Origin of the sequence: Vibrio kasasachensis (assembly GCF_050337565.1) — a bacterium.
In the GTDB taxonomy this organism is placed as follows: Bacteria; Pseudomonadota; Gammaproteobacteria; order Enterobacterales; family Vibrionaceae; genus Vibrio; species Vibrio kasasachensis.
On record NZ_JAKJTB010000015.1, the window covers coordinates 115,343 to 173,013 of the forward strand.

Annotated in this window: 53 protein-coding genes and 1 tRNA gene (2 of these 54 running past the window's edge); 32 read left to right on the forward strand and 22 right to left on the reverse strand. The window is 43.4% G+C overall.

All coding sequences use genetic code 11. The features are described from left to right. The 8 genes from L4C38_RS13275 to L4C38_RS13310 form a co-directional block, all read right to left on the reverse strand. A protein-coding gene (locus tag L4C38_RS13275; protein WP_428798036.1) for a helix-turn-helix domain-containing protein crosses the window boundary here: on the reverse strand, positions 1-150 show its 5' portion. The gene continues 69 nt to the left of window position 1, outside the view; only the first 150 of its 219 coding nucleotides appear in the window; it begins with the start codon at positions 148-150; its stop codon lies off the left edge, out of view. An 11-nt stretch (positions 151-161) separates the two neighbouring features. Next, a complete protein-coding gene (locus L4C38_RS13280; protein WP_428798037.1) occupies positions 162-695 on the reverse strand; it encodes a DUF2975 domain-containing protein in 534 nt (177 codons plus the stop codon). A gap of 169 nt (positions 696-864) precedes the next feature. Continuing rightward, positions 865-1,827: an alpha-L-glutamate ligase-like protein gene (locus L4C38_RS13285; RefSeq protein ID WP_428798095.1), complete on the reverse strand. Its 963-nt coding sequence runs from the start codon at positions 1,825-1,827 to the stop codon at positions 865-867. A gap of 18 nt (positions 1,828-1,845) precedes the next feature. Further along, positions 1,846-3,351, reverse strand: a complete 1,506-nt coding sequence (locus L4C38_RS13290) for an inactive transglutaminase family protein (protein ID WP_428798038.1) — start codon at positions 3,349-3,351, stop codon at positions 1,846-1,848. A gap of 17 nt (positions 3,352-3,368) precedes the next feature. Beyond that, positions 3,369-4,106, reverse strand: coding sequence for a putative ATP-dependent zinc protease (locus L4C38_RS13295; RefSeq protein WP_428798039.1), 738 nt, complete (start codon positions 4,104-4,106; stop codon positions 3,369-3,371). Positions 4,107-4,396: 290 nt separating this feature from the next. Continuing rightward, positions 4,397-5,368 carry a tRNA 5-methoxyuridine(34)/uridine 5-oxyacetic acid(34) synthase CmoB gene (cmoB, locus tag L4C38_RS13300; protein WP_428798040.1) on the reverse strand — a complete coding sequence of 324 codons (972 nt, stop codon included), beginning with the start codon at positions 5,366-5,368 and terminating at the stop codon, positions 4,397-4,399. A gap of 81 nt (positions 5,369-5,449) precedes the next feature. Continuing rightward, on the reverse strand, positions 5,450-6,187 hold the full coding sequence (gene cmoA / locus L4C38_RS13305) for a carboxy-S-adenosyl-L-methionine synthase CmoA (protein WP_428798041.1): 738 nt from the start codon (positions 6,185-6,187) through the stop codon (positions 5,450-5,452). A 92-nt stretch (positions 6,188-6,279) separates the two neighbouring features. Continuing rightward, a complete protein-coding gene (locus L4C38_RS13310; RefSeq protein WP_428798042.1) occupies positions 6,280-7,143 on the reverse strand; it encodes a DUF72 domain-containing protein in 864 nt (287 codons plus the stop codon). Positions 7,144-7,423: 280 nt separating this feature from the next. On the opposite strand from L4C38_RS13310, the gene aspS reads away from it, so the two are divergent. Beyond that, positions 7,424-9,202 (forward strand): aspartate--tRNA ligase, encoded by a 1,779-nt coding sequence (gene aspS, locus L4C38_RS13315; protein WP_428798043.1) that lies wholly within the window; start codon positions 7,424-7,426, stop codon positions 9,200-9,202. A 101-nt stretch (positions 9,203-9,303) separates the two neighbouring features. On the opposite strand, the gene L4C38_RS13320 is transcribed toward aspS, so the two are convergent. Then, on the reverse strand, positions 9,304-9,996 hold the full coding sequence (locus L4C38_RS13320; RefSeq protein ID WP_428798044.1) for a pseudouridine synthase: 693 nt from the start codon (positions 9,994-9,996) through the stop codon (positions 9,304-9,306). 293 nt (positions 9,997-10,289) lie between these two features. Between L4C38_RS13320 and L4C38_RS13325 the strand changes: the two genes are divergently transcribed. After that, complete coding sequence (locus L4C38_RS13325; RefSeq protein WP_428798045.1) at positions 10,290-12,512, forward strand: NADP-dependent isocitrate dehydrogenase; 2,223 nt, start codon at positions 10,290-10,292, stop codon at positions 12,510-12,512. A 127-nt stretch (positions 12,513-12,639) separates the two neighbouring features. On the opposite strand, the gene cspD is transcribed toward L4C38_RS13325, so the two are convergent. Continuing rightward, a complete protein-coding gene (gene cspD, locus L4C38_RS13330) occupies positions 12,640-12,861 on the reverse strand; it encodes a cold shock domain-containing protein CspD (RefSeq protein WP_428798046.1) in 222 nt (73 codons plus the stop codon). Positions 12,862-13,318: 457 nt separating this feature from the next. Here cspD and clpS point away from each other — a divergent pair, with 457 nt between their 5' ends. Continuing rightward, entirely contained in the window at positions 13,319-13,639 is a 321-nt protein-coding gene (clpS, locus tag L4C38_RS13335) for an ATP-dependent Clp protease adapter ClpS (protein ID WP_428798047.1), read from the forward strand. Between the two features lie 46 nt (positions 13,640-13,685). Further along, positions 13,686-15,953: an ATP-dependent Clp protease ATP-binding subunit ClpA gene (gene clpA, locus L4C38_RS13340; RefSeq protein ID WP_428798048.1), complete on the forward strand. Its 2,268-nt coding sequence runs from the start codon at positions 13,686-13,688 to the stop codon at positions 15,951-15,953. 60 nt (positions 15,954-16,013) lie between these two features. Here the strand turns inward: clpA and L4C38_RS13345 are convergent, their stop codons facing one another. Genes L4C38_RS13345 through L4C38_RS13355 form a run of 3 tightly spaced genes read right to left on the reverse strand, consistent with a single transcriptional unit; the run spans position 16,014 to position 18,375 of the window. Continuing rightward, positions 16,014-16,598: a YdcF family protein gene (locus L4C38_RS13345; protein ID WP_428798096.1), complete on the reverse strand. Its 585-nt coding sequence runs from the start codon at positions 16,596-16,598 to the stop codon at positions 16,014-16,016. 49 nt (positions 16,599-16,647) lie between these two features. Continuing rightward, on the reverse strand, positions 16,648-17,469 hold the full coding sequence (locus L4C38_RS13350) for an NAD-dependent epimerase/dehydratase family protein (protein ID WP_428798049.1): 822 nt from the start codon (positions 17,467-17,469) through the stop codon (positions 16,648-16,650). A 21-nt stretch (positions 17,470-17,490) separates the two neighbouring features. Then, entirely contained in the window at positions 17,491-18,375 is an 885-nt protein-coding gene (locus L4C38_RS13355; protein ID WP_428798050.1) for a LysR family transcriptional regulator, read from the reverse strand. 87 nt (positions 18,376-18,462) lie between these two features. Here L4C38_RS13355 and L4C38_RS13360 point away from each other — a divergent pair, with 87 nt between their 5' ends. Next, positions 18,463-18,900, forward strand: coding sequence for a PACE efflux transporter (locus tag L4C38_RS13360; RefSeq protein WP_428798051.1), 438 nt, complete (start codon positions 18,463-18,465; stop codon positions 18,898-18,900). A gap of 50 nt (positions 18,901-18,950) precedes the next feature. Here L4C38_RS13360 and L4C38_RS13365 read toward each other — a convergent pair whose 3' ends face one another. Further along, on the reverse strand, positions 18,951-19,190 hold the full coding sequence (locus tag L4C38_RS13365) for a TIGR02647 family protein (RefSeq protein ID WP_428798052.1): 240 nt from the start codon (positions 19,188-19,190) through the stop codon (positions 18,951-18,953). Positions 19,191-19,574: 384 nt separating this feature from the next. Between L4C38_RS13365 and focA the strand changes: the two genes are divergently transcribed. Further along, positions 19,575-20,426: a formate transporter FocA gene (gene focA / locus L4C38_RS13370; protein WP_428798053.1), complete on the forward strand. Its 852-nt coding sequence runs from the start codon at positions 19,575-19,577 to the stop codon at positions 20,424-20,426. 41 nt (positions 20,427-20,467) lie between these two features. Here focA and L4C38_RS13375 read toward each other — a convergent pair whose 3' ends face one another. Together L4C38_RS13375 and L4C38_RS13380 are read right to left on the reverse strand one after the other, a co-directional pair. Continuing rightward, a complete protein-coding gene (locus tag L4C38_RS13375) occupies positions 20,468-20,623 on the reverse strand; it encodes a hypothetical protein (RefSeq protein ID WP_428798054.1) in 156 nt (51 codons plus the stop codon). 179 nt (positions 20,624-20,802) lie between these two features. Then, positions 20,803-21,594, reverse strand: coding sequence for an ABC transporter permease (locus L4C38_RS13380; RefSeq protein WP_428798055.1), 792 nt, complete (start codon positions 21,592-21,594; stop codon positions 20,803-20,805). 440 nt (positions 21,595-22,034) lie between these two features. Here L4C38_RS13380 and torE point away from each other — a divergent pair, with 440 nt between their 5' ends. The 19 genes from torE (at position 22,035) to nadA (ending at position 40,558) form a co-directional block, all read left to right on the forward strand. Continuing rightward, positions 22,035-22,214 carry a trimethylamine N-oxide reductase system protein TorE gene (gene torE / locus L4C38_RS13385; RefSeq protein WP_428798056.1) on the forward strand — a complete coding sequence of 60 codons (180 nt, stop codon included), beginning with the start codon at positions 22,035-22,037 and terminating at the stop codon, positions 22,212-22,214. A gap of 50 nt (positions 22,215-22,264) precedes the next feature. Beyond that, complete coding sequence (gene torC, locus L4C38_RS13390) at positions 22,265-23,449, forward strand: pentaheme c-type cytochrome TorC (RefSeq protein WP_428798057.1); 1,185 nt, start codon at positions 22,265-22,267, stop codon at positions 23,447-23,449. A gap of 24 nt (positions 23,450-23,473) precedes the next feature. After that, on the forward strand, positions 23,474-25,936 hold the full coding sequence (gene torA, locus L4C38_RS13395) for a trimethylamine-N-oxide reductase TorA (RefSeq protein ID WP_428798058.1): 2,463 nt from the start codon (positions 23,474-23,476) through the stop codon (positions 25,934-25,936). A 175-nt stretch (positions 25,937-26,111) separates the two neighbouring features. Then, positions 26,112-27,851: a glycoside hydrolase family 36 protein gene (locus L4C38_RS13400; RefSeq protein ID WP_428798059.1), complete on the forward strand. Its 1,740-nt coding sequence runs from the start codon at positions 26,112-26,114 to the stop codon at positions 27,849-27,851. 64 nt (positions 27,852-27,915) lie between these two features. After that, complete coding sequence (ruvC, locus tag L4C38_RS13405; protein ID WP_428798060.1) at positions 27,916-28,437, forward strand: crossover junction endodeoxyribonuclease RuvC; 522 nt, start codon at positions 27,916-27,918, stop codon at positions 28,435-28,437. A 74-nt stretch (positions 28,438-28,511) separates the two neighbouring features. Continuing rightward, positions 28,512-29,129, forward strand: coding sequence for a Holliday junction branch migration protein RuvA (ruvA, locus tag L4C38_RS13410; RefSeq protein WP_428798061.1), 618 nt, complete (start codon positions 28,512-28,514; stop codon positions 29,127-29,129). 15 nt (positions 29,130-29,144) lie between these two features. Next, positions 29,145-30,149, forward strand: coding sequence for a Holliday junction branch migration DNA helicase RuvB (gene ruvB / locus L4C38_RS13415; protein ID WP_428798062.1), 1,005 nt, complete (start codon positions 29,145-29,147; stop codon positions 30,147-30,149). A 523-nt stretch (positions 30,150-30,672) separates the two neighbouring features. Next, positions 30,673-32,259 carry a cytochrome ubiquinol oxidase subunit I gene (gene cydA, locus L4C38_RS13420; protein WP_428798063.1) on the forward strand — a complete coding sequence of 529 codons (1,587 nt, stop codon included), beginning with the start codon at positions 30,673-30,675 and terminating at the stop codon, positions 32,257-32,259. A gap of 11 nt (positions 32,260-32,270) precedes the next feature. Then, the gene (gene cydB, locus L4C38_RS13425; protein WP_428798064.1) at positions 32,271-33,407 is read left to right on the forward strand and encodes a cytochrome d ubiquinol oxidase subunit II; all 1,137 of its coding nucleotides are present in this window, start codon (positions 32,271-32,273) and stop codon (positions 33,405-33,407) included. Between the two features lie 12 nt (positions 33,408-33,419). Next, positions 33,420-33,527 carry a cytochrome bd-I oxidase subunit CydX gene (cydX, locus tag L4C38_RS13430; RefSeq protein WP_006075291.1) on the forward strand — a complete coding sequence of 36 codons (108 nt, stop codon included), beginning with the start codon at positions 33,420-33,422 and terminating at the stop codon, positions 33,525-33,527. Continuing rightward, a complete protein-coding gene (gene ybgE / locus L4C38_RS13435) occupies positions 33,520-33,822 on the forward strand; it encodes a cyd operon protein YbgE (protein ID WP_428798065.1) in 303 nt (100 codons plus the stop codon). Before cydX ends, ybgE begins: the two co-directional genes overlap by 8 nt. A gap of 145 nt (positions 33,823-33,967) precedes the next feature. Next, the gene (gene ybgC / locus L4C38_RS13440; protein ID WP_428798097.1) at positions 33,968-34,408 is read left to right on the forward strand and encodes a tol-pal system-associated acyl-CoA thioesterase; all 441 of its coding nucleotides are present in this window, start codon (positions 33,968-33,970) and stop codon (positions 34,406-34,408) included. Beyond that, positions 34,398-35,081: a protein TolQ gene (gene tolQ, locus L4C38_RS13445; RefSeq protein ID WP_428798066.1), complete on the forward strand. Its 684-nt coding sequence runs from the start codon at positions 34,398-34,400 to the stop codon at positions 35,079-35,081. Before ybgC ends, tolQ begins: the two co-directional genes overlap by 11 nt. A 3-nt stretch (positions 35,082-35,084) precedes the next feature. Then, the gene (tolR, locus tag L4C38_RS13450; RefSeq protein WP_428798067.1) at positions 35,085-35,528 is read left to right on the forward strand and encodes a protein TolR; all 444 of its coding nucleotides are present in this window, start codon (positions 35,085-35,087) and stop codon (positions 35,526-35,528) included. 13 nt (positions 35,529-35,541) lie between these two features. Further along, positions 35,542-36,606: a cell envelope integrity protein TolA gene (gene tolA, locus L4C38_RS13455; RefSeq protein ID WP_428798068.1), complete on the forward strand. Its 1,065-nt coding sequence runs from the start codon at positions 35,542-35,544 to the stop codon at positions 36,604-36,606. A 15-nt stretch (positions 36,607-36,621) separates the two neighbouring features. After that, positions 36,622-37,974, forward strand: coding sequence for a Tol-Pal system beta propeller repeat protein TolB (gene tolB, locus L4C38_RS13460; protein WP_428798069.1), 1,353 nt, complete (start codon positions 36,622-36,624; stop codon positions 37,972-37,974). Positions 37,975-38,007: 33 nt separating this feature from the next. Continuing rightward, positions 38,008-38,523, forward strand: coding sequence for a peptidoglycan-associated lipoprotein Pal (gene pal, locus L4C38_RS13465; RefSeq protein ID WP_428798070.1), 516 nt, complete (start codon positions 38,008-38,010; stop codon positions 38,521-38,523). Between the two features lie 15 nt (positions 38,524-38,538). Next, positions 38,539-39,309: a tol-pal system protein YbgF gene (gene ybgF, locus L4C38_RS13470; RefSeq protein WP_428798071.1), complete on the forward strand. Its 771-nt coding sequence runs from the start codon at positions 38,539-38,541 to the stop codon at positions 39,307-39,309. A gap of 187 nt (positions 39,310-39,496) precedes the next feature. After that, positions 39,497-40,558 carry a quinolinate synthase NadA gene (gene nadA / locus L4C38_RS13475; RefSeq protein WP_428798072.1) on the forward strand — a complete coding sequence of 354 codons (1,062 nt, stop codon included), beginning with the start codon at positions 39,497-39,499 and terminating at the stop codon, positions 40,556-40,558. A 123-nt stretch (positions 40,559-40,681) separates the two neighbouring features. Here nadA and L4C38_RS13480 read toward each other — a convergent pair whose 3' ends face one another. Both L4C38_RS13480 and L4C38_RS13485 read right to left on the reverse strand, forming a co-directional pair. After that, the gene (locus tag L4C38_RS13480) at positions 40,682-41,386 is read right to left on the reverse strand and encodes a hypothetical protein (RefSeq protein ID WP_428798073.1); all 705 of its coding nucleotides are present in this window, start codon (positions 41,384-41,386) and stop codon (positions 40,682-40,684) included. A gap of 20 nt (positions 41,387-41,406) precedes the next feature. Further along, the gene (locus tag L4C38_RS13485; RefSeq protein WP_428798074.1) at positions 41,407-43,827 is read right to left on the reverse strand and encodes a hypothetical protein; all 2,421 of its coding nucleotides are present in this window, start codon (positions 43,825-43,827) and stop codon (positions 41,407-41,409) included. A 398-nt stretch (positions 43,828-44,225) separates the two neighbouring features. On the opposite strand from L4C38_RS13485, the gene L4C38_RS13490 reads away from it, so the two are divergent. Next, positions 44,226-45,260 carry a potassium channel family protein gene (locus tag L4C38_RS13490; protein ID WP_428798075.1) on the forward strand — a complete coding sequence of 345 codons (1,035 nt, stop codon included), beginning with the start codon at positions 44,226-44,228 and terminating at the stop codon, positions 45,258-45,260. A 62-nt stretch (positions 45,261-45,322) separates the two neighbouring features. On the opposite strand, the gene L4C38_RS13495 is transcribed toward L4C38_RS13490, so the two are convergent. Then, entirely contained in the window at positions 45,323-45,895 is a 573-nt protein-coding gene (locus L4C38_RS13495) for a UPF0149 family protein (RefSeq protein WP_428798076.1), read from the reverse strand. 127 nt (positions 45,896-46,022) lie between these two features. On the opposite strand from L4C38_RS13495, the gene L4C38_RS13500 reads away from it, so the two are divergent. The 3 genes from L4C38_RS13500 to L4C38_RS13510 all read left to right on the forward strand — a co-directional run bounded on the left by L4C38_RS13500 (position 46,023) and on the right by L4C38_RS13510 (position 49,462). Continuing rightward, positions 46,023-48,434: a hybrid sensor histidine kinase/response regulator gene (locus L4C38_RS13500; protein WP_428798077.1), complete on the forward strand. Its 2,412-nt coding sequence runs from the start codon at positions 46,023-46,025 to the stop codon at positions 48,432-48,434. A gap of 355 nt (positions 48,435-48,789) precedes the next feature. Beyond that, a complete protein-coding gene (locus tag L4C38_RS13505) occupies positions 48,790-49,239 on the forward strand; it encodes an L-alanine exporter AlaE (RefSeq protein ID WP_428798078.1) in 450 nt (149 codons plus the stop codon). A gap of 135 nt (positions 49,240-49,374) precedes the next feature. Continuing rightward, positions 49,375-49,462: transfer RNA gene (locus L4C38_RS13510), tRNA-Ser, on the forward strand. Positions 49,463-49,644: 182 nt separating this feature from the next. On the opposite strand, the gene L4C38_RS13515 is transcribed toward L4C38_RS13510, so the two are convergent. Then, positions 49,645-51,558 carry a methyl-accepting chemotaxis protein gene (locus L4C38_RS13515; protein WP_428798079.1) on the reverse strand — a complete coding sequence of 638 codons (1,914 nt, stop codon included), beginning with the start codon at positions 51,556-51,558 and terminating at the stop codon, positions 49,645-49,647. Between the two features lie 342 nt (positions 51,559-51,900). On the opposite strand from L4C38_RS13515, the gene L4C38_RS13520 reads away from it, so the two are divergent. Both L4C38_RS13520 and L4C38_RS13525 read left to right on the forward strand, forming a co-directional pair. Next, positions 51,901-52,326: a hypothetical protein gene (locus L4C38_RS13520; protein WP_428798080.1), complete on the forward strand. Its 426-nt coding sequence runs from the start codon at positions 51,901-51,903 to the stop codon at positions 52,324-52,326. Positions 52,327-52,473: 147 nt separating this feature from the next. Then, positions 52,474-54,183 (forward strand): class I SAM-dependent methyltransferase, encoded by a 1,710-nt coding sequence (locus L4C38_RS13525; RefSeq protein WP_428798081.1) that lies wholly within the window; start codon positions 52,474-52,476, stop codon positions 54,181-54,183. A gap of 277 nt (positions 54,184-54,460) precedes the next feature. On the opposite strand, the gene L4C38_RS13530 is transcribed toward L4C38_RS13525, so the two are convergent. Beyond that, complete coding sequence (locus L4C38_RS13530; protein ID WP_428798082.1) at positions 54,461-54,784, reverse strand: hypothetical protein; 324 nt, start codon at positions 54,782-54,784, stop codon at positions 54,461-54,463. Positions 54,785-54,834: 50 nt separating this feature from the next. Next, positions 54,835-55,920 carry a hypothetical protein gene (locus L4C38_RS13535; protein WP_428798083.1) on the reverse strand — a complete coding sequence of 362 codons (1,086 nt, stop codon included), beginning with the start codon at positions 55,918-55,920 and terminating at the stop codon, positions 54,835-54,837. Between the two features lie 729 nt (positions 55,921-56,649). On the opposite strand from L4C38_RS13535, the gene L4C38_RS13540 reads away from it, so the two are divergent. Further along, positions 56,650-57,671 carry the beginning of a M66 family metalloprotease gene (locus L4C38_RS13540; protein ID WP_428798084.1) on the forward strand. It continues 2,230 nt past the right edge of the window, so 1,022 of the gene's 3,252 nt are visible here — the first part of the coding sequence; the start codon lies at positions 56,650-56,652; its stop codon lies beyond the right edge, outside the window.

Below are 57,671 nucleotides of genomic sequence, written 5' to 3' on the forward strand. Positions count from 1 at the left end.
ACTTTCTAAAGTCGCCAATTTTACTGCTTTTGCCCGCCCGTTTTTTAATACTGATAAGTTTTGCTCTGTAATGCCGATTAATGCGGCTAGTTCATTAGATCGCATTTTACGTTTGGCGAGCATAACGTCTAAGTTAATGATGATAGGCATAGAAATTCACTTTAAATAGTCAGAGTTTGTTCGTCGTATAAACCTTTTGCTTCGCGCATTACTTTAGCGATGAGTCGGATTATTATGCCGATGATAAGCAGCGTGACATCGCTGTCCGTTAACCCAAAGCTGACGGTCGTTTCTTCAAGGTTATAGGTTAACGCTGGTCCCATTAATAATCCATCTGCAAAACCAGCAAATACGTACAAAATGATGTAGTTAGCGATTTTTTGGTAACAATTCACGTTATCCATGTTGAAAATTTTTCCATCTCGGTACAAGCGGAAAAGAGTGATCAATTGCCAAACGATCATACTGGCTACGACCACAGTGATATTGGAGACTAAAAAGCCAAGTAGAGCTGGACCAGTATCGAGTGGAAACTCAACGTAATAAGGAAATTCCGCCATGAAGAATTCGTTGCTTACATCAAAGGCTACACCAAACCACATAACAGCATTAAAAATAGGATTGATGATCAGCACCGCCCAAAGACAGATAAGTAAGCGTTGACTGATTTTTCGAATGCCAGATAGGTTATCCATTTATTATTCCCCGTATTGATTAGATGCGAGGATAATATGGATTTTAATAGTGAAAATCAATAATTAATTATCGTAAAGCGATAATTAATTAAAAATTCATATGCACTGTGCCATGGGTGTAGATACAAAAAAACGCCAATAAAGGCGTTTTTTATAGAGTTAGAATAGGTTAGAAATGGGTGGCAAATTGCCTAGCAGCATAGGCAACGCGTTCTTCCGGAGTCGGGTAGCGAGCGGGGAGCCCTAAGCTTTCAATATGGCGAAGACGAGGTAATAAACCCGCACCGTTGGCAATTTGAATCGCCAACCCTGGGCGAGCATTGAGCTCAAGTACCATAGGACCTTCTTCTCGATCTAGAACCATGTCCGTGCCCATATAGCCAAGCCCAGTCATTTCCCAAGCGCTAGAAGCAAGCACTAATAGCTTTTCCCAGTGGGGCACTTGTAAAGTCATTAAGTCTTTACCAGTATCGGGGTGATGGCTAATTGGACGATCAAACTGCACGGCTCGGATAGCCCGACCGGTAGCGACATCTAAACCGACACCTACAGCACCTTGGTGCAAATTAGCCTTACCGTCTGAAGCAGCAGTTGAGCAACGCATCATTGCCATAACAGGGTAGCCTTTAAATACGATAATCCGTACATCAGGTACGCCTTCGTAGCTAAAGCCATCAAAGCAGCTATCGAACTTAATCAGGTTTTCAACCACGGCTACATCATTTTTCCCACCTAGAGAAAAAAGACCCGCTAGCGCATTACTGATGTGTCGTTCGACGTCATCTTTGTTAATGGTTGATCCTGATGGCTTGGTATAAACACCATCTTGGTGAGACGTCACAACCAGAATGCCCTTTCCACCGCTTCCTTGCGCCGGTTTGATTACAAAGCCCGGCCAATCCTTTACCATCTTGTGAATTCTAGGAACATCAGCTTGGCTTCTGATCACACCAATCAGTTTTGGAACTGTTGCACCAGCAGCTTCAGCAATAATTTTGGTTTTCAGTTTATCGTCAACCAAAGGGTATTTTGAGCGATCATTATAGCGACTAATGTAGCTATGATTTCGCTGATTCATACCCATAATACCTTTGTGGCGCAGTTTAAACGGCGATGTGTAACGCTCTTTAATTCGTGAGAGGAACATAGTTTAATCCTCAACCAAGGGCTTAAAGCGACGAAGCTCAGTTAAACGGTAACCTGTATATGTACCAAGCAGTAGGATACAAGCGAGTACAATCATCTGTAGGCCGATGAAGTTGAAAGTAAGGTGCTGTACATATTGGTTGGTCATTGCAAGGTAAACCAATACAGCTGTCATTAATGAACCGCCACCTTGCAGAACCACTTCTTTCGGACCTTCTTCTTCCCAAAGAATTGACATACGTTCGATAGTCCATGACAAAATGATCATTGGGAAGAATGTAATCGACAAACCTTCAGTCAATCCAATCTTAAATGCGACCACCGTAAAGACGGATATGATCATAATAACGGTGATGATCACCGCTGATATCCTGGCCACCAGTAGTAGATTTAAACGAGATAGGTAACTTCGAATTACCAAGCCTGTACCCACGATAAGCAGGAAACCAACGATACCGGTGAGTAGTTGAGTTTGTACAAACGCTACCGCAATCAACACTGGCATAAAGGTCCCTGAGGTTTTAAGACCTATGATGACGCGCAAAAACACCACGATCAGTGCGCCAATTGGGATCAGCATTATCGTCTTAAACATCGCCTGCTCTTCGAGAGGCAAGCTATGGATAGAGAGATTTAACAGTGCGTCAGCTTCGACTTTGTCTTCGGTGGCTTGCTGAGGAGAAATCTCTTGAGCAATCATAGAGAAGTGAACTTGGCTATTTGTCCCGCCGACAAGATCGAGTAGAGAGATGTTTGACTCATCCCACACAAGGATGTTGGGTAAGATGGCTTGGTCGGCTGTATCTGGATTAAATAATTGCCACTGTTTCCCATCCCAAACTTGGTTCATTTGTTGGATAGTTTGGCGACGTCGACCATCTTCCAGCTCAATCACACCCGCGAGTTTGCTTGGAATTTTGCTATACGCGAGGATCTTATTAACCGCTTGAACACGAGACATGTTATTCAAGATAAGTGCAGCGTTTTGGCTGTCGTTATCATTTAACTGTTTGATCAACTCACGAGTAAAAGTGATGTCATCGGCAGAGCGTTTGTTGGCTCGTTCAATGAGCGCAATTACCGCGGCTTCTGTTGGGCCGTCAAAGGTAGGAGAAGTGATTTCTTCACTTGGTGCGACTGGCGCAACATTCGCTTGTGGATCAACTAGGAATTGCGCTTTGTAATAGATAGTTTCAGGACCGGATGCTTGACGAATCGACCACTCAGCACGACGACCTGCTTCGTTGCTAGCGTAGGCAACACCATAGCCCGGTGATGAAGAGGTTTCGCTGATTTTTGTAAAACCAGTTTGAGTGTCAGGCACAGCAAGTGATGCTTTTACTGGTTTGTTTTTGGCATCGAACTGAATTCTTGCCTCAATATCCCAAACTTGTCTTGTCTCACCTGGTGTCCATGGCACACCATAGCTCTGATGCCTAAAAATGCTTAATGTCGCGCCAATCCCAATCAGCAACGCAACGAAAATGTATAGAGGGACCTTGGAAGTCATAGAAAGCCTTATTAGTTTTATTGTGCTTCAGACTGAACGAACTTTTTGCTCACGTCTACGACGGCGATATCTTTAATAAATTCTCGACCCAGAAGTACAGGGTGGTTCATTTGAGAGCGGTCTGCCAAGGTAAATTGTGATTTTTCATGGATTTTGCCAACTTTTACCCAAAGTTCAATCACGGCGCGGCGCTCAACTTCGTCATTGGTTGATTGGCGGATTTTAACAAATTTTAAAACCGGGGCTTCAATCCAATTACTATCGTCCATTGGCGTTTTATCGTCAGATAAATGAAAGCGAACCCATTTTTTGCCATTGCGTTCAAAATGCTTAATATCGACGGCATTGAGTGAAGAGGTCGCGGCACCGGTATCAACACGGGCGTCAAAGGTTTGTTTGATTGAATCAATGGTCACACGCTCAATTGCGCCGAGAACCACGCCATGAGTTGGCGGGGCGGAAACAGGTCTAATCACAGGCGTGATGCTTTTGTGTTGATGGGCAGAGATTTTAGCTAGGGTCTCAGATTGCAATTCAAGAGTTTTGCCTTGCAGGTCGTCAACTTGTTGCTCCAAGTTCTGAATATATTCAGACTGCTGCTCCACTTGGCTGCCAAGAGTAGTGATCTGTGAGATCAAGTTCGTTTCAACCGCTTGGATTGCCGTTAAAGTCTGCTGGTGGTTCTCTTTGCCATTGATAAGAGTGCAGCCAGACAACAGAGCAAGAGCTACCACAGGTGTTAATCGGATGAACATTAAAATGCCTACGTCTATTTTTGTTTCATTTCAGTGGATGGTTTGGGCTAAACACCGACTGATAATGGTATGAGTTAATTAACGTTTTTAATTTTAGACTAAGGTATGCAAAACCTCATAGCAGAACTTTAAAAAGTTGCCTTGAGTGTAGAAGAAATAGCCTAAGCCTTTAACAAATAAGGATGCTTTTGCATCCTTATATTATGTCGCTTAGGTTACTGATATGGTATTTAAAATGAGTTAAATTCATGTCAATAATTGTGGGATAGCGCTGATTTTTGGCTTTAAATCTACGGCTTAGTCGCCACCAAGACGGCACGACGAGGAGCAGGGTAGCCTTCTACTGTTTTGCTCGCGTCGTTTGGATCTAAGTAATCTGGCAGTGAGTTATGTGTCATCCAGTCAGTTGTGCGTTGCTCATCCGTTGACGTTACGTTCTCGTCGACGATTTTCACATCAATAAAGCCGACTTGTTCTAGCCATGCCTTAAGGGCTCTGGCTGATGGGAAGAAGTAAACATTACGCATTTGCGCGTAACGATCAAATGGCACCAGTACCGATGTTTCGTCGCCTTCAATAACCAGTGTTTCTAGAATTAACTCGCCACCGGAAACTAACTGATCTTTTAGTTGAATCAAATGATCGAGTGGAGAGCGGCGGTGGTAAAGCACGCCCATACTGAAGACAGTATCAAAAGCCTCAAGTTTCGGCAGTTGCTCAATGCCTAATGGAAGCAGGTGCGCCCGTTGGTCGTCGCCCATCATTTTGCGAATGGCTTCAAACTGAATAAGGAATAGGTGAGAAGGGTCAATACCCACACATAAGCGTGCCCCTTCACCTAGCATGCGCCACATATGGTAACCGTTGCCACAGCCCACATCTAACACGTTGCGGTTTTGCAAAGGGGTAATATGTGGAAGTACGCGATCCCACTTCCAATCGCTGCGCCATTCTGTATCTATATGAATACCATGTACATGGTAAGGACCCTTGCGCCATGGGTGGAAAGTACGAAGAAGGCTTTCGAGTTTTTTTAACTCACCCGTATGCATCGTTTGATGGTTTTCGATGCTGACTGATTCTTTTATATCAATGCTGTCAGGCTGACCGGCTGGAATTTTGTTTAATGCCCTTAACCAGCGGTCAAAATCACCGTGCTCAGCATTTTGCCAATCAGTTAATTGCTGCGGCAACACATTCAACCAAGGCTGTAGACGAGTGTCTTGGGCGATTAATTGGTAAAAATTGGCGAAATTAAACATCGATGGGTGACCTAAATTCTAGTTTGATACTACCGCAGCCATATCAAACGGCGGCGGAAAAATTGAGCGTTAAAACGCGAGTTACTTAATAGCGAACATTGAGCCAAAGTTAAAGCATTGGAACCAAACATCGAAACTAGTAAATCCAATTTGAGCAAAGCGCTCTTTATGAGATTTCTTGGAATCGGGACGCATGACATTCTCAATTGCACTGCGTTTTTGGCTGATCTCGAGTTCGCTGTACCCATTGGCACGCTTAAAGTCGTGGTGCAGGTCGATAAGCAATCCGTTAGAAACGGCATCTTCGAATACGTACTTCTCTGATAAGATCAAAATCCCACCAGGGCGTAAACCAGCGTAAATTTTCTCTAGTAAGATGTAACGATCTGCAGGAGAAAGAAATTGTAATGTGAAGTTCAATACCACTACTGTCGCATCCACAATCTCAATATCACGAATATCAGCTTCGACCACTTCTACAGGCGTATCACTGCGGTATGCGTTTATGTGTAACTTGCAGCGTTCAACCATCGCGGAGGAGTTATCTACCGCAATGATTTTACAACCTTCTTGTTGTATATGGCGACGCATAGAAAGTGTTGCAGCACCCAAAGAACAACCCAAATCGTAAATGTTGCTGTGTGGTTTTACGAAGCGCTCAGCCAGCATGCCAATTGCAGAGATAATATTGCTATAGCCCGGTACAGAGCGCTGAATCATATCAGGGAATACTTCCGCAACACGCTCATCAAACGTGAAGTCACCGATTTTGTCGATTGGTGCCGAAAAAATGGTATCTGGATTGCTCTTGTGGTTCATACATGTATCTCTTGCTATTACAGGCAGCATGGAAAAGGGCGCGTATTTTATGCAAAATTTTTGTTTATGTCATGTATTGAGTCATGGTTAGCTCAAAACATAGCGATTTGAGATTGTCCATTGTTGCTAGGAAAGCTCGCCAATTCGGGTAATAAAACCTGTTCACTGAGCATTTGATACAATTTGACGGCCAATTTTGGCGCTAAATTATTGTCCGGAGTATGCACCATCAAGTAAGGTTGTTTGCCTTCAGCTATCCATTGAGGAAGTTTCTTAATCCACGGCTGAAAGAATTCTAAATTGGCTGGCAAATCCGGATGACCAATAAAACGAATCATTGGCTGATTCGCCGTAGCAATGGCGTGTACCGGTACTCGAGGTTTTTTCTGCTGGGCATCAATAATGACATCATTAATGGGTTCTGCAGCAAAAACGGGGCGGCTGTCCATTATTATTCGGTTAATCCCACTTTCCAACAACCAGTTATTGAATCGTTTTTCATCGTCATTTTTGGCGAAATAACCGAGGTGCCGCACTTCAACACCTAAAGGAAAGTTCGGTGGAAACATGGCACAAAATTTTTTCAGTGTGGGCAAGTCATGGGGGGTAAATGCTGCTGGTAATTGAATGGTCCATTGACCGATACGTTCATGCAGCGGCGCCATAATCTGCATAAAGTCTTTTAATTGACCTTGGCAGTGTTTGAGCATTTGCTGGTGAGTAATGGCTTTAGGGAGCTTAAAAGTGAATTTGAATGCGTCATGGCTGGCGGTATGCCAATTGCGAACGGTGTTCATATTGGGTGTCGCATAAAAGGTAGTGTTGCCTTCGACGGTATGGAAAACTTGAGTGTACTTTTCTAGCCGCTCAGCGGGCTTTGTGCCACTGCCATAAAAGCTTTGCTGCCATTGATTATGTGACCACATGGTGAGACCGAGGCGCAGTGGTAGTGACATGGTAACGATTCTCAAAAATTTCCGTTACCACAACTCTAAACGAGATTTTTGCTGAATTCACTAATAATGGGTATATAATCAGCACCAATTTTTACTATTGATGCTGTTTTGCCATCTTGCTGGTGTAAAAAGCACCAATAGACAGTAAATAGCAATAAATTGTACGTTGAATGGTCGATTTTATGTGGCTTTCCGCGTATAAATGGAACTTTGCTCTGCTGGCAGTTATTTGCGTTCAGCAGACGGTATTAACACTATTAGAGAGATTGGGAATTTCATTATGCGTACCCATTACTGTGGTCACCTGAACAAGTCCCTTGCAGGACAAACTGTAGAACTATGCGGCTGGGTTAACCGTCGTCGTGATTTAGGCGGTCTGATTTTTATCGATATGCGAGATCGTGAAGGCGTTGTTCAGGTAGTTGTAGATCCAGATATGGCTGATGCTTATAAAGTAGCAGAACAACTACGTAATGAATTCTGTATCAAATTAACGGGTGAAGTTCGCGTACGTCCAGAAAGCCAAGTTAACCCTGGTATGGCAACAGGTGAAGTTGAGATCCTTGCCACCGGTCTTGAAATCATTAACCGTTCTGAGGCGCTGCCATTAGATTTCAACCAAAAGAACTCTGAAGAGCAACGTCTAAAGTACCGTTACCTGGACTTACGTCGCCCAGAAATGAGCGATCGCATCAAGCTGCGTGCTAAAGCGTCAAGCTTTGTTCGTCGCTTCTTAGATGACAACGGCTTCCTTGATATTGAAACGCCAGTACTGACTAAAGCGACGCCTGAAGGTGCTCGTGATTACCTAGTGCCAAGTCGTGTACACAAAGGCAGCTTCTACGCGCTACCTCAATCACCACAGTTGTTTAAACAGTTGCTGATGATGTCTGGCTTCGATCGCTACTACCAAATCGTTAAGTGTTTCCGTGACGAAGATCTACGTGCTGACCGTCAACCAGAATTCACACAGATCGATATCGAAACTTCTTTCATGTCGGCTGAGCAAGTTCGTGAAAAAACCGAAGCGATGATCAGCCAAATGTGGAAAGAGCTGCTAAATGTTGATTTGGGCGAGTTCCCAATCATGTCATTTGAAGAAGCGTCGCGTCGTTTTGGTTCTGATAAACCAGATCTACGTAACCCACTTGAGCTAGTTGATGTTGCTGACATCCTTAAAGATGTTGATTTCAAAGTGTTCTCAGGTCCTGCAAACGATGAGAAAGGTCGCGTAGCCGTTATTCGTGTACCAGGTGGTGCTGCACTGTCTCGTAAGCAAATCGACGAGTACACCAACTTTGTCGGTATTTACGGTGCGAAAGGTCTGGCATGGATGAAAGTAAACGACCGTGCTGCTGGCTTTGAAGGCGTACAGTCTCCAGTTGCTAAATTCCTGAATGAAGAAGTGGTTGCACAACTACTTGAGCGTACTCAAGCAGAAACCGGTGACATCATCTTCTTTGGCGCAGATAGCAAGCGTGTAGTGACTGAAGCAATGGGCTCGTTGCGTCTGAAGCTGGGCACTGATCTTGAACTAACTGACAAGTCTGCATGGAAACCGCTATGGGTTATCGACTTCCCAATGTTTGAAGAAGACGATGAAGGTAATCTGCACGCGATGCACCACCCATTCACTTCTCCTCTAAACCTAACGGCAGAAGAGTTGAAAGCGAACCCATCGGCAGCAAACTCAAATGCATACGATATGGTTATCAACGGCTACGAAGTTGGTGGTGGTTCTGTACGTATTCATAATGCTGAGATGCAATCGGCAGTATTTGACCTATTAGGTATTGAAGCAGATGAGCAAAAAGCGAAGTTTGGCTTCCTACTAGACGCACTTAAGTTTGGTACACCACCACACGCAGGTCTTGCATTCGGTCTAGACCGTCTAGTTATGCTGCTATGTGGTACAGATAACATTCGTGACGTTATCGCGTTCCCTAAAACGACAGCGGCTTCATGTCTACTGACTGATGCACCAAGCATTGCAAACGCTGCAGCACTTGAAGAGCTTGCGATTGCCGTAACGGTAGCGAAAGAAAAAGCGGCTGAGTAATCGGCAAAGCTAATCAAAAAAAACCGCTGAATGTTCAGCGGTTTTTTTATGTCTGTTGGTTTGCTGTAGGCAGTAAAGGTAGTGGCTATTAGATGAGTCGCTTAAAGCGAAATTTCTTTCCATTCACCGGGTTGTAGATCGCCAAGTACGATCTTACCGACGGAATAACGTATTAATCGCAGGGTGGGGAATCCGATATGTGCTGTCATTCTACGCACTTGTCGGTTGCGCCCTTCAATAATAGTAATGGCTAGCCAAGTGGTTGGGATATTGGCGCGAAAACGAACGGGCGGATTGCGTTCCCAGATCTTCGGTTCAGGCATTACTTCCACTTTAGCGGGTAGTGTCATGCCATCTTTAAGCTCAACACCTTTACGTAAATTTTCCAGATCAGCTTCGCTTGGTGCACCATCCACTTGTGCCCAGTAAGTTTTTTCTGATTTAGACTTCGGTTGGGTGAGCTTAGCCTGCAAAATACCATCATTGGTGAGTACCAGTAAGCCTTCACTATCACGATCAAGGCGACCTGCAGCATAAACATCCTTAATGCTAATGAAATCAGCAAGGTTTTTTCTACCATCCCCATCAGTAAATTGGCTCAAGGTGTCAAATGGCTTATTGAAGACAATTACTTTACGCTGTTCTGGCGTAATGCGAGGTTTTGTTATTGATGATTTTTTGCGATTCGAAGAAGAGTGCGGCCTTGATTTACCAGCTGTATCTGCTTGTTTGAAACGTTTTGTCGTGCGTTGAGTGGGATTTTTTGAAGACGGACGACTTGAACGTGACTGCATGTTAACTACCCTGCAAAAATGTAAATAAAATGTATGATATGATTTAAAAAAAATGTGCTTTAAGCTACTATTTGCGCGCCAAATTCTGGATTGGTGCACAAGATAATAGACTATTATCTTGGTTTTGTTTAATTATAACGATTAGCTCTCATGGATACTGCCTTTTCAAGGCTGAGAGAAAAAAAAGACAGACAAATCGCAAACAAGTGAGGGGATGAAGCATTAGCTTGTAAGCGACCACAAACCCATGGCCATTCATCCGACAGGCTTTGGTTGAACAATAGGGAAATTTCATGCCTACAGAAAAACCGACAATTATCTATACCATTACTGATGAAGCACCTGCGTTAGCGACGTATTCGCTCTTGCCAATTATTCAATCATTTACTGCTTCTTCAGGTATTGCCGTTGATACTCGTGACATCTCTCTTGCTGGGCGAATTATTGCGAGCTTCCCAGAGCATCTTGCTGAAGATCAGCGTATTGGTGATGCACTTGCCGAGCTAGGTGAGTTGGCAAACACGCCTCAAGCGAACATCATTAAACTGCCAAATATTTCTGCATCTGTACCGCAGTTGCATGCTGCAATCAAAGAACTGCAAGCGAAAGGTTACAATCTACCGGATTACCCTGCAGAGCCTAGCACTGATGAAGAAAAAGCAATTCAATCAACTTACGACAAAATTAAAGGTAGCGCGGTAAACCCAGTACTACGTGAAGGTAACTCTGATCGCCGTGCTCCGCTGTCCGTGAAAAACTACGCAAAGAAAAATCCGCACTCAATGGGCGCTTGGTCTAAAGATTCATTGTCTCATGTCTCAAGCATGGCGGATAAAGACTTCTTTGGTAGCGAGACATCGACGACAGTCAATGGTGCGACCAATGTTAAGATAGAATTTGCAGCCGAAGATGGTTCGGTAAAAGAATTGAAAGCTCCGTTTGCTATCCAAGATAAAGAAATCATCGACAGCTCGGTGATGAATAAGAGCGCGCTGGTTGCGTTTTTTGAAGAACAAATTGAGCAAGCGAAACAGCAAGATGTATTGTTATCTTTGCACTTGAAAGCAACCATGATGAAGGTCTCAGACCCGGTGATTTTTGGTTATGCGGTGAAGGTATACTACAAAGAAGTGTTTGCGAAGTACGGCAAGCTATTCGATGAGTTGGGTGTTGATGTAAACAACGGTCTTGGTGATGTATATGCCAAGATTGCCAACCTTCCACAAGCTCAAAAAGCAGAAATCGAAGCCGCTCTTGAGGCGGTATATGAGACCCAGCCACCACTAGCAATGGTCGATTCCGATCGCGGTATTACTAACCTACATGTACCGAGTGACATTATTGTTGATGCATCCATGCCAGCCATGTTGCGTGCGTCAGGTCAAATGTGGGGACCAGATGGCAAACAGAAAGATACTAAAGCGTTGATCCCAGATCGTAGCTACGCAGGTATCTACCAAGCTGTCATCGACTTCTGTAAAGAAAATGGTGCGTTTAACCCAACGACAATGGGCAGTGTGCCTAACGTAGGGCTTATGGCACAAAAAGCAGAAGAGTACGGTTCGCACGACAAAACGTTCATTCTTGATGCCGCAGGTACAGTACGTGTGGTTGATGCGTCTGGCGCAGTACTGCTTGAGCAAGTGGTAGAAGAAGGCGACATCTTCCGCATGTGTCAGGTTAAAGATGCGCCAATTCAAGATTGGGTTAAATTAGCCGTTACTCGTTCACGCGCTACAGGCGTGCCAGCGGTATTTTGGTTAGATGAAGCACGTGCGCATGATGCAGAGCTTATCAAAAAAGTGAATGCATACTTACCGGATTACGATACGGCAGGCTTGGATATTAAAATTCTTGATCCATTAGCCGCTTGTCAGTTCTCTTTAGACCGTATTAAGCAAGGTCTTGATACGATTTCTGTCACAGGTAACGTACTGCGTGATTACCTAACCGATTTATTCCCAATTCTAGAGCTAGGTACATCGGCTAAAATGCTGTCAATTGTGCCTCTAATGAATGGTGGTGGTTTGTTTGAAACTGGCGCAGGTGGTTCAGCACCGAAGCACGTACAACAGGTCGAAAAGGAGAATCACTTACGTTGGGATTCTTTAGGGGAGTTCTTAGCTCTTGCTGCTTCTTTAGAGCACCTAAGTTCAGTGACAGGTAATGCTAAAGCACAAGTACTCGCTGATGCTCTTGATAAAGCAACCGGTGAGTTTTTGGATAACAACAAATCACCTTCACGCAAAGTAGGTGAGCTTGATAACCGTGGCAGTCATTACTACCTCGCGACATACTGGGCTCAAGCTCTCGCAGCGCAAACTGCTGATAGTGAACTAGCGGTACAGTTTGCTCCAATTGCTCAGGTTTTAGCTGACAATGAAGAGAAAATTGTTGCTGAGTTGAATGATGCACAAGGTATTGTTGGTGATTTGGGTGGTTACTATGCTCCGGAGTTTGATAAAGCTTCATCGTTGATGCGCCCAAGTGCAACACTAAATGCGATTATTGGTTAAATAAGTGACCTCTACCCGGAACACCTGAAGTGCTACTGTGTCGATGCAAATTCAAGTGGGAAGGGTATGTAATACATAAAAAAACAAACCCGCCTTGTGGCGGGTTTTTGTTCTACATCGGCAGCTTTTATTTTGCTGGTTGCAGTTCCAGCGGAGTTACGACACTAGCGTGGTACCCTTTAGGACCCTCTTCGACTTCGAAGAATACTTGTTGGCCAGCTTTCAGAGTACGATAACCGTCCATCTGGATGGTTGAATAATGTGCGAACACATCACTGTCGTCCCCTTCTGGACAGATAAAACCAAATCCTTTGGCATTGTTAAACCATTTTACTGTACCTGTAGCCATGCTATACATCCCTCATGCATATTGTTGTATTTGTATAATTGGCTGCACTCCTGTACGCCAATTCGCTAAATGAATATCCATTCAGGCGCTGCCGAAATTTCAATCACTTATTTTCCAGAGTAGTCAATGAGCGAATACAGTCAATAGTAAAAAGGTATTACTTTCTAAATATTTGAATACAATCTTGCTTCATCTTTTACAAAACAATAACCGTTTTCACGCTGTCAACATGGAAATTTGAATGAACTTGGTTGGTTGTGGTGGTTTTTTAATCACTTTTTGTTTATTCGACATAAGAAAGGAAGGTTTTATTTGCAGCGACACAATTGCTGGATTAGTCTCTAAGTATGGATGTTTTTAACTGCTTGTGCTTTTTGCTCTTATTAAGAGATCAATCCATCTTTTCTGTACAGCGAAGTGTTAAAATTACTGAGAAACTATCTGAATAATACATATCATGAGCAAGCATTTTGAATGGGTGACTCCAGACTCAGATCTTCTGGAACTAGAAAAAACTGAAGTAAAGCCACCGTCAATGTATCACGTTGTTTTAAATAATGATGATTACACGCCGATGGACTTTGTAATTGAAATCTTGGAACGTTTCTTTTCGATGGATATCGATAAAGCGACACAGATAATGCTCCAAATTCACTACGAAGGTAAAGCTGTCTGTGGCACCTTTACCGCCGAAGTAGCAGAGACAAAAGTAGCGCAAGTTACAATGTATTCAAGGGAAAATGAGCACCCACTGCTCTGTACCATGGAACAAGCTTAAGCTTGGTCGAACAATTAAGATTGAGTTGTTCTGTTAGGAGGTTCTTATGCTGAATAAAGAGTTAGAGTCGAGTCTCAACGGTGCATTTGCCCGTGCTAGAGATAAAAGACATGAGTTTATGACCGTCGAGCACCTCCTGCTAGCATTATTAGAGAACGATGCAGCGCGAGATGCGCTTACGGCTTGCCAAGCTGATATTGATGCACTTCGCAATGAGCTTGACGTATTTATTGATCAAACCACCCCACTCATTCCTGAAAACGATGAAACCCGAGAAACACAACCAACATTGAGTTTTCAACGCGTGCTTCAGCGGGCAGTTTTCCATGTTCAATCTTCTGGGCGCAGCGAAGTCACGGGTGCTAACGTGCTGGTGGCAATCTTCAGTGAGCAAGAGTCTCACGCGGCATACCTACTCAAGAAAAATGATGTCAGCCGTTTAGATATTGTTAATTTCATTTCACATGGCATTACTAAAGCGACAGGCTCCAACGATGAATCATCGTCCGATTCGTTCAGTAGTGAAACATCGACCGAAGAAGTTAATGGAGAAGAGCGCCTAGAAAGTTTTGCAACGAATTTGAACCAAGTCGCGAAACAAGGTCAGATCGATCCTTTGATTGGTCGTGATAAAGAGTTAGAGCGAACGGTGCAAGTATTGTGTCGTCGTCGTAAAAATAACCCACTGCTGGTTGGTGAAGCTGGGGTCGGTAAAACGGCGATAGCTGAAGGGCTAGCTTGGAGAATCGTTGAAGGGCAGGTTCCTGATATTATTAAAGACAGTGTTATTTACTCACTGGATATCGGTTCACTCCTTGCGGGAACTAAGTACCGCGGCGATTTCGAAAAACGTTTTAAGACCATATTGAAACAACTTGAAAAAGAAGACGATGCAATCCTATTTATCGATGAGATACATACCATCATCGGTGCTGGTGCGGCTTCGGGTGGCCAAGTGGATGCCGCTAACCTTATCAAGCCCCTGTTGAGTAGCGGTAAGTTACGTTGTATTGGTTCAACTACCTATCAAGAGTACAGCAACATTTTTGAGAAAGAGCGTGCGCTTTCGCGTCGTTTTCAAAAAATCGATGTGGTTGAGCCGTCAATTGACGATACAACCAAGATTCTAATTGGCCTGAAACCTAAATATGAAGCTCACCATGAAGTACGCTATACCAATAAAGCATTGCGAGCTGCGGTAGAGCTTTCCGCGAAATACATTAACGAACGTCATCTACCCGATAAGGCGATTGACGTAATTGATGAAGCCGGTGCGCGTTGTCGCCTTGCTCCAGCAAGTCGCCGTAAGAAAACGGTAGGTGTTGCTGATATCGAAGCCATGGTTGCTAAAATGGCTCGTATTCCAGAGAAATCGGTATCATCTTCAGATAAAGAAGTACTCCAAACTCTTGATCAGAAGATGAAAATGCTGGTATTTGGACAAGATGGTGCGATTGATGTGCTCACTGAAGCGATTAAGCTGACTCGTGCTGGATTGGGTGCCGATAACAAACCGGTTGGCTCATTCCTCTTTGCTGGCCCTACTGGTGTGGGTAAAACGGAGGTCACGGTTCAGCTTTCTAAACTGCTGGGTATTGAGTTGCTGCGTTTTGACATGTCGGAATATGGTGAACGTCATTCGGTGAGTCGATTAATTGGTGCACCTCCAGGTTACGTCGGTTATGACCAAGGTGGTCTACTAACCGATGCAGTCATCAAGCATCCTCATTCAGTTGTTTTGCTTGATGAGATTGAGAAAGCACACCCTGATATCTTTAACTTGCTGTTGCAAGTGATGGATAACGGTACGCTGACTGATAACAACGGACGCAAAGCTGATTTCCGTAACGTTATCTTAGTAATGACAACCAATGCTGGTGTGCAAGAAACAGAGAAGCGCTCAATTGGTCTGGTGCAGCAAGATCATAGTCCGGATGCGATGGCAGAAATCAAAAAGGTATTTACGCCTGAGTTCCGCAACCGCTTAGATAACACGATGTGGTTTAATAGCCTTGATGAGCAAGTTATCCAGCAAGTCGTTGATAAGTTCATTGTAGAGCTACAAGCGCAGCTTGATGCCAGAGGTGTTTCAATGGAAGTCTCTGATGATGCTCGCCAATGGTTGGCAGTGAAAGGCTATGACAAAGCGATGGGCGCTCGCCCAATGGGACGAGTCATTCAAGAGCGTTTGAAGAAGCCACTTGCTAACGAATTGTTGTTTGGTTCGTTGATCAATGGAGGCACTGTGAAGGTTACCCTCAAGGGCGACGAGCTTGTGTTTGATTTTGATGAAGAAGCAGAAGCGGTTCACTAATCAATAAGACAGCTATTTATAATCAAGCCAGAGCAAATGCTCTGGTTTTTTTTAGATGACTTATAGCCGCGCTTTTATGGCTTGATAGGCAAATTCAACTTCTTCGGGGATGGGCTGCTTGATTTGAAACCCTTGTGCAGGGTAGGTTTTTATTCGCTCGAAATCACCTAGCATTGCCTCAACAACAGTAAATAGTTCAATCTCTTCAGAGAAATAGTCACTAAAGGATTGCTTCGTCGAGCTTACCGCAACGAAATCGACAGGATGAGGCCATTGCTTGAGGAATGTCGCGTAGGCACGCCTTTCCATATAGGGCTTTTGCACCAATATAAAGCGACGAAAATTCAGATTCAGTTCTTGGCAGCGCTTTGCGCTGAATAAGACGTTTTCACCACTGTTGGTCGATTGATTTTCGGTAATGATATCTTGTGAAGGTACGCCCATGTCGCGCGCAACTGCGGCAAATGTTTCGGCTTCACTTTGTGAAAACACCCCAGCGGTTAATCTTCCTAACCCACCGGAAAACAAGATTTTTCCTGCCAACCCCTGTTTGTACAAATCGACTGCATACTCTGCTACGCGTACATCATTGCTGCCGAGAACTAAAATACAATCCACAGGCTCTAGGCTGTGATCTAACTGCATGTATTGCCAAAGTATGTCAATGTTTTGATAGAGTTTCACATAAACCTCACTAGATGATTTCAAGCGTATGTTGGAAGTGAAATTTGTAGCCAAGTTTAATCAATTTATCTGCGTTGATGTGTTTGTCCGCAGCATGCACAATGGGAGGAAGTGTCGCGCCATTCTCGCTGCGTTCAATCGCTGCTTGGTAAAATGCAGCTTTGTTAGTGGTATTCGGCGTGGTCGCATTCACAACTTGATTGGTGAATTGAAGAGTAGCGAAACCTACCGAGCCTATTGCATCAATAAGATGAAGCATGTTTGCTGGCGCTTGATCACTCACTTGTTTAAGGTGCGAGACAAACCGCGCAGGGTTTCGCTCTGGTCCGACTAAACCACTACAGCGTACAATCGCGTAGTCTATTCCACTATTAATTAACTGTTGTTCAGCTTTTAGTATAATCTTGGCTTTATCCGAAAAGTCATCCGCTTCTAGAGCCAAGGCTAAGGTCGCCATTTCTTCCGACATACTTTCGCTACGGTTGGGATAAACAGTTGTAGAGCTGACCATGACGAGTTTGCTGACGGCAAGTCTTTGTGCGATGGCAATCAGATTCGTCCAATATTCGACATACTCATCACCATTGCCCCGACGAAAACCAGGAGGGAAGCAACCAATAACGGTATCCAAATTAAATGGTTCTAGTGCTTCGACGCCTTGTTGCGTTCTGTCTTCGAGGTTAAGCGGCACAGATGTTAAACCTCCGCGAGCAATACAGGCTGCACCCTCTGTTGTTGTCTTAGTCACGATAACAGTGTGGCCTAGATTAGAGAAAAACTGACAAAGTGGTAAACCTAACCATCCACCACCCACGATTCCGATTCGTTTCATACTCGCCTTCCTTCTCTTTATCTAAGTCTCATTGTGCAGTTCGCGTAGCCTCTGGCGCAAATACATGTGGGCTGGGCATTCACTTACAGCTTGATGCTGAATAACGTCAATATTGGCATGCCAAGATAAGTTTTCAAACTGAGAGCGAAGGCGAACGATCTTTCTATTTTCGATGTCAACTTGTGCCAAATGCTTTGGCAACATGCCCCAACCAAAACCATTGTTCACGAGTTCCAGCAGTATATAGTAACTATCAGCAAACCAAACATCAGGGCTGTGAGCCTGTTGGAAGCTACTCATTTCATTGGTTTTTGAGCGTATCACGATCTGGCGATGCAATCGAAGCATGTCTAAGTGAGTTACGGTCTCATGCGCTAAAGGATGATGATTGGCAACGTAGACATCAAACTCAACACTGCCTAGCCCTTCAAAATCAACATTTTCATCCAACGAGGCTTCACTAAACATGATGCCCATGGTTGCACGTTGATCTCGCACTAATTGAATGATGTCGATACTAGACGCAGTCAGGCATTCAAATCTGACGGCTGGAAACCGCTGACAAACGTCTTGCAAAGCTTGGGAGAGCTGGGTGATCTGAATACCTTCATCCATAGCAAGTGTGATATCGCGATACGAGGTATGCTCGAGCTGTACCGCGCAGTACATAAGGCGGCGATGCTGAATCAGTGAGGCTTTTGCATAGGGTAGCAATCTCTCGCCGTCTACTGTGAGTTTTGGGTAGCGTCCTGAACGATCGAAAAGTTCAACCCCGCAATCGATCTCTAAATTCATGATGTGCTGGCTAACGGCAGATTGTACTTTTTTCAGATGACGAGCGGCGGCAGAAAATGAGCCTTGCTCAACTGTGGTTACAAATGCTTCAAGTTGCTCAATACTAAACATATCACTTTTTATGATGGTATCTAACTTTTTAATATCTTAGTTATAGATAACAATAAGCGCAAATAAAAACACAGTAAGAGTAGAAACATGCAAACCAAAGAACGTATTTTTCATGCGATTTCATTTGAAGTTATCGCTATCGCAATTATGATTCCAACGATGGCATTACTTACAGGTAAGGCGACTGGCGATCTCGCCATTGTTGGTATTGGCTTCAGCTTGTTAACGGTGGTTTGGAATTATTTCTACAACATTATGTTTGACCGCAGGTTCGGAAGTGACCGATCACAACGATCATTAAAATTGAGAGTAGGGCATACGTTTGGTTTCGAAGCGGGTTTGATCTTTGTATCAGTGCCAACGATAGCATGGTTCTTACAGATCAGTATTTTTGCTGCATTGGCATTGGAAGCTGGTTTGCTAGTGTTTTTCTTTTTTTATGCAACGGGATTCAATTGGTGTTACGACAGAATTCAACCATTCAAATGGTTATTTGGTCGTAAAGTGAAAGCTGCGCTACATTGATGACAGACAGTAGAATAAAAAAGAGCACCTAACGGTGCTCTTTTTCTGGATTAGTTTTTCTTACCAAGGATTCTTGCAATTTTGTCGACATGTTCTGCGACTTGAATACCCTCATCAGTCAAATAGCCGCCATCAGGTAACGTACAAAGCCCTTTTTCGTAAATACGTTGCACAGCGCTCTGCATTTCTTCGGATGCGTCGCTGTGTACTTTAATGCCAGTAGCTGCGCTACTAATATCGAATTGCAGTAGCAAATTTAGTTCAGAAAGATGTTCTGGCAAATATTTCATGGTTTGTTCCTTATAGTTAGTACACCTTAAAAATACTGCTAATACTGTAACGAAACAATACTATCGAGTAAGAATTGTTAGGCAGCCCATAAAAGTAGAATTTGGCATAAAGAATATCTTCATTATGAAAAATTAGCCTAAAGAAGGAAAATAGCAAATCGATGAAGTTTGATGGTAATTTATACTATTGTTTTTATTGGTATTTTGTTTTATTTCTATAGGCTGAATCAGTGATGCTAAGGCAGGTTTTAACTCAATATGTTGACGCTTTTTGTCACATTACAAACAAATCTAGTTAACACTAAAATTAGTGCTTGAATAAAATTTTAGTTGGAGGGATTATCCGCGGCCTCTCACTCTCTAGCGTCAAACTACAACCCAACCATGAATTTGAACCAATTTGACTCTCTACTGCCTCCGCAAATGGCTGAACGCGCAGCGGAAATCGGCTTCGGTAAAGCTACCAAAGACCCAGTTAAAACCTTTCTATTAGCAATTTCTGCTGGTTTACATATTGGCATTGCGTTTGTTTTTTACACGACGGTGACAACCGGTGCCACAGAGATGGCATGGGGTATGAGCCGCTTGATCGGCGGGATCGCATTTAGCCTTGGTCTCATTCTTGTTGTTGTCACTGGAGGAGAGTTGTTTACCAGTTCGGTGCTCACTCTTGTAGCGCGAGCAAGTGGTAAGATTTCATGGTCAACGTTATTCAAGAATTGGTCTGTCGTTTACATTGGTAACTTAATCGGTGCACTGCTACTGGTTTTTTGTATGTTAGTCACCAAGCAATATATGTTTGACCACGGACAGGTTGGTCTTAATGCTATGGCGATTTCACAGCACAAGTTGCACCATGGTTTCTTTCAGGCAGTTGCTCTTGGCATTATGTGTAACGTACTGGTGTGTATTGCTGTATGGATGACATTCAGTGGGCGTACGCTGACTGACAAGATAATGGTTATGATCTTGCCTGTTGCTATGTTTGTTTCTGCAGGTTTTGAGCACTGTATTGCGAATATGTTTCAAGTTCCAATGGCGATTGGCATCAAAGCTTTCGCTCCGGCTGAATTCTGGCAGATGAGCGGTGCAAATATTGCGGATTACGCTGATTTGAATGTAATAGATTTTGTGGTCAATAACCTTGTACCTGTCACTCTAGGCAATATCATTGGTGGTGGCTTGTTTGTCGGCATGTGGTATTGGTTAATATATTTACGTGACGGCAAGCACTAGTTAATGAAGAGGGCTCGCTAAGCGAGCCTTTTTTGCATCGATTATATTTCTCTCATCGCTAAGCTATCCCACCCCAATTTTTTGAGGGTGGGGGAGATCTCTTCAGGCTCGTCAACTAACCAATTTCTTTGGTCATCTCTATCAGGCTCAGATTCGAAGCCGCAATGTACCATCAGGTAAGTGGCATCTAGTTGCATCGTTTTCTTCCTCGAGTCGCAGTGATTGAATCAACCTGAGTGAGTCTAAAAAGGTGAAGTTGCAAATAGATGACAATTAATAGGCGTAAAAAATGATCTTTTAAATAACTGCCTACAGCCTTATCCACAGATTCTGTGGATAAGATCTAAGATAGTTGGTGAGTAGTTGAAAGCATAGGTTATTTATTGCCCATCCTTGCCATCACAAGACCATTTGAGTTGATGCAGTTCCTGATACTTAAGCTCAATGTGATCGCAATAGATATAGATAGCATTACAAAGATCGCCACCATGATCATCAATTGGTATTTGATCGCAATTAATGGGCTAGATCCACTGAGTATCTGCCCGGTCATCATGCCGGGCAGTGTCACTAAACCGGTTGTGCTCATCGAAGCGAGAGAAGGTGCTAGGGATTTTTGCAACGCTTCACGCACAAAAGGAAGGCTAGCGTATTGCGGAGAGGCGCCAAGAGAAATCGCCGCTTCATATTCATCCTTGCGCTGCTCTAAGCTTGTGAATAGATTCTGAAGTGCCACGATATTACCACTTAATGAATTGCCGAGTAGCATGCCAGACAAGGGGATTAGATATTGCGCATTATAAAGCGGAGTTGGTTTGATAATTAGTAAGCAGATTAAAGCGATTAATGGCAATAAGCCGAAAAACAACCCAGTAGTAACGGGAAGCAGAATTTTGCTTTTAGGTAGTTTTGCCTTACTCACAATAGAGCTTGCGCCTATCAAAATCATAGCAGTTAACCAAGCCATGTTTATGAATAAATTGTTGATTTTTAATAGATATTCTAGATATGCACCAACAAGGATAAGCTGCAGAGTCATCCGTAAAACACTAATGATGAGTTCTTTTTCAATCTTGAGTCGGTAATAACGGCTCAACGCTAGTGGTGCTGTTAACGTACTGAAAAATAAAGCTAAAATCACCCAGTGAATATCCACAACTGATGACATACAACCTCTCCATAATCATAATTGATTGCACTTTAGTTTCAATCTGCTGATGGCGGCAAATTAATCATTTAATAGAGTTTCCAAGCAAGAATTTTATTGTTACCTATTATTAACATTTAAGTAACTTGCTTGGGCGGGGACTTTGGTTCTTGCTGACAAGTTAGTGGAATTTCCATGTGATATTGATCACGTTAATTTTTTGTGGTCGCCCATGATGGCTGTTAATAATTATTCATAAATAAATGCATTCTTACACATGGTTTTTTAATAAAACACATCTCTGTATCAGCTCAAAAAAGTAGTGATTAAAAGGGCTTGTATAGGAGTAATTGATTGAACCCTATAAGAAGTATGGTCTAAAATTTTCTTTAGAAACAGTCGTTCATTCAGCTCACTCTTGAGGGCTGACAAATAACACTAAATACAAGATAGGCAAATGTATGAGTGATGTTAATAAAATTGAAAGTGGTGAAAAACGCTCACTGGAATGGAAGTCTTTCTTCTTCATTGCAGTTGTTCTCTTCCCAATTCTAAGTGTGGGGTTCGTAGGTGGCTACGGATTTATTGTTTGGGCACTGCAGGTGTTCTTCTTTGGACCGCCTGGCGTACACGGTATGTAAGCCGTTGAGCTCGTATACACACTTTTGAAAAGATTTTAAGAGAGCAAGCAATGAAGTCATTAATAATTAAATTGTGGCGCACAATGTCGCGCCCAGCGGTACATATCAGCCTTGGTGTTTTAACCATGGGTGGTTTTATCGCTGGTGTTATCTTCTGGGGTGGTTTTAACACCGCACTAGAAGCTACAAACACAGAGAAGTTCTGTATTAGCTGTCACACTATGCGTGACAATGTTTACGTAGAGCTGCAAGAAACAGTTCACTGGAAAAATCACTCTGGTGTACGCGCTACTTGTCCTGACTGTCACGTTCCTCACAACTGGACAGATAAAATTGCACGTAAGATGCAAGCTTCTAAAGAAGTATATGCACAAGTATTTGGCAATTACGATGAACCAGGTGTTTTTGAAGAGCGCCGTATCGAATTGGCTAAACACGAATGGGATCGTTTCTCTGCGAACAAATCTCTAGAGTGTAAAAACTGTCATAACTACAATTCTATGGACTTCGAGCAAATGTCTCCGACAGCTCGTATCCAAATGAAGCAAGCAGCTGAAAAAGATCAAAGCTGTGTTGATTGTCATAAAGGTATTGCACACAACCTTCCAGCGGGTATGGATAGCATTGGCGGTATCGTCGGCGATTTAGAAGCACTTGCTTCAAATACCAACTACGATGTAGGTCAAACTTTAGTTAGTGTTCGTCACCTACCAATTTACTTTGATGACAAAGGTGAGCAAGAGGCGGGTCTTCTAAACCCTGCATCGACGGTTAAAGTGATTGCTGATAAAGGCGAGTACGCTGAAATCGAAATCGACGGCTGGCGAAAAGCGAAAGGCTTCGGTCGCGTAATTCAAGCTGATTTCGGTATGAACATTGCGGTAGCTTCTCTTCTTAAAGAAGCATCAACTGATAGCAATGTAGTGACTGCGGGTGAGAAAAAAGTCGATGAGCTAACTGGTCTTCCTTGGGAGAAAGTAGCTGCGAAAGTATGGATTAAGAAAGAATCTATGCTGAACGACATCACGCCTGTATGGGAAAAATCACAAGAAGCATATAAAACAAACTGCTCAGTATGTCACACTCAACCGGCTGAAGCGCACTTCGATGCGAACACTTGGCCTGGTATGTTCGACGGTATGCTTGCGTTCGTTAACCTAGATACAGACAGTGAAGCATTGATCTTGAAGTATCTACAGATGCACTCTTCAGATTTTGCTGAAGGTCAACACTAATACGCGTCGGATGGAGTAATTTAAATGGCAATTACACGAAGAAGTTTTCTTAAGGGCGTAGCGACAACAAGTGCTGTGTCAGTAATCGGTCCTAGCCTTTTAGCGTCAGCTTCAGCTAGTGCTGCTGAGAGTACGGGTACTTGGAAAGTAACTGGTTCTCACTGGGGTGCATTCCGCGCCCACATCTACGCGGGTAAAGTTCAAGAGATCAAACCAATTGAACTCGATAAAAACCCAACAGAGATGTTGAACGGTATCAAAGGCATTATCTACAGCCCATCACGTGTACGTTACCCAATGGTACGTCTAGATTGGTTGAAGAAGCATAAATACAGCGCTGAGACTCGCGGTAACAACCGTTTTATCCGTGTTACTTGGGATGAAGCTCTAGACTTGTTCTACCGTGAATTAGAGCGCGTACAAAAAGACTACGGTCCATGGGCTCTACACGCAGGTCAAACTGGCTGGAACCAAACTGGTTCATTCAACAACTGTACTGCTCACATGCAACGTGCAGTAGGTATGCATGGTAACTTCATCACCAAAGTAGGTGACTACTCTACGGGTGCAGGTCAAACCATCATGCCTTACGTGCTAGGTTCGACAGAAGTTTACGCTCAAGGTACATCTTGGTCTGAAATTCTTGATAATTCAGACAACATCGTACTGTGGGCCAACGATCCAGTGAAAAACCTTCAAGTAGGTTGGAACTGTGAAACGCATGAGTCATTCAAGTACTTAGCGCAACTGAAAGAGAAAGTAGCCAAAGGCGAAATCAATGTGCTTTCTGTTGACCCAGTTAAGAACAAAACTCAGCGTTACTTAGAGAACGATCACCTGTACATCAACCCGATGACAGACGTGGCGTTCATGCTTGCTGTTGGTCATGTGCTTTACAATGAAGATCTATACAACAAAGAGTTCATCGCAACTTACTGTCTAGGTTTTGACGAGTTCATCAACTACGTTCAAGGCGAAACCAAAGACAAAGTTGTTAAGACGCCTGAGTGGGCTGAAGAGATCTGTGGCGTTAAAGCTGACAAGATTCGCGAATTTGCCCGCATGCTAGTTAACGGTCGTACACAAATCCTGATGGGTTGGTGTATCCAGCGTCAAGAGCACGGTGAGCAGCCATACTGGGCAGCAGCAGTTGTTGCAGCAATGATTGGTCAAATTGGACTACCAGGTGGTGGTATCTCTTACGGTCACCATTACTCAAGTATCGGTGTTCCATCAACTGGTTTTGCTGGTCCTGGTGGTTTCCCTCGTAACTTAGATACGGGTATGAAACCAAAATGGGATAACAATGACTTTAACGGTTACAGCCGCACTATCCCTGTTGCGCGTTGGATCGACTGTATATTAGAACCAGGTAAAGAGATCCGTTACAACGGCGGTAAGGTTACCCTTCCAGACTTCAAGATGATGGTGATCTCGGGTTGTAACCCATGGCACCACCACCAAGATCGTAACCGCATGAAGAAAGCCTTCAAAAAGCTTCAAACTGTGGTCACTATCGAGTTTGCTTGGACTGCGACTTGTCGTTTCTCTGATATCGTACTTCCTGCATGTACACAGTGGGAACGTAACGACATCGACGTATACGGTTCATACTCGAACAAAGGTCTAGTGGCAATGCACCGTCTAGTTGACCCACTGTTCCAGTCTAAGACTGACTTCCAAATCATGAGTGAACTAACTCAACGCTTTGGTCGTCGTGACGAGTACACTCGTGGTATGAGCGAAATGGAGTGGATCCAAAGCCTATACAACGATTGTAAAGACGCGAACAAAGGTAAGTTCGAAATGCCAGAATTCAACGAATTCTGGGAACAGAGCGTACTAGACTTTGGTGAAGGTAAACCTTGGGTTCGTCATGCGGACTTCCGTCAAGATCCAGAGATCAACCCGCTAGGAACACCGTCTGGCTTTATCGAGATCACTTCTCGTAAGATCGGTCGTTACGGCTACGAACACTGTCAGGAACACCCAATGTGGTTTGAAAAGACAGAACGTTCACATGGTGGTCCTGGTTCTAAGAAGCACCCATTCTGGCTACAATCGTGCCACCCGGACAAGCGTTTGCACTCTCAGATGTGTGAATCTGAAGAATTCCGCGCAACTTACGCAGTTCAAGGTCGTGAGCCGGTTTACATCAACCCACTTGATGCTAAAGCGAAAGGCATTAAAGATGGTGATTTGGTACGTGTATTCAACGACCGTGGTCAGCTAATGGCTGGTGCTGTTCTAACTGACAGCTACCCACGTGGTGTGATTCGTATTGAAGAAGGTGCATGGTACGGGCCTCTGAATGAAAAAGAAGGCGCTATCTGTACTTACGGCGATCCAAACACACTAACGCTAGATATCGGTTCTTCTGAGCTAGCTCAAGCAACCTCTGCAAACACTTGTATTGTTGATTTTGAGAAGTTCAAAGGCAAAGTACCGCCAGTAACGTCATTTGGTGGTCCAATCGAAGTGGCATAATTGAGCCGAGCGATGAAACCTAAAAACCAGCCGTCGGGCTGGTTTTTTTTGTCTAGTACCAAATGACTATTCCGCTGAAAACGCGATTCAAATTGGGTTTGAAGTGGTTGCTTACATAGACTAAACAAGGGCTCAATGATGTAATGCAGGAAAAAGCACGATGACAGGAGTCTAGATGCACCGCCAAATTAGATTAAAAAGTAACGCTGAAATTGCCATAGCAAATCACAATATTCTGGTGACGCAAAATAGCGATGAGGTGAGTTTTAGTTTTGGTGGTTTATGCAATGATCCTATTGGGCGGAAATACCCTCTTTTTACACTTGATTACCATCTAGAACCGCAAGCGATACTTTATGGTGACGGCTTTCAAATGAGTTGCCAAAGCATTGGCACAATGAACAATATCCGAACAGTGGGCAACTACCCTGACAATGGTACGCTCTATCGGATTTATCCTAGTGGAGACCCGAAGCGATATTACAATTATTTGGTGATCGCTGATTCACTCGGTTACACCCTCATGGGATTTACCTCTTGCTTACGTTTCGCCGGATTTTTTGAAGTGACAGAGCGCCAAGGTGGGCATCGGATAACGGCCTATATTGATGGTGAAGATAGCCATCCACGAGATTGGAGTTCAGTTGGTTTAGAGTCTGTTGTTGTACTGAAATCCGCTAGCCTTAGCCAAGTCTATGATGATTTTGTTGGTTACATTCACCGACACCACCCGTCGCAAAGAAGCTTAGAAGAATCAGTGCCGAGAGGATGGAGTTCTTATAAATCCAACGGCAATGAGACTGATGCTAATACGCTGCTTACCAATCTTATGCTTCAGTGCGAACAGTACCCATCGTTAGATTACGTTTTAATTGAGCGGGGCTATCAACAAACGCTTGGTGATTGGCTCTCTCCCGCAGAACAATTTGGCGCAAGTCTTAGAAGCGTGGTCGATACGATTAAGAAAACGGGAAAGAAACCAGGAATATGGTTAGCCCCCTTCATTGCATCACCCGATTCAGCTATTTTTAAGCAACATCCGGATTGGTTTGTCCACAATGTGGATGGAAGACCTCTGAGTGCGGATGAAGTCACTTATGCCGGATTAGATGGCAAGTCTTGTTATGTACTCGATATGACAAATCTCGATGCGCAAGAATATATGTTCAACCTAATTAGCTATATGCGGCAAGAGCTTGGTATTGAATTGTTCAAATTGGATGGCTGTTATTGGGGAACAATAAAGGGTAGGCGTCATTCGGTAGGGATTACTAGTATAGAAGCGTACCGAATGGGGCTAGAAGTGATAAAGGAAGCGGCTGATGGTGCAATTGTGATGAGTTGCCAAGCGCCACTTTGGGCGTCGTTAGGGTTAGTTGATGTGATGCGTGTTACGGATGATGTGATCCGAGATGAACGTCAATTTGAACAAAATGCACAAGCAACATTGCTTCGAAGTTGGCAGCATGGACGGTTATGGCATGTTGATCCTGATTGCTTAGTACTGACGTCGTTAGCCAATCAAGGCTGTGAGCGAAAATACTACGATTTTCATCGTACAGTATTGCTGGCAAGTGGCGGAATACTGATGTCTGGAGACCCGCTTAACGATATAACGCCATTCGCACGCGATTCGATTAAGCGCTTAACTACAAGGCTTCAATATAGCCAACAAGCGGCAAGTTTTTCTGCATTTAACTTACACCATGGTTCACTTTCGTTGACGTCAAAAAATGCTCTTCATTGCTTGTTCAATTACCAGCAACCGGCAAGGGAGGTGATGCTAACCGCTAATCAGCCAGTTAACTGGCATGACTTTTGGACAGGTGAAAAACTCAATGCGATCCCTACGCAAGCTTTTGAAGTGACGTTAGAGGCTGGGCTATCCGCTAGAGCAATCTTGACGGTGGGATAGGCTCGCCATTCGATAGTGGCTGCTATACACTAAGCGTCGTTCGTCGACATTGATTAGGTTAAGTATGTCAATTATCTTGGGAATTGACCCAGGTTCAAGAATTACCGGCTATGGTGTAATTCGCCAACAAGGACGCCAGCTACATTATTTAGGCAGTGGCTGCATTCGCACTTCTGAAAATGATCTACCAAGTCGCCTTAAGCAGATCTACGCTGGCGTAACGGAAATCATCACGCAATTCCAACCTGACGAGTTTGCTATTGAGCAAGTCTTTATGGCGCGCAATGCTGATTCGGCACTTAAACTTGGGCAAGCTCGTGGTAGTGCTATCGTCGCCGCAGTGAATGCAGATTTACCCGTATACGAATATGCAGCTAGATTGATAAAGCAAGCCGTTACCGGCACTGGTGCCGCTGATAAACAACAGGTCCAACATATGGTAAAACAAATGTTGAAATTGCCTGCTTGCCCGCAAGCCGATGCCGCAGATGCGTTAGGTGTCGCGATTTGTCATGCCAATACCAACAAAACCTTGGTATCGCTCGCCGGAAAAGCAACAAGTGCGCGCCGTGGTCGTTATCGTTAACCAGTTTTAACTGGCTATCCATCCAGTTATTTATTATTATCAACCGATATATTTTATTACTCTAGGTATCTACAGTGATCGGACGTCTACGCGGCATCTTGCTTGAGAAACAGCCTCCAGAACTACTAATTGAAGTCAACGGTATTGGCTATGAAGTACAAATGCCGATGAGTTGCTTCTACGAGCTACCAAATGTTGGTGAAGAAGCCATTGTCTACACGCATTTTGTCGTGCGTGAAGATGCTCAATTGTTGTATGGGTTTAACACTGTAAAAGAAAGAGCGCTTTTCCGTGAAGTGATTAAAGCGAATGGCGTTGGTCCTAAACTTGGTCTTGGTATTCTTTCTGGTATGACGGCAAGTCAATTTGTTGCTAGCGTTGAACGTGAAGATATTTCGACATTGGTTAAACTGCCAGGGGTAGGTAAGAAAACCGCTGAGCGTTTGGTTGTTGAAATGAAAGATCGTCTTAAAGGCTGGAGCGCGGGAGATTTGTTCACGCCATTTACTGATGCCGCTCCAATTGATCGTACATCTCAATCGACACAAAGTAATGCAGAAGAAGAAGCGGTGAGTGCGCTGCTGGCTTTGGGTTACAAACCGACTCAAGCGTCTAAAGTAGTATCTCAAGTAATGAAACCGGGCATGAGCAGTGAAGAGCTGATCAGAGAAGCCCTTAAATCTATGGTGTAACGGGAATCAATACCTATGATTGAAGCCGACCGCTTAATTGCCCCAGAGAGTCCCAGTTTTCGTGATGAAGATGTCATTGATAGGGCGATTCGACCTAAGAAGCTGGATGACTACCAAGGACAAGATCACGTCCGTGGTCAGATGGAGATCTTTATCCAAGCGGCTAAGCTGCGTAGTGAAGCACTTGACCATCTATTGATATTTGGACCGCCGGGTTTGGGTAAAACCACATTGGCGAATATCGTTGCCAATGAAATGGGTGTGAATATTCGTACCACTTCTGGTCCTGTATTGGAAAAAGCGGGTGACTTAGCTGCGCTGTTGACCAATTTGGAAGAAAACGATGTGCTGTTTATCGATGAGATTCACCGTCTAAGCCCTATTGTCGAAGAGATCCTGTACCCAGCGATGGAAGATTACCAATTGGATATTATGATTGGTGAAGGACCTGCTGCGCGTTCGATCAAAATCGATCTTCCTGCTTTCACGCTAATTGGCGCGACGACTCGTGCTGGTTCGTTGACTTCTCCTTTGCGTGACCGTTTTGGTATCACTCAGCGACTTGAGTATTACAAAGTTGAAGATTTGCAGCACATTGTGCAGCGTAGTGCCGATTGTTTAGGTTTGTCGATGGAGTCAGAAGGCGCGTTGGAAGTTGCTCGCCGTGCTCGCGGTACACCTCGTATTGCAAACAGGTTGTTGCGACGAGTTCGCGATTACGCTGAAGTTAAAGCTGACGGTCATATCAGTGCAGATATTGCCGATAAAGCGCTTAATATGCTTGATGTGGATGCCAAAGGTTTCGACTATATGGATAGAAAGCTTTTGCTCGCGATTATGGAAAAATTTGGCGGTGGACCTGTCGGGTTAGATAACATGGCTGCAGCAATTGGTGAAGAAAAAGACACTATAGAAGATGTCTTAGAACCTTACCTTATCCAGCAAGGTTATTTACAACGTACGCCTCGTGGACGAATAGCAACGGATAGGGCGTATCTTCATTTCGGCATTGAAAAGTAAACATTGGTTTATTTTTAGTGAAAAAATCTCAAGTGTTCGTAATCAGAAAAAATTGATTGCGAACATTTTGGCAAAAATTCCATCCATGCTAGAGCAGTTTCACTGTGCCCTGTATCGCATTTATCAACTCCTATCTAACACCTTTTAAGTATCTGAAAATCGCGACATGTGAATTAATTGTGAGTGATAATTATTTTTTTTGTGTCTGAGCTTCACTTTTACCCTACAGCAAACTTTAATATTTATTGATTTAAATCAATTTGAGTGTTTTTTGTTCAATTTTCGCAAAATAAGCTTGATATAGATCAACGCGTGACTCGTATATAAACCTTTTGAAACATCCAGCTTTTCGCAGTAATATTAGTGATAGCTATATTAGCTAAAGCTTAACAATTATCTAACTATTGCAGTACACACTGTTAACAATGTGGTGTTTTTTGAAACATTTCTCAAGATTTCTAATATTTGAGATGCTAAAGCAATGAACGTAAAGCGTGTCTTCAGCCGACACATAGGAGTTCACATGATTGACATAGTTGATCTATCGCGGTTGCAGTTTGCATTAACTGCGATGTATCACTTCTTATTCGTACCACTGACTCTAGGTATGGCATTTCTGCTTGCCATCATGGAATCTATGTACGTAATGACCAACAAGCAAATCTATAAGGACATGACAAAGTTCTGGGGTAAGCTATTTGGTATTAACTTTGCACTTGGTGTGGCTACTGGCCTTACCATGGAGTTCCAGTTTGGTACAAACTGGTCTTACTATTCCCACTATGTAGGTGACATTTTTGGTGCACCTCTTGCCATTGAAGCTTTGGTAGCCTTTTTCTTAGAATCCACTTTCGTTGGCTTATTCTTCTTTGGTTGGGATCGATTGTCGAAACGTCAGCACCTAGCTGTAACCTGGTTGGTTGCATTAGGTTCTAACTTCTCGGCACTTTGGATTCTTGTTGCAAACGGTTGGATGCAAAACCCAGTCGGCGCAGAATTTAACTTTGAAACCATGCGTATGGAAATGGTGAGCTTTGCTGAAGTGGTTCTAAACCCAGTAGCTCAAGTTAAATTCGTTCACACTGTGGCTTCTGGTTACACCTGTGGTGCAATGTTCGTACTTGGCATCAGTTCATGGTATCTCATTAAAGGTCGTGACGTTGCGTTTGCTCGCCGTTCATTTGCGATCGCAGCATCGTTTGGTATGGCAGCTATTCTATCGACAATAGTACTTGGTGATGAATCAGGTTACGAGTTGGGTGAAGTTCAAAAAGTGAAGCTTGCTGCGGTAGAAGCTGAGTGGCATACCGAGCCTGCTCCAGCTGCTTTTACTGTGTTTGGTATACCAAACCAAGAGACGATGGAAACCGAGTATGCGCTTAAGATCCCTTTTGTTATGGGTATCATCGCGACGCGTTCTTTGGATGAGCAAGTAACTGGTCTACGTGATTTACGTGACGATCACGTTGATCGTATCCGTACGGGTATGTACGCGTATGAGCTTCTTGAGAAGCTACGTGCTGGTGAAAAATCAGAAGCAAACATGACTGCGTTTGATGAAGTGAAAGGCGACTTAGGCTACGGTCTATTGTTAAAACGCTATACAGATAATGTTGTTGATGCGACAGAAGACCAAATCCAAGCCGCAGCAGATGACTCTATTCCAACAGTGTGGCCGCTATTCTGGTCATTCCGTCTTATGGTGGCGTGTGGCGTTATTATGTTGTTCGTGTTTGGTGCTGCATTCCTACAAACATGTCGTCAGAAGATTGAGCAAAAAACTTGGGTTCTTAAAGCTGCACTATTTAGTATTCCACTACCGTGGATTGCTATTGAAGCAGGTTGGTTCGTAGCTGAGTTCGGTCGTCAGCCATGGGCTGTAGGTGAAATCCTACCGGTTCATGTTGCAGCGTCTGCGCTAACGGCTGCTGAAATTTGGACTTCTCTATTCGCTATTCTTGCGTTGTACACCGCGTTCTTAATTGCGGAAGTGTACCTAATGCTTAAATTCGCTCGTCAAGGTCCAAGCAGCTTGAAAACAGGCCGCTATCACTTCGAGCAAAACGCTGACTCAGTAGAAGACAAACTTAGTCGCCAAGTTGACGCGTAAGGAGAAAGAATATGTTTGATTACGAAATCTTACGACTTATCTGGTGGGTGCTGATTGGTGTTCTACTAGTAGGTTTCGCCGTTACTGATGGCTTTGATATGGGTGTCGGCGCACTGGTGCCTATCATCGGTAAAAACGACACAGAACGCCGAGTGATGATTAACTCGATTGCCCCACACTGGGATGGTAACCAAGTATGGCTTATTACAGCTGGTGGTGCTCTGTTCGCAGCATGGCCATTAGTCTATGCAACGTCATTCTCGGGTTTTTACCTGGCGATGTACGTAACTTTGGCTGCACTTTGGTTACGCCCAATTGGTCTTGATTACCGCTCAAAAATTGAAGATAAGAAATGGCGAAGCACTTGGGATATCTGTATCTCAATCAGTGGTTTTGTTCCACCAATCATCTTTGGTGTTGCGTTTGGTAACTTGCTACAAGGTGTACCATTCGAATTGAGTGAATTCATGATGCCGACCTATCATGGTTCATTCTTTGAATTGTTGAATCCATTTGCCTTGCTATGTGGTTTGGTTAGTTTATTTATGTTCTTGATGCAAGGTGCAGCATGGCTACAAATGAAAACAACCGACGATGTACATGCTCGTGCTCGCAGTGTTGCTCAAATCATGGGGCTGCTAACTGCTGCTCTATTTGTGGCAGCAGGGTTCTGGGTTCAAGGTATGGAAGGTTACGTTATTACATCAGCGATCGATATGAGTGCTCCATCAAACCCGCTTAACAAAGAAGTGATTAGCGAAGTGGGTGCATGGATGAATAACTTTGAAGCGTATCCAGTGCTTTGGGCGGCTCCTGTATTAGGCGTGGCAATGCCACTACTGGCAGTGATTGCATCTCGCTTTGAGAAAGGCGGCTTTGCGTTCCTATTCTCTAGTTTAGGTAATGCAGGCGTTATCTTTACTGCGGGTCTTTCTATGTTCCCGTTTGTGATGCCTTCAAGCCGAGTGCCAAGCCATAGTTTAACAATGTGGGATGCAACTTCATCAGAATTGACGTTGAACTTAATGACTGGCGTAGCGTTTGTTATGGTGCCAATCATTCTTGGCTATACCTCATGGACTTATTACAAAATGTTTGGTCGTTTGGATAATAAGTACATTGAAGAAAACAAAAATTCACTTTACTAAGGAGCAATCACTATGTGGTATTTCGCATGGATTCTAGGTGTACTACTTGCTTGCGCATTCGGTATCATCAACGCTCTTTGGTTAGAGCACTCAGAAATGATGGATGAAGACAGTGAGTAATCTTGCTGACTTGATGGTGAGATTGCATGCTCCAGTAGATAAGACCCTACTTAGGGTTTTATCTCTGATTCTTGGTTTTTCTCATGTTGCTATGTTGATGTGGGATCCAGAAGCTTATTCAGTTGCGATTGGCGGTTTTAATGCTGTGATCTCGCCACTGCTAATATGGGCAATCTGTTCGAGCATGGTGTTTGGCTTGTCATTCAAGCCTCGCAATTGGTATTGGCAATTATTGTTCAGTCCCTACATAAGCCTTGGTATTTTAATTTACTTAACAATCGCTTACGTTTTGTAATCTCAAGCGCTTAAAAAGCCATCAAGAAAACATTGAAAAAGCATCAGTTTTTTATAGCTGGTGCTTTTTTTTCGCCTAACATCTGAATTCAGCTCACAGCGCGTGCGCATAAGTTGTTGTAATGCGCTATAGTATCGACCCAATGATGACAAAGTCGGGCATAAACGTGGAACACACTCTTATAGAATTTGAGTGGCCAGTAACGGTGTACTATGAAGACACAGATGCTGGTGGAGTGGTCTATCACTCAAACTATCTAAAGTATTTTGAAAGGGCACGAACTGAGTTGCTTCGCAGTGTTGATGTATCACAACAAGCACTTTTGGAACAAAACATTGGTTTTGTAGTCCGACACATGGAAATAGATTTTTTACAAGGCGCAAGGCTTGATGATCGTTTAAATGTAAAAACGACCATAGCCGAATTAAAGAAAGCGTCTTTGACCTTCTGTCAGGAGATCGTCAATCCTGATGGCAAAACATTGTGCCGCGCAATGGTTAAGGTAGCATGTATCGATAATAAGAGGATGAGACCTACCGCGATTCCTCACGCAATATTTATGGAGTTCTCTGGAAGTGACCGCTGATATTTCAATTCTTGACCTATTTTTACAAGCCAGCCTATTAGTAAAACTGGTCATGCTGCTGCTTCTTGGTATGTCGATCGTCTCATGGGCGATGATTATCAAGCGCAGTAAAGTGCTTTCTAGCGCAGCAAAAGACACCGAGTTATTTGAAGATAAGTTTTGGTCTGGTACCGATCTTTCTATCATCTATCAATCGGTCGCAAAGCGTAAAGATGAGTTATCGGGTACGGAAGAAATCTTCTACTCAGGTTTCACGGAATTTGCTCGTTTACGTAAATCGAATGCCAACTCACCAGATTACATTATGGAAGGTACAGGCCGCGCGATGCGCGTTGCTGTGGCGCGTGAAGTGGATGAGCTTGAAAACAGCCTGCCATTTTTAGCCACAGTAGGCTCTATCAGCCCATATATAGGTCTATTTGGTACGGTTTGGGGCATCATGCACGCCTTTATTGCTTTAGGCCAAGTGAAGCAAGCGACACTTGCAATGGTGGCTCCTGGTATTGCTGAGGCGCTAGTTGCTACGGCAATGGGTCTATTTGCTGCAATCCCTGCTGTTATGGCTTACAACCGTTTAAGCAACAAAGTTTCTAAGCTTGAGCACAACTACGCGACATTCTCAGAAGAGTTTTACAGCATCCTTCATCGTCAAGCTATGGCGGGTAGGGAGTAACGCATGGCGGGTTATCAACGTAAAAAGCGTAAAATGACCGCTGAGATTAACGTAGTACCTTATATCGACGTTATGTTGGTATTGCTAATCATTTTTATGGTCACTTCCCCCTTTGTGACACAAGGGGTAGAAGTTGAATTACCAAAAACAGAAAGCGCTCAATCTGCGCAAGATATGGCAGGCGACAGCGATGCAAGTTTTATCATTGTTGAAGTGGATCGCGACGGTAATCTTGGTTTAAGCGTTAATGATGAAGAAGTAATGCGTGGTATTTCTCTGCAAGATCTTATTGTACGAGTAAAAGCGGAATTGAGCTTAAAACCTGATTCGCCAGTGGCGGTCGGTGGTGATGCTGCAACGCCGTATGCAGAGATTGTATTGATTTTGGATGAGTTGAGCCGTGCAGGTATCGCGAAAGTGGGCTTGCTAACGGACATCAAGGAATAAGTTCATTCACTCCATGAAAGACAGTAAGCCAAACAAAAATAAAATGGGCAAGCCGATCATTATCTCGCTTGCCTTACATGCCGCTTTGGTCGTTGCACTGCTTTGGGGTACGGACTTCACTATGTCAAAACCAGAGCCCGTAGGGCGTATGGTAGAGGCGGTGGTCATTGACCCATCACTAGTGCGCCAGCAAGCGCAGCAAATTCGCAAACAACGTGAAGAGGCGGCTCGTAAAGAGGAAAACCGCCTTGATAAGTTGCGCCGTGAAAGTGAGCAGCTTGAGAAAAACCGCAAGGCTGAAGAAGAGCGTATTCGTAAACTCAAAGAGCAGCAGGTACGTGAAGCGAAAGCCACACGTGAGGCTGAGAAGCAACGCAAGAAAAAAGAGCAAGAGCGAAAAGTTGAAGAAGAAAGAGTTCGTAAAGAAAAACAACGAGCTGCTAAGCTAGAACAAGAACGTAAGGTGAAAGAAGAAGCCGTACGTAAAGCAGAAAAAGAGCGCGTAGCCAAAGAGGCGGCAATTGCGAAGGCGGAGCAAGAACGCATTAAGCAAGAGCAACAAGCCAAAGCGGCGCAAGAAAAAGCGCGTAAAGAACGTGAAGCCGCAGAGCGAGCTGAGAAAGACCGTATAGCCAAAGAAAAAGCAGCCAAAGAGGCCGCAGCAAAGGCTCGTAAGGAAACAGAACGCTTAGAGCGTTTAGAACGTGAGCGTAAGCAGCAAGAAGCGGCAATGAATGACATTTTTGCCGGTTTGGAATCTGAAACTGAGCAAAACAGCGCTGCACTAGGTCAATTCGTTGATAGTGAAGTGGCCCGTTATGGTGCAATTTATACTCAGCTCATTAAGGAAAACTTACGGGTAGAAGATTACTTTCGGGGAAAGTCTTGTCGAGTTAACTTGCGCCTAATTCCAACAGGAGCGGGTGCTATTGTGGGTAATTTTAGCATTCTCGATGGTGATGGTAGAGTTTGCTCGGCTACAAAACGTGCGGTAGCTCAAGTTCAAAGCTTCCCATTACCGACAGATCAATCTGTAGTGAATAAACTAAAAAACATCAATTTAACCGTTGAACTTTAATTAAAGGATTAGCTTGTGTTAAAGCGACTGATTATAGGACTAGCGCTCGTAATAACGAGCTCCGTTCAGGTAGCCAATGCGGCGCTTGAGTTGGTAATTACTGACGGTATAGATTCGGCGCGCCCGATTGCTATCGTGCCATTTAAATGGGAAGGAACTACGCCATTACCACAAGATGTATCAGCAGTCATTGCTTCTGACTTACAGCGCAGTGGCAAGTTTAGCCCTGTTGCGACCAACAAAATGCCGCAAACGCCTTACAGTGACGCAGAAGTTAATTTTGATGCATGGACAGGCCTAGGTGTTGATTCCTTGCTTACAGGTTCAATTACCCAAGATGCCAAAGGCGACTATGTGATCAACTACCAGTTGGTTGATGTCGTTCGTGGCCAATTGACCAAAGGACAGAGCCGAGCGCTGGGAGAAGATGGTGAATTGGTTCTTTCCAATGATCATGTTCTGTTTAGCAAACGCGCCACTGTGCCAAAGAATCGTTTACGTGAATATGCACACCGTATTGCCGATTTAGTCTATGAGCAGCTCACTGGTGAGCGTGGTGCGTTCTTAACTCGTATTGCTTATGTTGTGGTGAACGACAAGGACTCTTACCCGTATCAGCTTCGTGTTGCCGATTATGACGGTTATAACGAACGTTTGGTTTTGCGCTCTAAGCAGCCATTGATGTCACCAGCTTGGTCACCTGACGGTAACCAACTGACGTACGTTAGCTTCCAAAATGGTCAAGCTGAAATCTTCATCATGAACATTTACACAGGTAAGAGTGAGAAAATCACTTCATTCCCACGTCATAATGGTGCACCAAGGTTCTCACCAGACGGTAAAAAGCTTGCCGTGGTATTATCTAAAACCGGCAGCTTACAGGTGTATACGCTCGACATCGCGTCGCGAAAGCTGACGCAAATAACGCGTGGCAGATCAAATAATACAGAACCATTTTGGTATCCGGATGGAAAATCCTTGATTTTCACTTCGGATCGGGGTGGTAAACCTCAGATATATCGAGTAAATTTGTCAGATGGTGCCGCAAGCCGTATAACTTGGCAGGGCAGTCAAAACCTCGGTGGCCAAATTACACCTGATGGTCGTTTTTTGGTGATGGTGAATCGCAGCAATACTGGATTCAATCTTGCCAAGCAAGATCTGGAAACAGGAGCTGTACAAATATTGACTAAGACATTGTTGGATGAGTCTCCAAGTATTGCTCCTAACGGTGGAATGGTCATTTATAGTTCGATTTATAATAAAACCAACGTGTTATCGATGGTTTCTATCGATGGACGTTTTAAAGCACGATTACCCGCAACAAATGGGCGCGTCCGTGCTCCAGCGTGGTCACCGTTTTTGTAGCAAGTAAGTTTAAAAATTAAGGAAAACATAACAATGCAACTTAACAAAGTTCTTAAAGGGCTACTAATTGCACTACCAGTGCTAGCAATTACGGCATGTAGCTCTAGTGATGATGCTGCAAGCGCGTCTGGCTCAGAAACTAACAACGGTTCTTCTACTACAGTTTCAACACCAATTGGTCAAAATGGTCAACTATCTGAGCAAGAGCTAAAAGATCAAGTAATGCAAGCGTCAACGATTTACTTCGCGTTTGACAATGCAACTATCTCTGGTGACTACGAGAAAGTACTTGCTCTACACGCTGCTTACTTAAGCTCTAACCCAGCGCTTAAAGTGACTGTTGAAGGTCACGCAGATGAGCGTGGTACTCCTGAGTACAACATCGCACTAGGCGAGCGTCGTGCACAAGCGGTATCTATGTACCTACAAGCACTAGGTGTACAAGCTGACCAAATCGCTATCGTTAGCTACGGTGAAGAGAAGCCTCTAGTTCTTGGTCAAACTAACGAAGCTTACGCTAAGAACCGCCGCGCGGTTCTAGTGTACTAATTCGAGGATGACCTCATGTTCAGTAACTTAAAGCATATTTTTTCGCTTACGTTACTGGCAAGTGCAGCGAACCTAGCGTTCGCTGCACCAGCCCCAGTAGCCGATATTGGTGGCAGTTCCAGTAGCTCCCGCTCTTATTCCTCAAACGAAACCGATATTCAGCGCCTAGAGCGCCTGCTTGATAATCGCAACCGCGTTCAGTTGCAAATGCAACAGCAGGTAGACTCAATGGCTCTAGAGATCAGTGACCTTCGCGGTCAAATTGAAAAGAACAACTATGACATGCAGCAGATGTTGCAACGTCAGCGTGAATTGTTTATCGAGTTAGATAAAGTACGCCAACAAGCGAAAACTGTCGCGGTCGCTCCAGCTGTAACATCAACTGAAGCTGATAAGCCGGAAGGTACGTTCAGTAGCAATGTGGATGAGCAAACTGCGTACCAAAATGCGGTTGATCTTATTCTTAAGAAACGCGATTACACTGGTGCCATTGCAGCCTTTGTTCAGTTTCAAAAAGATTTTCCTGATTCCAGCTTTACGCCAAATTCACATTATTGGTTAGGTCAGCTCTATTTTGCTAAGAAGCAAGATAAAGAGGCGGTTAAGAGTTTTGCGACCGTCATTGCTTATAAAGACTCTAATAAACGCGCTGATGCCTTAGTTAAGTTGGGTGATATCGCAGAGCGCAACAATAATGCCGCGCAAGCGAAGAAGTATTACCAACAAGTGGTGACTGAATACCCAGGTAGTGCGTCAGCAAACATTGCGCAAGAAAAACTAAAATAGACACAATGAATTATAAAGAGGTGCTGCGGCACCTCTTTTTGTATTTGTGTTATGGAGATTATTGTTTACATTGTCGTTGTTGACGGCAAGGTGATCGATACAAGGTTATTCGTGGAAAGCTCTTTGATTCTTGATGTCGATCGGAGTTACAATACTCGGATTAACGGAAGTTGCGTAGAGCAAAGCAATGAGTCATATTCTAGATAAAATCGATACAGTTTATCCTTTTCCTCCAAAACCAAAATCATTAAACGATGAACAGAAGCGCGCTCACATCGAAAATATTAAGCAATTGCTTAAAGATAAAGATGCTGTGCTAATCGCGCACTACTATACCGATCCTGAAATTCAAGCCCTAGCGGAAGAAACGGGTGGTTTTGTCGGTGACTCATTAGAAATGGCTAAGTTTGGTAACCGCCACTCTGCACGTACCCTTATTATTGCCGGCGTTCGATTTATGGGTGAATCGGCCAAGATACTGACACCTGAAAAGCACATTTTAATGCCGACCTTAGAAGCAGAATGTTCTTTGGATTTAGGTTGCCCTGCGGATAAATTTACTGAATTCTGTGATGCTCATCCAGACCATACAGTAGTGGTTTATGCCAATACCTCGGCGGCGGTTAAAGCACGCGCGGATTGGGTGGTCACTTCAAGTATTGCGCTTGAAATTGTTGAGCACTTGGACAGTGAAGACACGCCAATCATTTGGGGACCAGACCGTCACCTGGGATCTTATATTGAAAATAAGACCGGCGCAGATATGCTGCTTTGGCAAGGTGAGTGTATTGTCCATGATGAGTTCTCTGCTGATGCGCTGCGTAAGATGAAAGGTCTTTACCCGGAAGCTGCGATTTTGGTTCACCCTGAATCTCCTGCGAGCGTTGTTGAATTAGCGGATGCCGTGGGCTCTACTAGCCAATTGATCAAAGCGGCGAAAGAACTTCCTCAGCAAAAACTGATTGTGGCGACGGACAAAGGTATTTTCTTCAAGATGCAACAATTAGTGCCTGAGAAAGAGCTAATTGAAGCTCCAACAGCGGGTGCCGGTGCAACTTGCCGCAGCTGTGCGCATTGCCCTTGGATGGCAATGAATGGATTGCAGGCGATTGAAAATGCACTTCGTGAAGGTGGTGCTGATCACGAAATCTTCGTTGATGAAGCGATTCGCGTTAAGTCCCTTATTCCACTCAATAGAATGTTAGAGTTTGCAGAGCAGCTTAATATGCAAGTAAAAGGCAACGCATAAGCAAGCCTTATATACCCAAAAAACTTCAAGTATGACGGGTATAAAGCCAGCGATGTTGATTCGCTGGCTTTTTGCTATTTATTGCATTGAAATTGCGTGCTCTTGTTGGAATCGTTCTTGTTTTTAATCGATATGACCATTCTGGTTTTGCTGAAAATCATCCATATTAAAGAAGCAGCGGCTACCAATATGACCACTGTAGAACTTTGCTTTGATCAAGTTATCGAGCTTTAAATCGTTGGCTTCTATGTCGTAGTTTACATCCTCAACGGCCAACGATTGCCACTTTTCAAAGACAGACTTATGAATTAAGTAGGTTGAGCTGTGCCCAGTGAGTGACACTCTAATTAATGGTCTTAGCTCTTGTGGCGTAGTGGCAAAGCGAACTTCGATGCGCTCGTGGAAAAGCGACTTGTGGAATGAAAACGCAGTATAGCTTTGGTGTTCGTTGCCCGCGGCATCAAAAACGATCGCTTTTGAACGAGTAACGCCTAAATTACTGGCAAACTGCAACTCGTCTGCCAGTTCATTGGCAATTAACAGGCTTTGATCACCCCAGCACTCGCTTACTTTGGGCATACGCATAGGCTGTCCGTTCAGCCGTTTTTGTAAGCTGGCTTTTTTATCGCGATCTTTTGGTGCGAAGCTCATTAGCTCGTCACCAAAATAGAGTTGTGGTTTGTATTTGGTGTCAACCATCGGCAGCCATTCAAAGTCGTATTCGTCTAACCAAGCCATTGGATCACCATCTTCGTCGGCGTAGACGTCACCGAAATGGATCAGCTGTAACGGTAAGTATTCATTTAGAATTCCGTGCATGTCTAACATAATCAATTCCTGTTCAGTCGTTATAATGTGTCGAGTGTAATGGTCATTTGTTTCAGATACTCTTTCCAGTAACGAAGCCATTCAGGAGTTAGATCCTCTATTTCTATTTCGAGACGAGTTTCGAAATCCATGCTCTTCTCTTGTAATAGTTGATCAAAGAACAGTTCTTCCAATAAGGTTGCTTGTAGTGCTTTTCCACGACGAGGGTCGGACCCCAGTAACTTAACCCAACGAAGCTGGGTATTTTTATCAAGTTCGGTCAGGAATTGTGGCAATATTTTTGGCGCATTTTTGTCGTAAAGTTGGTTATTTAATCCAAATTCACGAGTGTCGATTTTGCCTTGGCTTTGCGATTGGTATTGTGCAAAGGTGATATTGCCATTTAAGAATTGCTCGGCGATATCACTTAACGCCTCTGCCTCTTGGTACTGATGGCAAACAACGCTCATTAATTCATGGATTACGGCTTTACGAAAAGAGCTTAATGGCGTGCTTAATGCAGGTTGCAAGCGATGCGCATTGAGGTAGAAATAATCGCGTTCGTAAGGAGCGAGTCTATTGATAGCATGGTTCCATTGCTCGCGTTCCGCTTCATCGAGTTCAATATAGCGCCCGATCAAGCTCTCTAGTTGTGGTACGTCATGATTGATACTGATGGCAATGTTAAAAGCAGTTTGATCAAACTCAGGTAGCCCCAATCCTGATAAGTTGAGGGCAAATGAGTTTTGTAACTTCTCACTTATAAAGCCGCCCATGGACTTGCGATAGAAACGCGATAAGCTCGCCAGTGTCGCTTGCGGCGCTAACGCCATTGCTAGAATGATAGTACGTTTGGCAAATGGATCTTGGTTGGCTTTATATAACCAGTAGCATGTTGCGAGAATTGGACGAAATATACCTATTGAGTCAAACAATTCATAGCTTGGTTGTTTGATGCCAAGTTTGAGCGAAACTTGAGAGGAATGATCCGTTTCAAGCTGTTGTTTTAGCTGTGCAACCAAGGCTGGCAAACCATCGTTACTTCCTGCTGTTAGCCATTCTTCAAGCTCTTCTGGCAAAGAGTTACAATGCTCTTTAAATTGCGCCAAAACATCACACTTTATTCCTGTTACTACCCAATTAGTTAGCTCTGTCGTATAGCCATCGTGGCGGCTATTTTGCTGGTCAAAATCAAGTAAAACCGCGCCTATCAAGCGGCATAACGTTTGTTCTTCTTCGTCTTCATGTACCCACAAGTTGTGGTTATACGCATGGCGATTGGCTGCGAAGGTTTCCCCTATTTCAATATACACATCGTGGTCGACATGATAATAGCTATCGAGATCATCTATGATCTCGTCGATCTGATGTTTGGTCTTGGATGAAATAGCATTCGGTTTAGCAACACTTGGTAAGCAAAACCTTAGCTGATAGTCATGCTCGCTAATGCAGCGCGTTTCTTCATCTTTCACCATGAGGTCATGAAGTCTTTTCGGTAAATCTTGTTGATCAAACAAATGAAAGAAAATATCGACGACACGGTTAAAGCACTCTTGCTTGTCTTTATTGGTTGTTGCTGGATCGAGCAGAACATCGCCGAGAGGCTGTAATACTTTGTGAAGAGAACGCTGGATATCATTTTGCGATGGGATGCTATCTAGATGGCATGCGTACAGAATGTGTTGATAGAAATCAGCAGCATGATGTCTGGCATGCAAGAGCACCAAGACTGCATCAAGGTTGACGAATGCGCTGTGCTGGTGAAGCTCAATGTAATTTTCACCAGTTAAGACATAATCCCACAAGGACTCGCCGTCGGGTAGATTGATGATAAACGGGCGAAGCTGCTCGAGAGCCACAGCTGCAGTACTGGTATCAGTCTCGTTGGTTAAGCTCGCTTTGTTTGAGAAAAAGCGACCAAATACACGTTGCAAAAAATTGGTTGTCTCCGGTGTTGATTCTGGCGGAGAAAGCGGCAGTGGCTTTGTTGGATTTTCTACCACAGTGGCACGATATTGAGCCACACCTGGCCAATTTTGTTGATCAGTAAAGTCATTGATTGCAAAGTTATGTTTATCAGACACTATGGCTGACAGTTGCTGAATTCCCCAATCATAGGTTTCGTCCAAATCACCAATACAGTTGTGACGAAATAATGCAACTTTCGCCCATGTTCCCTGCGCGTTTAGCGCTTGTGTGAGAGATTCGGTCACAACACGGGCATCAATATGGTCACAAAATAGATAGGTAAAGCTTATGTTTTGTCCGATAGGAGTCAGCGGAATGAGTTCATCACACACTCCCTCAATTACATTTAAGAGAGTATTGTTTTGAGTGTCTATCGCTTGATCGGAATAGAGAAAAAGGAAACATGGGTCATCGTAACCGTCAATCTGTTTGAACATTGCTTTGACTGGTTCCGGAGGCTGACGTAAAGCGGATTGATTGATTTTTTCTAACATCTATAAGCTCAATTTTGTACGTTATGATTATTTAATTCTTGAAGTGCCTGATGTTTGTCGTTCGATCTTCATCGTATAAAAAGCATCTGTTACGGTTCGTGCGACATCTTATCGAGTATTAACTTTAGCTCGACAACATTTTTTATATTTTGCCTTTGGGATCTCATCCCAATTGACTTGGTTCGCTAAATTTCCCTATCTTTGTTTACAATATATTCTATGTATTATACCCAAGAAACTTGAAGGTGCAGGTAGGCGGCAAGTAAGAAAGCCCCCTGAGCATAGGTGAACTATGTGATTGGGGTGCACGAATACAGCCAACACCGCTGCAACTTCAAGTATGACGGGTATAGTAGGACTCATACCGAGTACGTTTACGACACGATATAGGAAGATATATGGCATTGTGGTTATACCTAAGACGTAGGTTACAAGCTTCTTTGTTTGACCTTAGTACACGTAATTTAATGGCCCTTTCGGCTTTATACGTGTTGCTGTCTTGGTTGTTATTAAGCATGGCCGGTGAGCAAGCATTAACTGAGAGCTTTTCAAATTTTATTTACTACTTGATGGTGACAGCCTCAACCGTAGGTTATGGCGATCACTCACCAGTGACTGACTTTGGTAAATGGGTCGTGGTGCTGTTTGTTATTCCGGGTGGCTTGGCACTGTTTGCCTCAATATTAGGTCGTTTAGGGGCGAACCTTGTTGAGTACTGGCGAGCGGGAATTTTGGGGAAAAGAAGAGTGAATACAGATAATCATATTTTATTACTTGGTTGGAATGGGCAGCGTACGCTGCATTTGATCCGAATGCTTCAACACGAAGAAGAAGGCAACAGACCGATTGTGTTATGTACTCGCTCTGATATTGAAAACCCGTTACCGGGAGAGATCGGCTTTGTTAAAGTGAGCAGCTATACCGATGGGCAAGAGATGAAGAATGCTCAAATTGAGCAAGCAAGCTGCATAGTAGTGGATAACTTGGAAGACGATATTACGCTCTCATCTGCGCTGTATTGCTCTAACGTTAACTCTAAGGCGCATCTCGTCGCTTACTTTAAAGATGAGGCGTTAAGTGGGCTACTGAGCCAACATTGCCCTAACGCGGAGTGCATACCCGCAGTGGGAGCCGAAATGCTGGCCAAAGCGGCAGTTGACCCTGGCTCAAGCGCGCTTCATCAAGAGTTATTGGCTTCGACTCGCGGAATGACGCAATACTCCACCGGCTACCCAGAAACATTAGGGATGACATCGGTAGAGAGTGTGTTTATGTTTATGAAAAAACACCATCAAGCCACCTTGATTGCGATGCAAGGGCTTTCGGGAATTGAGCTAAACCCAGAGTTGGATCAACAGATACAACCGGGCGCTAAGCTGTTTTATATTGCGGACGAAAGAATAGAACGCTTTGATTGGTCAAAGCTTAGTTGATTCACCCCCCTCAAATGAAAAAGGCTTCACTATGTGAAGCCTTAGCTGCGGAACTTGCTGACTTAATCGTCTAATTCGACTAACTGCATGCCACGCATAGTTAAACCGCACAGCATAGTAGGGATAGCGTTGAAGATTTCTTCAAACTGCTCAAGCCCCTCAATACCTTGCTCTGCTAATGCTGCGATAGAGGTTTCTGGATCGTATAACATCGTCAGTGAAAGTAATACGCCACCTAAAAGGGCGTTATCTTCACTTTGCTCCGGCATGATTGATTCCCAATCATCACGTAATAATTGCCAGCCTTGTAACAAGCCTTCGCAGAAGTCACGCGTTTGCTCGGTAACAATTTCGGCTTCATCCAGCGAACAGCCTTCAGGCCATTGCCATTCATTGCTCAACAATGCTGGGCGGTATTGGTTCCATAGAGAAATTACTTGCTCAATGTAGCACTCCAGTTGCTCACCATCGGTAAATGGTGCAACGTCTTCACCACCCCAAAGGAACGGTAGCCATTCATGTGGGTCAAGTGTATGTGGTGCTGCTGCCATTGCAGTGATGAAACCGTGAGTTTTAGCTTGGTTAATCAACTTGCCTTGCAGCTCTGGCTGGGCGAGGATATCTTGTAAAGTCAAAATCAATACCGAATAAAATTGCAATAGTTAGATAGAGCTATAGTAACAGCCCATTGTTAACAAAAATAGGTTGCTGTAGGAATCCATTGACTATAATTTCTTATAAACATCAAAAATTCAGTTGGTTATGGTCAAGAGTTCATCACTAAAAAGAAAAAGCATCTTGGCGCTGGCCATCTACCTAGCGTTTGTTATCTTCACCGTTGGTACGGTGAGCTACTTTGTCGTTGACCCTCCAATACGTGAGCAATTGACTCGCAATCTAGACTCGCGTTCAAAAATTATTTCTAGTGACATTGAAACCTCTTTAGAAAGCTCGCTAGGTTTACTTCAAGTTATTGTTAGCATTGGTAATTCAGGAAAGCCTTCTACTTTTCAAGCCGAGATATTACACGATGTGTTTAGCGGGACTAATAGCGCCACAGTGAGTGGTGGTTTGTGGCCAAAACCTCATTTGGTTGGTTCTAATTTAAGCTACAACAGCCTATTTTTTAATCGAGCCAGTGATGGCGAGGTTGACAGAGTTTATTCTTGGGATAACGCTCAGTTAGGTGGTTATGATGTAGAGCCTTGGTATACCAAAGTTGAAAATAAACCATTAGGCACAGTGATATGGTCTTCTGTGTATATTGACCCTTTCACTCATATTCAAATGATCACCGCTTCTTCACCTTATTACGTCAACGAGCAGTTTGCTGGCGTAGCGACAGTAGATCTTTCACTAGAAAACTTAGTTGAATATATTCAACTACATGCCGAGGAAAATGAGCTTGGTGTAATCATTCGTGATGCCAAAGGCGATGTCGTTATAGAGCACAACTTCAAAGTGGCTGAAGATATTTATATCAGCGTTCATAAAGTTGGCAATTTTGATTGGAGTATTGATGTTGTTAACGCCAACCGTTTGCTGGCAGAACAAGCTTATGATTTGGTGAAACAGGTCGAAATGGGCATTATGCCCATCATGTTACTGTGTGTATTGTTTGGTTACGCCCTCATTAACCGTTCACTTATTGACCCTGTCGCTCATATCGCCCGCGAAGTAGATAACTCGAAGCAAGGTGGGATCATTGATATTAATTACAATAGTGATGATGAGATAAAGCACCTTATTGATGCATTTAATCAAAAAACCGTGTTTTTAGAGCAAGAGAAAAAAAATGCACTTGCATCTACCCGAGCAAAAAGTGCGTTTCTTGCCACCATTTCACATGAGGTTAGAACACCAATGAATGGTGTTTTAGGCACAGCTCAAATATTACTTAAAACTGATTTATCAAGCGAGCAGCGAAAGCATCTTAAAACCCTGTATGACTCAGGTGACCACATGATGATGTTGCTCAACGAAATCCTCGACTTTTCAAAAATTGAGCAAGGGCATTTGGAGCTTGAACGAGTGCCATTTCCACTAGAATCTATTGTGGGTAGCATCAACAGTGTGTATCACACTCTGTGTGCTGAGAAGGGGCTCGCCTTTAAGATTACAAGTGACGTGAGTGAGCAACGCTGGTATTTATCAGACAAAGCGCGCTTACGGCAAATATTATTTAATCTGTTGAATAACGCCGTAAAGTTTACCTCGAAAGGTTTTGTCGACGTTCATTTCAGCGAAGTGTTACTCGACGGAAAGAACTGCCTAAACATCATAGTGACAGACTCGGGTGTGGGTATTGATGATGCAGCTCTAGACAAAATATTTAATCCTTTTGTTCAAGCCGAATCTTCAACTACACGCCGCTTTGGTGGCACTGGCTTAGGCTTAGCCATTGTTAAGCAAATTACAGAGCTAATGCACGGTGATATTTCAGTACAGAGTAAGTTAGGGCAGGGGACGACGTTTGATGTACTTCTCGAGATGGAAGTGAGCCAACCCTCTCAAACAAAAAGCAGAGAACACAAGAAACTTAACTATACTGGGCTTAAAGCTCTGATAGTTGAGGATAATAGAACCAACACCATCATTATTAATACCTTCATGACTGCAAAAGGTTTTGAGTGCCATTGCGTGAGCGATGGTGAGCAAGCTCTAGTAGCGGTGCAAAGCAACGAGTTTGACTTAATCATGATGGACAATCATATGCCAAATAAAGATGGTATTGCGGCGACGCAGGAAATTCGCTCATTACAGGCTCCTCGTTCTAATGTTCTGATCTTTGGTTGTACTGCCGATCTGTTTAAAGAAACACAAGAGCGTATGCTAGCAGCAGGCGTTGATTGCATCGTCTCTAAGCCTATTGATGAAAAAGAGCTTGATGACATGCTGTATAGATATTCAGACAAGCTTTATCAATTTAAATCATTGGATGATTGCCAAGGCGAAATACCATTTGATGCTGAGCAACAGCTTATTTCACTTTATATAGCTGTGGAAAACCGCAAGCAAGATGAAGCGAATGAAATACTATCTAATATCTTTTCTTACCTTAATCTTAGCGACAATAGCAGTGTGAGGGAGCAACTTGCACCACTAGTGGATAAAAAGTCGTTACCCTCCCAACAAGATCTCGATGTATTAACGGTTCTGCTTAAAGACGCTTGATCGTTTCAGCTAACCACCTAGCTAAAGACACTACTTTACAAATATATACCCGTCATACTTGAAGTTGCAGCGGTGTTGGCTGTGTTCGTGCGCCCCAATCACATAGTTCCCCTATGCTCAGGGGGACTTTCTTACTTGCCGCCTACCTGCACCTTCAAGTTTCTTGGGTATAAGGTAGTGTTTTTTTTGATGTTTGTTTGTAAAAATATCGACTTATTAATAACTTAACATAAAAAATAGCATCTAATTCTGCATAAATGGTGATTTAATGGCGTTAATTGCCGCCATGCATTGCTATGCTGGCTTTTGATGTTGCACATGCGCCGTTTCGACGGGATTATATGTTGAGGTTTGAATGAAAATTGGTGGGTCATTCAGTATTCGGAACGCGCTAGCAGATACTTTTGCAATGGTCGTGTTTTGCTTCGTTTCGGGTATGTTGATAGAAATACTTATATCGGGGATGACGTTTGAGCAGTCACTCGCGTCGCGCACTTTATCTATACCGGTCAACATTGCTATTGCGTGGCCGTACGGCGTATTTAGAGATGCAATGTTGCGCTTGGGTGGGCGAGTTTCACCTGCCCCTATCATGAAGAATATTTCTGATTTGACGGCGTATGTACTATTTCAATCACCAGTTTATGCCGGAATATTAGTTGTTGTTGGTGCGACTGGTGAGCAGATTCTTACCGCGGTTGCTTCTAACGCTGTAGTATCATGCGGAATGGGTGTTCTGTACGGCTATTTTCTGGATATGTGCCGAAAATGGTTTAAGGTTCCGGGCTACTCTTCTCAAGTGTAAGTGTATAAAGCATCGGCAAATTAGCCATTACGTAACCACTTAGACAAATGAAGCGTGATTTTTTAGGGTTTAGGCTTGACCTAACCCTCTATTATCATTAAATTAGCGCCTCGTTAGCCAAGTTGTTAACGATTCGGTGAGTTGTCCGAGTGGCTGAAGGAGCACGCCTGGAAAGTGTGTATACGGCAACGTATCGAGAGTTCGAATCTCTCACTCACCGCCACATTCTAAGCCCCAGCAGAAATGCTGGGGCTTTTTCGTTTCTGAAGCCTAGTGAGCACGCCTTTCTTCACACTCTTCTGAAAGCCAATAATACATAAAACCATCCCTTCGTTGACGTTGTCGACAAATCAGCTTTGCCTTGATGTCTAAGACAAGCAGAGGGCTGTGTGAAAAGGATTAATTTCATAGTTTAAATCGTCCGACAATTTCGACTAATTGGTTGTTTATTGAGGCAATGTTCTCCGCTTCAGCCAGTGCTTCTTTGCCGTTATTATCTAACTCTCCGACGATATCGTTAATTGCAGCCATATTTCTACTTACTTCCTGGGTTACGCTGCTTTGCTCTTCTGCTGCGGTTGCAATTTGTGTGCTGAGATCATTAATCTCACCAACGAATTGAGTCATTGTACCAAGACTTTCTGTCATCCCACTCATGCCCGTTGCCGTTTCTTGACAGCGTTCTTTGGTGCTATCCATAGACTCTACTACTGAGCGGTTACCTTTTAATAAGCTGGTTAATGCGGTTTCAATTTGCTCGGTACTCTCTTTGGTTCTACCCGCTAAATTACGAACCTCATCGGCGACCACAGCAAAACCTCGGCCTTGTTCACCTGCTCGAGCTGCTTCAATCGCCGCGTTGAGTGCTAAAAGGTTAGTTTGCTCTGCAATTGCTCCAATGACACTAAGAATGGTATTGATGCCATCAGTTTCATCACTCATGCCTTGCACACTTACGGCGGTACCATCAACCTCACGCAGCAATGCATTAACGGTGTGTTGAGCCTGGCTTACGGTTAATAGTGAAGTATCACTTGCCTTGTTTGCTTTTTGGGTTAGCAGCGCCGTATTAGCAGCATCGGTTGCCATTGCTTCTGCCGTTGAGTTCATCTCTTCGACCGCGGTCACAACCTGCTCTGTTTCCGATACATGGCTTTCAAGAATAGCCGCATTTTTCGCCGATTTATCCTGAAGCCCGATAACATTTTCCTGTAGGTTGGTTGATGCTGATTGGATCTCAAGCATCATAGATTGTAGATTTTCAATAAATTGGTTAACACCTTCCGCTATCTGGCCAAGGTCATCATTTGTTGTTACCTCTAATCGTTGTGTTAGATCGCCATCTCCTTGAGAAAGGCCCGTGATGGTTTTCTTTAAACTTAAAATCGGACGATATAGTATTTGAAGGACAAAATATGCAAGAACAAGGCTTATTAGACAAGCAATAACAGAAACCCAGATCGCTTGATATTTTGCATTTTCCAGTTCAGCAAAAGCAACGCTTTCATCAAGGCCAAGTACAAAGTACCAATTTTTATCTCCTACCTTGATCTGTTTTGAGAACATTAATTTATCAACACCATTCAAGGTGTATTTCTGTAGCGCACTCACTTGCTTAGTTGCGTTGGTGAGCTCCTCTTTTAGCGAGCTAATCGTTTCGCCTTTCACACCGACTTTCAGTGCTGCAGAATTAGAAGCTAATATGGATGTATCTGAGTTCATAACGACCACGGTAGCGCCGGGAATGACTACTGATTTGTCAACCAGTTCATTTAGGAAGTCCAGTCTCATATCCACAGAGATCATCCCGCCTGAAACCTTCTCGACAATACTGATCCAATATACTTTGTCATTTCCCGAGATATCTAGATATGGATCTGTTACAGAAGTGCCATTGCTTGTTATTGCCGTTTGATAATAGCCTTCTTTTGTAACGTCTCCATCGAACTTATGATTTGGCCATGTCGATGCGGTTTGGTTCCAATAAGCATCTCCATTTTCATAAGCAATCATTGCACTATCAAGATTAGCTGCATTGGCCATCATTTTTGCTAATTCAATAATTTGCTCAGGGGTACCTTCTATATTTGTATTTTTGAAATGGTCAGCCAGCTTATTGATGGCACCTACTTTTTCAGCAAGTAGCACTTCTATTTTTTCGCCTTGACTTGCTACGAACTCAGTAGTCGAATTGACAATTAAATGGGTTAGTGCCTTGGACTCGTTGGAATAAGATATATAGTTGGAAATTGATACGGAAAGAGCCACCAAGGTCAAAGTAAAGGAAAGCAATAGCGTTTTGAATCCAATTTTTTTCATGTGTAAATTCCTGTTCTTTTATTTTCCACTGGAAATTAATCCAGTGTTATTTTTATGAAGCAACATATCTTTAATTAATGCTTATTTTTTTGTGAATACAGCTGAAGGTTGTCCTTAATTATCTCTAAGTTTTAACCTTACTTTGCTATTTTGGGACATAGAAGGTGTCTTCGTATTTTTGAATGGGTGCTTCTTGATTTGCCACATTCTCCTTTAAAATCAGCAACTTCAATGTATACATTAAAAACTCTAATGCTTACATCAAAAACATATATCTAAGCCATAAATCCTAGAGCGCTGTGATCCCTGCCACTACTTTTAGACACACGACTGCTGGCTGATATGACCGATGCCAGTGGCTTTGTTGTTGAACTGATAAAGCACAGATACCTAGTGGACACTGGCGAATTTGATGCGACATTTGTACAAAAGTTGTTTGAACAGATTTCGTGTAGCAGTAGTAAAACAGGGATTTTAAAAGAACGAGTGAGCCGCTATGGCAAGTTTTTGTCTTGTTCTTTTGACCCTCGCTGTAAGCACAAGGAAACACCCTGCATGCAATGTGGTAACCCAATGAACAGCACGATTAAGCCTGGTTATCAGGTATGCATCAACGAAGAGTGTGGTGATACTCGTTCGGTATGTAAAAAATGTGGCAGTGAAATGAAGCTGAGGAATGAACCACACGGAGTATTCTGGGGTTGTACGACATATCGAAAAAATGCAGATAAAAGCTGTGGCTATACAGCTAAATACACTATTAATTAGTCTTTAAATATATGGTTTGCGTTTTTTCATATATGCCATAAAAATTCACATGAAAGTTTTAATTGGCGACCAGGCGTAAGCTAAGTTTATCGCTATATGTAATCCATCCATATATCATGGATTAACAAAGATATACGGAGCTTTTTCATGAATCCAACCTCTGCTTTTTATAGTCAAAATGCTGGAGAACTTGCTGAACAATACAATGGTCTTGATTTTGAGTCTGTCCACCAATCATGGAAGTTGTATTGGCCCGATTCTGGAACCAGTGTTCTAGATATTGGTGCGGGTTCTGGGCGTGATGCTAAATGGATGGATGAGCAAGGTTGTGAGGTCATCGCCGTAGAGCCAAGTGATGCATTGCGTCAGATAGGGCAGCAGAGCACTGGTCCTGAAGTGACTTGGCTTAATGATTCCCTTCCAGCACTTAAAAGTGTGCAAAGCTTAGGGATGCGTTTTGATCTAATCCTTGTTAGTGCAGTGTGGATGCATTTAGCCCCTTCGTTACGTGAAAGAGCATTTCGAAAGCTTTCAAATCTATTATCCCCAAATGGAAGATTAGTCATTAGTTTACGCCATGGGGAGTTTAGAGATGGTCGTCAAGGTTATCCAGTTTCGGTTGAAGAGTTAGAAAAGCTTTCAAAAGCTCACGCCTTGCAGGTTCAATTAGTATCCAATAGCGCCGATAACCTTCAACGGACAGAGGTGTCTTGGCAGACAGTTGTATTGAATTTGCCTGATGATGGTTCAGGTAATCTTAATACGGTTCGTCGAATTATTGTGAATGACAGTAAATCGGCGACTTACAAGCTGGCTCTACTAAGAACATTACTGCGTATTGCCGATGCTCATCCTGGTGCTGTTTTGGACCGTAGCGATGGAAAAGTCGCACTTTCCGCCGGCCTAGTTGCTTTATATTGGATTCGGCAGTTCAAACGCCTGATTGATGTCGATATTGAGGGGACTGGAATCCAACAAAACTCAAATACGACGAAAGGGTTGGGTTTTGTGAAAGACGACGGTTGGAATAAGCTAAAACACCTGGCTGCTGATGATTTCTCTATTGGTGCATTCTATGTCGGGGAAGAGGCCGGAGCGGTTCAAAAGCTGTTTACTCAAACGTTAAATACGATAAAAGCAGGACCAGTTACGTTTATCTATCAGGGCGATAAACAAAACAAATTGTTTGAAATCCAAGCAGCAGAAAAGCGTAGACAACACTCAGATGCCATTATTTTAGATAGTGAATTCTTTGCAGGATTTGGTCAGTTTATTTTGGATGAAAAGCTATGGGATTGCTTTAGACTATATCACTCTTGGATAGAACCGCTGGTGGTAAACCAGTGGATTCAAGAAATGCAGCGATTTCAGCTTAATCAAGACAGAAGCATTTCTTTACAGACATATCATGATTGCCTTGTGTGGATTGATTCATCTCGTGATACTCGAGACGTTCGCAAGCGTGTGGAGGAGCTACGAGCTGAGGGTTCGGTTATCCATAGCGCCTGGAGTAATACGGTATTAAAGAGCCAGTATGATGTGGATCATTGCCTACCTTTTACTTACTGGCCAAATAATGATAAATGGAACTTATTGCCAGCAACATCAAACGAGAACCGAAGCAAAAGCGATCGCGTACCAAAAGCGAAGCGGTTGTTTGACTCTAAAGAGCGAATCTTGGAATGGTGGCAGATAGCATGGGGGAATGACCCTTTGCATCAGCAGCGTTTTTTCACCGAAGCTACATTCTCTTTACCCAATGTGGCTGCGCAATGTGATGATTTTGAAGAAGTGTTTGAAGCAATGGGCTTACAGATCAAAGGGGTCAGAAGCCGTTTATTAGTTTCAGAATGGTAACGGTTAAGCGATGGCACTATCCGCTGAATAGAACATAGTTGAGTTATCTAAGGTAATACGTTTGTACTTTTTGTTTCTAAAGCCTTGCTTCTATTGTTTGCGTATTATTAGTGCAACAGTAAGGGCGGCGAAATGAGACTAATCGCTAGACTAAAATCTTCCCGAAATGCACCTATCTTACGCAGTCTAGGACAGGTGCATTCAGAGGAGGTTATTTTCAATTTTGAAACTAGCGAAATAAGTTGTGAGACCAAGTACAACGTGATTAAGGCACGGGTTACATCACCTCGCTAACCCCTTTGATCACTTTGCCTACCGCTTTAATTGCTTTAGTCATTTTTCCGAGCATGCGGTCGACTCGAGCAATATCCTCTTGAGCTTCCTTAGCACTTTGAGTGGCTTCTTTAAGTGATGCTAGGGCATCGCTCAAATCGGCTTCACTCCCAGTTAGCGTGTCAGAAAGTACCAGAACTAACTGTCGTTGTAGCCTTGAGCGCTGCAGCATTAACATTGGAAACTGCGCGGGTTCGTTGGCAATAATAGGCAGCACTTTATTCAGTTCATTTATCGCATCAACAATGCTTTGTCTTACGGTTGGCATGGTTTAAATCCTTTTATTGAGTGGCGAGCTGGCAAGCAAAAATTGAAAAACTAAGATTGGCAATGTAAGAAGCCATCCTCTCCTTTGGTGAGAGTGCCATCACAGCTTCCCAGTAACTTTTTAAAGCTGGTCAAATCTTTATAGTGTTTGTTTAGCTGTGAGACAGAGGCAACGATCTCTTTGCTGCTAAAGCGATCTATGTTTACTTGTTGGGTAATTTGATGATGGCTTTTGGCTATCTGCTCAAAGGCTTTGATGAGCTGTTGGTCTTTTAACGCTGCTGCTTGAATCTCTTGGTAACGTTGATGAAAGCTCACAATACTCTTGGCTGATTTATCATGCTTTTGTGGTTTTTTGCCCGAGGTTTGGTTGTACTGGATCAGATCGTCGGTCAAAGCGGAGAGCTGCAATGTCGCCTTGGTTTGATGCAGTTTGGATTTGTTTAGTTCAGCAACAATAATTGGCACCAGTTGCTCTATAACGTGATCACCTTGGTTTACCACTTCCTTAAGTGCCACTCTGCGTTTTTCTTCGGTAATGGTAGATGCGAATCCGGCAATTGAAGCCGCAATTAATGATTCGTTTTTCTGAAACTGCTCTTGTTTGTTAGCAATCATTATTTCACCATCAGCGTGCTTGGCGTAGTTCAACTTCAGGTAAGCATCGTTTAGTGAACTCACCGAGCTGGTTAGAGAAATCGCACTTTGCTGTATTTCAACTTTTGCCGAGACGTTGGCTAAATCAGTCAACGCTTTGGCGTATTGCGCGAGTTGGCGATTTGCTTGCACAATCAGCATCTGCTTTCTTCGCTCGGGGGAGGCTGGGTCAACAATCGCATCTAAGTCAGCCAAACCAAGCGGGGTATTACACTCAGCAGGGTTAATGATGACATCGCCTTGAATGATTTGTGTCGCGCTACCTGCGCAAAGTTTGTCACGAGTTTGATTGAGAGTGAGGTACGCTAATGAGTCTGCTTGGCTTTGTAGCGATAGTTCGCTTAGCCCATCTAGATTGGTATTAATTTCGCTAGTTACATTGCTTATCGAGAGCCCAAATTCTGCGATATTGGTTGTTGGTGTGGTTGCACAGGCGCTTAACCATAGTGCGCTCACCGAGATCAGCCAAGCCGTTTTCATATCCCATTCCTTATTCTGGTATAGGGCTATTAGCTTAATAAATAACCGCTGGCTTAGCATGATGGCTTTCACATTCGCAGTACTATATCCATGTAATTGCTTTTTTTGCGCAAAAGTGAAGCGCACAACCAAGGCAGCATTTACAGTGAGACAAGAAGAGGCAGTGGAGATAAGTCGACGAGTGAACCCCCGCACTCATACTGAGCATCGACTTAAAATTAACTCACTTATCCCCGTCATACTTGAAGTTACAGCGGTGTTGGCTGTGTTCGTGCGCCCCAATCACATAGTTCACCTATGCTCAGGGGACTTTCTTACTTGCCGCCTACCTGCATCTTCAAGTTTCTTGGGTATAGCAGCTAATGCATTTCATTATATGTCCATTACACTTTCTATTATTAATCCAAAATAATAGTTGGATTTTTAAATAAAAGAATATTGCTTAAAGTTTAGAAATGAGCTCAAATTAATTGGATCATGTCATTGTCCATTGTTTTATATGGGGATCAACAAAATAGGAGCGGTTGTTTTTTATTTTTACAAATGTAGATTGCTTGTGTGTATATATAGATTTTGTAATTAATTGTTGTTTTTTATATTATTTTAATTTTTGTGATGTTAGTTCGTTAAATTTATTCTTGATATTTATTTTTCATATTCTTTCGCTAGGCTTGTCTCGTGAACACTCACTTAAACGATATATATTTCTCATAATAAAAAAGGTTTATAATGAAATTAAAGAAGGTCAGTTTACTCGCCGTCTTAATTGGTAGTACGCTATCGGTTAATAGTTATGCAACTTTGATCACCCCTCTTGAAACACTCAGTTTTTTATCTCAAAGCGATCAACAAAATAGCCTATCTGGCAGTTTACAAGGTATGGTGAAGTTTGCTCAAACGCATACCATTGATCCTGTTGGGAATGCCGAGCAAGAAATGCCACGCTTAGTCAGTAACAGGCGTACTCTCGTTATGTTTATGCCATCTGATGAGCAAAATACAATCTCCTCTATTTCACTCATCGCTCGTGATGCTAATGGCACAACGCTAGGGGAATTGAAGCTTGCAGAACCAGAATTACTGCCAAAGGCAGATAAGCTCGCACAACCAACGGCAGAGCTACCCGATGTCACTTATTCAAAAAACGCATGGAGCGTATCAATTCCGTGGAATTGGTTAAAGCCGGGTTTACAGTTAAGTTTTGTTGATCAATTAGGTAATGAAGGTTATTTGTCTACCATTGATATTGGCGCTGAAAATGAAATTATGGTCCAAAATATCCGCTTAGGGATGTTAACACCGCCAAGAGAGCAGCATCGATTTGAAAAAGAACAAAAACTAGTCGCTGATTACTTTCAAAAAGTACCCGTATCAAAAATCATTGTGGGAAATTACTCGCCAATGTTTTTTGAAAAAATAGTTCTTTCCAATGGGACTACTTATACTGATGCGAGCGCTGTAGAGGGGGGAGTATATAGCGGTGACATGCGTGAGAATATTGGTAAGAATTTAATCTCAATGGGTATTGATAATGCCAACTTCGGTATTACCTCAAGCGATGGCGCTACGCATTGGCAGCCACAATATTTTAATCAATATGTAGTTCATGTAGCGCGAGGTAAATATACCAATGGTGTTGTTAATCATGGATTAAGTGGTGGTAATGGTATGGCCACACTAATAAATTCAGTTGGCAATGAATTTAGCCATGAATTAGGGCATGCCTACGGAATGGGGCATTATCCTGGCGG

What these genes read in the sequence shown, in the direction of transcription:
- L4C38_RS13280 (WP_428798037.1), bottom strand. Translation starts at nt 695, where the DNA reads ATGGATAACCTATCTGGCATTCGAAAAATCAGTCAACGCTTACTTATC.
- L4C38_RS13290 (WP_428798038.1), bottom strand. Translation starts at nt 3,351, where the DNA reads ATGACTTCCAAGGTCCCTCTATACATTTTCGTTGCGTTGCTGATTGGG.
- L4C38_RS13295 (WP_428798039.1), bottom strand. Translation starts at nt 4,106, where the DNA reads ATGTTCATCCGATTAACACCTGTGGTAGCTCTTGCTCTGTTGTCTGGC.
- cmoB (WP_428798040.1), bottom strand. Translation starts at nt 5,368, where the DNA reads ATGTTTAATTTCGCCAATTTTTACCAATTAATCGCCCAAGACACTCGT.
- cmoA (WP_428798041.1), bottom strand. Translation starts at nt 6,187, where the DNA reads ATGAACCACAAGAGCAATCCAGATACCATTTTTTCGGCACCAATCGAC.
- L4C38_RS13310 (WP_428798042.1), bottom strand. Translation starts at nt 7,143, where the DNA reads ATGTCACTACCACTGCGCCTCGGTCTCACCATGTGGTCACATAATCAA.
- aspS (WP_428798043.1), top strand. Translation starts at nt 7,424, where the DNA reads ATGCGTACCCATTACTGTGGTCACCTGAACAAGTCCCTTGCAGGACAA.
- L4C38_RS13320 (WP_428798044.1), bottom strand. Translation starts at nt 9,996, where the DNA reads ATGCAGTCACGTTCAAGTCGTCCGTCTTCAAAAAATCCCACTCAACGC.
- L4C38_RS13325 (WP_428798045.1), top strand. Translation starts at nt 10,290, where the DNA reads ATGCCTACAGAAAAACCGACAATTATCTATACCATTACTGATGAAGCA.
- cspD (WP_428798046.1), bottom strand. Translation starts at nt 12,861, where the DNA reads ATGGCTACAGGTACAGTAAAATGGTTTAACAATGCCAAAGGATTTGGT.
- clpS (WP_428798047.1), top strand. Translation starts at nt 13,319, where the DNA reads ATGAGCAAGCATTTTGAATGGGTGACTCCAGACTCAGATCTTCTGGAA.
- clpA (WP_428798048.1), top strand. Translation starts at nt 13,686, where the DNA reads ATGCTGAATAAAGAGTTAGAGTCGAGTCTCAACGGTGCATTTGCCCGT.
- L4C38_RS13345 (WP_428798096.1), bottom strand. Translation starts at nt 16,598, where the DNA reads ATGCAGTTAGATCACAGCCTAGAGCCTGTGGATTGTATTTTAGTTCTC.
- L4C38_RS13350 (WP_428798049.1), bottom strand. Translation starts at nt 17,469, where the DNA reads ATGAAACGAATCGGAATCGTGGGTGGTGGATGGTTAGGTTTACCACTT.
- L4C38_RS13355 (WP_428798050.1), bottom strand. Translation starts at nt 18,375, where the DNA reads ATGTTTAGTATTGAGCAACTTGAAGCATTTGTAACCACAGTTGAGCAA.
- L4C38_RS13360 (WP_428798051.1), top strand. Translation starts at nt 18,463, where the DNA reads ATGCAAACCAAAGAACGTATTTTTCATGCGATTTCATTTGAAGTTATC.
- L4C38_RS13365 (WP_428798052.1), bottom strand. Translation starts at nt 19,190, where the DNA reads ATGAAATATTTGCCAGAACATCTTTCTGAACTAAATTTGCTACTGCAA.
- focA (WP_428798053.1), top strand. Translation starts at nt 19,575, where the DNA reads ATGAATTTGAACCAATTTGACTCTCTACTGCCTCCGCAAATGGCTGAA.
- L4C38_RS13375 (WP_428798054.1), bottom strand. Translation starts at nt 20,623, where the DNA reads ATGCAACTAGATGCCACTTACCTGATGGTACATTGCGGCTTCGAATCT.
- L4C38_RS13380 (WP_428798055.1), bottom strand. Translation starts at nt 21,594, where the DNA reads ATGTCATCAGTTGTGGATATTCACTGGGTGATTTTAGCTTTATTTTTC.
- torE (WP_428798056.1), top strand. Translation starts at nt 22,035, where the DNA reads ATGAGTGATGTTAATAAAATTGAAAGTGGTGAAAAACGCTCACTGGAA.
- torC (WP_428798057.1), top strand. Translation starts at nt 22,265, where the DNA reads ATGAAGTCATTAATAATTAAATTGTGGCGCACAATGTCGCGCCCAGCG.
- torA (WP_428798058.1), top strand. Translation starts at nt 23,474, where the DNA reads ATGGCAATTACACGAAGAAGTTTTCTTAAGGGCGTAGCGACAACAAGT.
- L4C38_RS13400 (WP_428798059.1), top strand. Translation starts at nt 26,112, where the DNA reads ATGCACCGCCAAATTAGATTAAAAAGTAACGCTGAAATTGCCATAGCA.
- ruvC (WP_428798060.1), top strand. Translation starts at nt 27,916, where the DNA reads ATGTCAATTATCTTGGGAATTGACCCAGGTTCAAGAATTACCGGCTAT.
- ruvB (WP_428798062.1), top strand. Translation starts at nt 29,145, where the DNA reads ATGATTGAAGCCGACCGCTTAATTGCCCCAGAGAGTCCCAGTTTTCGT.
- cydA (WP_428798063.1), top strand. Translation starts at nt 30,673, where the DNA reads ATGATTGACATAGTTGATCTATCGCGGTTGCAGTTTGCATTAACTGCG.
- cydB (WP_428798064.1), top strand. Translation starts at nt 32,271, where the DNA reads ATGTTTGATTACGAAATCTTACGACTTATCTGGTGGGTGCTGATTGGT.
- cydX (WP_006075291.1), top strand. Translation starts at nt 33,420, where the DNA reads ATGTGGTATTTCGCATGGATTCTAGGTGTACTACTTGCTTGCGCATTC.
- ybgC (WP_428798097.1), top strand. Translation starts at nt 33,968, where the DNA reads ATGACAAAGTCGGGCATAAACGTGGAACACACTCTTATAGAATTTGAG.
- tolR (WP_428798067.1), top strand. Translation starts at nt 35,085, where the DNA reads ATGGCGGGTTATCAACGTAAAAAGCGTAAAATGACCGCTGAGATTAAC.
- tolA (WP_428798068.1), top strand. Translation starts at nt 35,542, where the DNA reads ATGAAAGACAGTAAGCCAAACAAAAATAAAATGGGCAAGCCGATCATT.
- pal (WP_428798070.1), top strand. Translation starts at nt 38,008, where the DNA reads ATGCAACTTAACAAAGTTCTTAAAGGGCTACTAATTGCACTACCAGTG.
- ybgF (WP_428798071.1), top strand. Translation starts at nt 38,539, where the DNA reads ATGTTCAGTAACTTAAAGCATATTTTTTCGCTTACGTTACTGGCAAGT.
- nadA (WP_428798072.1), top strand. Translation starts at nt 39,497, where the DNA reads ATGAGTCATATTCTAGATAAAATCGATACAGTTTATCCTTTTCCTCCA.
- L4C38_RS13480 (WP_428798073.1), bottom strand. Translation starts at nt 41,386, where the DNA reads ATGTTAGACATGCACGGAATTCTAAATGAATACTTACCGTTACAGCTG.
- L4C38_RS13485 (WP_428798074.1), bottom strand. Translation starts at nt 43,827, where the DNA reads ATGTTAGAAAAAATCAATCAATCCGCTTTACGTCAGCCTCCGGAACCA.
- L4C38_RS13490 (WP_428798075.1), top strand. Translation starts at nt 44,226, where the DNA reads ATGGCATTGTGGTTATACCTAAGACGTAGGTTACAAGCTTCTTTGTTT.
- L4C38_RS13500 (WP_428798077.1), top strand. Translation starts at nt 46,023, where the DNA reads ATGGTCAAGAGTTCATCACTAAAAAGAAAAAGCATCTTGGCGCTGGCC.
- L4C38_RS13505 (WP_428798078.1), top strand. Translation starts at nt 48,790, where the DNA reads ATGAAAATTGGTGGGTCATTCAGTATTCGGAACGCGCTAGCAGATACT.
- L4C38_RS13515 (WP_428798079.1), bottom strand. Translation starts at nt 51,558, where the DNA reads ATGAAAAAAATTGGATTCAAAACGCTATTGCTTTCCTTTACTTTGACC.
- L4C38_RS13520 (WP_428798080.1), top strand. Translation starts at nt 51,901, where the DNA reads ATGACCGATGCCAGTGGCTTTGTTGTTGAACTGATAAAGCACAGATAC.
- L4C38_RS13525 (WP_428798081.1), top strand. Translation starts at nt 52,474, where the DNA reads ATGAATCCAACCTCTGCTTTTTATAGTCAAAATGCTGGAGAACTTGCT.
- L4C38_RS13530 (WP_428798082.1), bottom strand. Translation starts at nt 54,784, where the DNA reads ATGCCAACCGTAAGACAAAGCATTGTTGATGCGATAAATGAACTGAAT.
- L4C38_RS13535 (WP_428798083.1), bottom strand. Translation starts at nt 55,920, where the DNA reads ATGAAAACGGCTTGGCTGATCTCGGTGAGCGCACTATGGTTAAGCGCC.